42 protein-coding genes and 2 pseudogenes (1 of these 44 only partly in view) are annotated in these 57,671 nt (G+C 72.2%); 13 read left to right on the top strand and 31 right to left on the bottom strand.

What is annotated here, in order from left to right; genetic code table 11:
• Positions 1–1,454: the 3' portion of an FAD-binding oxidoreductase gene (locus tag SYYSPA8_RS31370; RefSeq protein WP_323450800.1), read on the top strand. 205 nt of this gene lie to the left of the window's left edge; 1,454 of the gene's 1,659 nt are visible here — the last part of the coding sequence; its start codon lies off the left edge, out of view; its stop codon occupies positions 1,452–1,454.
• Positions 1,455–1,719: 265 nt separating this feature from the next.
• Positions 1,720–3,069, top strand: a complete 1,350-nt coding sequence (locus SYYSPA8_RS31375; protein ID WP_323450801.1) for an FAD-dependent oxidoreductase — start codon at positions 1,720–1,722, stop codon at positions 3,067–3,069.
• A gap of 166 nt (positions 3,070–3,235) precedes the next feature.
• Here SYYSPA8_RS31375 and SYYSPA8_RS31380 read toward each other — a convergent pair whose 3' ends face one another.
• Positions 3,236–4,123 carry an oxygenase MpaB family protein gene (locus SYYSPA8_RS31380; protein ID WP_323450802.1) on the bottom strand — a complete coding sequence of 296 codons (888 nt, stop codon included), beginning with the start codon at positions 4,121–4,123 and terminating at the stop codon, positions 3,236–3,238.
• 534 nt (positions 4,124–4,657) lie between these two features.
• A complete protein-coding gene (locus SYYSPA8_RS31385; RefSeq protein WP_323450803.1) occupies positions 4,658–11,794 on the bottom strand; it encodes an SDR family NAD(P)-dependent oxidoreductase in 7,137 nt (2,378 codons plus the stop codon).
• A gap of 418 nt (positions 11,795–12,212) precedes the next feature.
• Here SYYSPA8_RS31385 and SYYSPA8_RS31390 point away from each other — a divergent pair, with 418 nt between their 5' ends.
• On the top strand, positions 12,213–12,614 hold the full coding sequence (locus SYYSPA8_RS31390; RefSeq protein WP_323450804.1) for a hypothetical protein: 402 nt from the start codon (positions 12,213–12,215) through the stop codon (positions 12,612–12,614).
• A gap of 67 nt (positions 12,615–12,681) precedes the next feature.
• Here SYYSPA8_RS31390 and SYYSPA8_RS31395 read toward each other — a convergent pair whose 3' ends face one another.
• Together SYYSPA8_RS31395 and SYYSPA8_RS31400 are read right to left on the bottom strand one after the other, a co-directional pair.
• Positions 12,682–13,203, bottom strand: a complete 522-nt coding sequence (locus tag SYYSPA8_RS31395) for an FBP domain-containing protein (protein WP_323450805.1) — start codon at positions 13,201–13,203, stop codon at positions 12,682–12,684.
• A 518-nt stretch (positions 13,204–13,721) separates the two neighbouring features.
• Entirely contained in the window at positions 13,722–15,242 is a 1,521-nt protein-coding gene (locus SYYSPA8_RS31400; protein WP_323450806.1) for a S41 family peptidase, read from the bottom strand.
• 502 nt (positions 15,243–15,744) lie between these two features.
• On the opposite strand from SYYSPA8_RS31400, the gene SYYSPA8_RS31405 reads away from it, so the two are divergent.
• Positions 15,745–16,662, top strand: coding sequence for a phosphatidylinositol-specific phospholipase C (locus SYYSPA8_RS31405; protein WP_323450807.1), 918 nt, complete (start codon positions 15,745–15,747; stop codon positions 16,660–16,662).
• 502 nt (positions 16,663–17,164) lie between these two features.
• On the opposite strand, the gene SYYSPA8_RS31410 is transcribed toward SYYSPA8_RS31405, so the two are convergent.
• The 6 genes from SYYSPA8_RS31410 to SYYSPA8_RS31435 form a co-directional block, all read right to left on the bottom strand.
• On the bottom strand, positions 17,165–17,686 hold the full coding sequence (locus SYYSPA8_RS31410; protein ID WP_323450808.1) for a hypothetical protein: 522 nt from the start codon (positions 17,684–17,686) through the stop codon (positions 17,165–17,167).
• A 139-nt stretch (positions 17,687–17,825) separates the two neighbouring features.
• Positions 17,826–18,089 carry a hypothetical protein gene (locus SYYSPA8_RS31415; RefSeq protein WP_323450809.1) on the bottom strand — a complete coding sequence of 88 codons (264 nt, stop codon included), beginning with the start codon at positions 18,087–18,089 and terminating at the stop codon, positions 17,826–17,828.
• Complete coding sequence (locus SYYSPA8_RS31420; RefSeq protein ID WP_323450810.1) at positions 18,086–18,703, bottom strand: methylated-DNA--[protein]-cysteine S-methyltransferase; 618 nt, start codon at positions 18,701–18,703, stop codon at positions 18,086–18,088. Before SYYSPA8_RS31420 ends, SYYSPA8_RS31415 begins: the two co-directional genes overlap by 4 nt.
• Complete coding sequence (locus tag SYYSPA8_RS31425) at positions 18,700–19,302, bottom strand: RNA polymerase sigma factor (RefSeq protein WP_323450811.1); 603 nt, start codon at positions 19,300–19,302, stop codon at positions 18,700–18,702. The genes SYYSPA8_RS31420 and SYYSPA8_RS31425 overlap by 4 nt, the downstream gene beginning before the upstream one ends.
• 62 nt (positions 19,303–19,364) lie before the next feature.
• Positions 19,365–19,667: a hypothetical protein gene (locus tag SYYSPA8_RS31430; RefSeq protein ID WP_323450812.1), complete on the bottom strand. Its 303-nt coding sequence runs from the start codon at positions 19,665–19,667 to the stop codon at positions 19,365–19,367.
• 65 nt (positions 19,668–19,732) lie between these two features.
• Entirely contained in the window at positions 19,733–21,328 is a 1,596-nt protein-coding gene (locus tag SYYSPA8_RS31435) for a BTAD domain-containing putative transcriptional regulator (RefSeq protein ID WP_323450813.1), read from the bottom strand.
• Between the two features lie 219 nt (positions 21,329–21,547).
• Between SYYSPA8_RS31435 and SYYSPA8_RS31440 the strand changes: the two genes are divergently transcribed.
• Positions 21,548–22,342, top strand: coding sequence for an RICIN domain-containing protein (locus tag SYYSPA8_RS31440; protein WP_323450814.1), 795 nt, complete (start codon positions 21,548–21,550; stop codon positions 22,340–22,342).
• A gap of 628 nt (positions 22,343–22,970) precedes the next feature.
• Here SYYSPA8_RS31440 and SYYSPA8_RS31445 read toward each other — a convergent pair.
• The 3 genes from SYYSPA8_RS31445 to SYYSPA8_RS31455 form a co-directional block, all read right to left on the bottom strand.
• Positions 22,971–23,378 (bottom strand): hypothetical protein, encoded by a 408-nt coding sequence (locus SYYSPA8_RS31445; protein WP_323450815.1) that lies wholly within the window; start codon positions 23,376–23,378, stop codon positions 22,971–22,973.
• Between the two features lie 904 nt (positions 23,379–24,282).
• Complete coding sequence (locus tag SYYSPA8_RS31450) at positions 24,283–24,681, bottom strand: PIN domain-containing protein (RefSeq protein ID WP_323450816.1); 399 nt, start codon at positions 24,679–24,681, stop codon at positions 24,283–24,285.
• Positions 24,678–24,956: a hypothetical protein gene (locus tag SYYSPA8_RS31455; protein WP_323450817.1), complete on the bottom strand. Its 279-nt coding sequence runs from the start codon at positions 24,954–24,956 to the stop codon at positions 24,678–24,680. The genes SYYSPA8_RS31450 and SYYSPA8_RS31455 overlap by 4 nt, the downstream gene beginning before the upstream one ends.
• A gap of 504 nt (positions 24,957–25,460) precedes the next feature.
• Here SYYSPA8_RS31455 and SYYSPA8_RS31460 point away from each other — a divergent pair.
• The gene (locus SYYSPA8_RS31460) at positions 25,461–26,321 is read left to right on the top strand and encodes a DUF5655 domain-containing protein (RefSeq protein WP_323450877.1); all 861 of its coding nucleotides are present in this window, start codon (positions 25,461–25,463) and stop codon (positions 26,319–26,321) included.
• A gap of 248 nt (positions 26,322–26,569) precedes the next feature.
• Here SYYSPA8_RS31460 and SYYSPA8_RS31465 read toward each other — a convergent pair whose 3' ends face one another.
• Positions 26,570–27,583, bottom strand: coding sequence for a hypothetical protein (locus tag SYYSPA8_RS31465; RefSeq protein ID WP_323450818.1), 1,014 nt, complete (start codon positions 27,581–27,583; stop codon positions 26,570–26,572).
• Between SYYSPA8_RS31465 and SYYSPA8_RS31470 the strand changes: the two genes are divergently transcribed.
• The 3 genes from SYYSPA8_RS31470 (at position 27,552) to SYYSPA8_RS31480 (ending at position 29,491) form a co-directional block, all read left to right on the top strand.
• On the top strand, positions 27,552–28,583 hold the full coding sequence (locus SYYSPA8_RS31470) for a transcriptional regulator (protein WP_323450819.1): 1,032 nt from the start codon (positions 27,552–27,554) through the stop codon (positions 28,581–28,583). The genes SYYSPA8_RS31465 and SYYSPA8_RS31470 overlap by 32 nt on opposite strands.
• 282 nt (positions 28,584–28,865) lie before the next feature.
• Positions 28,866–29,246, top strand: a complete 381-nt coding sequence (locus tag SYYSPA8_RS31475) for a hypothetical protein (protein WP_323450820.1) — start codon at positions 28,866–28,868, stop codon at positions 29,244–29,246.
• Complete coding sequence (locus tag SYYSPA8_RS31480; protein WP_323450821.1) at positions 29,243–29,491, top strand: type II toxin-antitoxin system RelE family toxin; 249 nt, start codon at positions 29,243–29,245, stop codon at positions 29,489–29,491. The genes SYYSPA8_RS31475 and SYYSPA8_RS31480 overlap by 4 nt, the downstream gene beginning before the upstream one ends.
• 117 nt (positions 29,492–29,608) lie before the next feature.
• Here SYYSPA8_RS31480 and SYYSPA8_RS31485 read toward each other — a convergent pair whose 3' ends face one another.
• Positions 29,609–30,559, bottom strand: coding sequence for an endonuclease/exonuclease/phosphatase family protein (locus SYYSPA8_RS31485; RefSeq protein WP_323450822.1), 951 nt, complete (start codon positions 30,557–30,559; stop codon positions 29,609–29,611).
• A 370-nt stretch (positions 30,560–30,929) separates the two neighbouring features.
• Positions 30,930–31,349, bottom strand: coding sequence for a hypothetical protein (locus SYYSPA8_RS31490; protein WP_323450823.1), 420 nt, complete (start codon positions 31,347–31,349; stop codon positions 30,930–30,932).
• A 213-nt stretch (positions 31,350–31,562) separates the two neighbouring features.
• Here SYYSPA8_RS31490 and SYYSPA8_RS31495 point away from each other — a divergent pair, with 213 nt between their 5' ends.
• Positions 31,563–32,468: a helix-turn-helix domain-containing protein gene (locus tag SYYSPA8_RS31495; RefSeq protein WP_323450824.1), complete on the top strand. Its 906-nt coding sequence runs from the start codon at positions 31,563–31,565 to the stop codon at positions 32,466–32,468.
• A 757-nt stretch (positions 32,469–33,225) separates the two neighbouring features.
• On the opposite strand, the pseudogene SYYSPA8_RS31500 reads toward SYYSPA8_RS31495, so the two are convergent.
• The 4 genes and pseudogenes from SYYSPA8_RS31500 to SYYSPA8_RS31515 all read right to left on the bottom strand — a co-directional run bounded on the left by SYYSPA8_RS31500 (position 33,226) and on the right by SYYSPA8_RS31515 (position 38,616).
• Positions 33,226–34,179 (bottom strand): annotated as a pseudogene (locus SYYSPA8_RS31500) (IS481 family transposase).
• Positions 34,180–34,659: 480 nt separating this feature from the next.
• Positions 34,660–34,879, bottom strand: a pseudogene (locus SYYSPA8_RS31505) (DNA cytosine methyltransferase); the annotation flags it as partial.
• Positions 34,880–35,022: 143 nt separating this feature from the next.
• On the bottom strand, positions 35,023–36,360 hold the full coding sequence (locus SYYSPA8_RS31510; RefSeq protein WP_323450825.1) for a class I SAM-dependent RNA methyltransferase: 1,338 nt from the start codon (positions 36,358–36,360) through the stop codon (positions 35,023–35,025).
• 210 nt (positions 36,361–36,570) lie between these two features.
• Positions 36,571–38,616 (bottom strand): APC family permease, encoded by a 2,046-nt coding sequence (locus tag SYYSPA8_RS31515; protein ID WP_323450826.1) that lies wholly within the window; start codon positions 38,614–38,616, stop codon positions 36,571–36,573.
• A gap of 202 nt (positions 38,617–38,818) precedes the next feature.
• On the opposite strand from SYYSPA8_RS31515, the gene SYYSPA8_RS31520 reads away from it, so the two are divergent.
• Together SYYSPA8_RS31520 and SYYSPA8_RS31525 are read left to right on the top strand one after the other, a co-directional pair.
• A complete protein-coding gene (locus SYYSPA8_RS31520) occupies positions 38,819–39,487 on the top strand; it encodes a potassium channel family protein (protein WP_323450827.1) in 669 nt (222 codons plus the stop codon).
• The gene (locus SYYSPA8_RS31525) at positions 39,487–40,149 is read left to right on the top strand and encodes a potassium channel family protein (RefSeq protein ID WP_323450828.1); all 663 of its coding nucleotides are present in this window, start codon (positions 39,487–39,489) and stop codon (positions 40,147–40,149) included. Before SYYSPA8_RS31520 ends, SYYSPA8_RS31525 begins: the two co-directional genes overlap by 1 nt.
• Before the next feature lie 51 nt (positions 40,150–40,200).
• On the opposite strand, the gene SYYSPA8_RS31530 is transcribed toward SYYSPA8_RS31525, so the two are convergent.
• The 11 genes from SYYSPA8_RS31530 to SYYSPA8_RS31580 form a co-directional block, all read right to left on the bottom strand.
• The gene (locus SYYSPA8_RS31530; protein ID WP_323450829.1) at positions 40,201–41,196 is read right to left on the bottom strand and encodes an ATP-binding cassette domain-containing protein; all 996 of its coding nucleotides are present in this window, start codon (positions 41,194–41,196) and stop codon (positions 40,201–40,203) included.
• The gene (locus SYYSPA8_RS31535; RefSeq protein ID WP_323450830.1) at positions 41,193–43,904 is read right to left on the bottom strand and encodes an FtsX-like permease family protein; all 2,712 of its coding nucleotides are present in this window, start codon (positions 43,902–43,904) and stop codon (positions 41,193–41,195) included. Before SYYSPA8_RS31535 ends, SYYSPA8_RS31530 begins: the two co-directional genes overlap by 4 nt.
• A 1,503-nt stretch (positions 43,905–45,407) precedes the next feature.
• Positions 45,408–48,764, bottom strand: coding sequence for an FtsX-like permease family protein (locus SYYSPA8_RS31540; RefSeq protein ID WP_323450831.1), 3,357 nt, complete (start codon positions 48,762–48,764; stop codon positions 45,408–45,410).
• Between the two features lie 262 nt (positions 48,765–49,026).
• Entirely contained in the window at positions 49,027–49,812 is a 786-nt protein-coding gene (locus SYYSPA8_RS31545; RefSeq protein ID WP_323450832.1) for a DUF3159 domain-containing protein, read from the bottom strand.
• A 3-nt stretch (positions 49,813–49,815) separates the two neighbouring features.
• Positions 49,816–50,241, bottom strand: a complete 426-nt coding sequence (locus SYYSPA8_RS31550) for an OB-fold nucleic acid binding domain-containing protein (RefSeq protein ID WP_323450833.1) — start codon at positions 50,239–50,241, stop codon at positions 49,816–49,818.
• Positions 50,242–50,306: 65 nt separating this feature from the next.
• On the bottom strand, positions 50,307–50,996 hold the full coding sequence (locus SYYSPA8_RS31555) for a response regulator (RefSeq protein WP_323450834.1): 690 nt from the start codon (positions 50,994–50,996) through the stop codon (positions 50,307–50,309).
• 100 nt (positions 50,997–51,096) lie between these two features.
• Entirely contained in the window at positions 51,097–53,640 is a 2,544-nt protein-coding gene (locus tag SYYSPA8_RS31560) for a sensor histidine kinase (RefSeq protein WP_323450835.1), read from the bottom strand.
• A gap of 295 nt (positions 53,641–53,935) precedes the next feature.
• Positions 53,936–54,667 (bottom strand): ABC transporter ATP-binding protein, encoded by a 732-nt coding sequence (locus tag SYYSPA8_RS31565; RefSeq protein WP_407706123.1) that lies wholly within the window; start codon positions 54,665–54,667, stop codon positions 53,936–53,938.
• A gap of 180 nt (positions 54,668–54,847) precedes the next feature.
• A complete protein-coding gene (locus SYYSPA8_RS31570; protein ID WP_323450836.1) occupies positions 54,848–55,630 on the bottom strand; it encodes a DUF3710 domain-containing protein in 783 nt (260 codons plus the stop codon).
• 1 nt (position 55,631) lies between these two features.
• Entirely contained in the window at positions 55,632–56,162 is a 531-nt protein-coding gene (gene dut, locus SYYSPA8_RS31575; protein ID WP_323450837.1) for a dUTP diphosphatase, read from the bottom strand.
• Positions 56,162–56,704: a PaaI family thioesterase gene (locus SYYSPA8_RS31580; protein ID WP_323450879.1), complete on the bottom strand. Its 543-nt coding sequence runs from the start codon at positions 56,702–56,704 to the stop codon at positions 56,162–56,164. Before SYYSPA8_RS31580 ends, dut begins: the two co-directional genes overlap by 1 nt.
• A gap of 482 nt (positions 56,705–57,186) precedes the next feature.
• Between SYYSPA8_RS31580 and SYYSPA8_RS31585 the strand changes: the two genes are divergently transcribed.
• Positions 57,187–57,636 carry a DUF3093 domain-containing protein gene (locus SYYSPA8_RS31585; RefSeq protein WP_323450838.1) on the top strand — a complete coding sequence of 150 codons (450 nt, stop codon included), beginning with the start codon at positions 57,187–57,189 and terminating at the stop codon, positions 57,634–57,636.
• Positions 57,637–57,671 lie beyond the last annotated feature (35 nt).

Genomic DNA, 57,671 nt, shown 5'->3' on the forward strand with positions numbered 1-57,671 from the left:
ACAACAACCGGTGGAAGGCCCATCCGGAGCGGGTGCTTTTCCCTACCTCTACGGCGCAGGTGGTCGCCGCCGTCCAGCGGGCCGTCAATGAGAACAAGAAGCTCACCGTGCGCAGCGGCGGGCATTGCTACGAGGACTTCGTCTACAACGCCCAGGTCGAGATCATCGTCGATATGAGCCTCATGAATGAGGTGTATTTCGACGACAAGCGCCGCGCCTTTGTCATCGAGCCGGGAATCAAGCTGCGTGAGATGTACGAGCAGCTCTACCGCGGCTGGGGCGTCACCATTCCGTCCGGCTATTGCCCGCTGGTCGGCGTGGGCGGTCAGGTCACCGGTGGCGGAGTCGGAATGTACTCCCGCAGCCTCGGGCTGACCGTCGACAACATGTACGCCGTCGAGCTGGTCGTGGTCGGCAAGGACAAGAAGGTCCGGAGCGTCGTCGCCACCCGCGAGAAGAATGACCCGAACCACGATCTCTGGTGGGCGGTCGCCGGCGGCGGAGGCGGTAATTTCGGAATTATCACCCGCTACTGGTTCCGGGCGCCGCAGGCCACCGGCAAGGACCCGAAGAAGCTCCTGCCGACCCCCTCGAAGGAAGTCATCACCGCCCACTACAAGTGGCCGTGGAGCAGGGTCAGCCGCAAGGACCTCGGCAACCTCCTCGCCAAGCACGCCCAGTGGCACCTGGACAACAGCGGCAAGGGCGACGACAACCGCCGGATCGGCAGCTACCTCTCGTTCTTCCCCGGGCCGAAGGGGCGTATCGAGCTCTGGGCGCACGTGGACGGGTCGGACGCGCACAGCGAGAAGCTGGTGCGGGCCTACATGGACGAGATGAAGACGGCGGTCGGCGCCACCGCCGACGGGCCGCCGGATCTCCAGCGGCTGCCCTTCCTCCAGTCCTACCTCCTCAACGCGGGCCGCGGGGACGTCTTCATGAACCCCACCCTCCGCGGCGAGCACCGGTCGGCCTATCTGCGCAGGTCGTTCAGCGAGCACCAGATCGACGCGCTCTACCGCAACATGGCCGAGACCGACTACCAGAACGAATACGACCTGGCCTGGCTGGTGTTGGCGTCCATCGGCGGCAAGGTCAGCGAGGTGGCCCCCGACGCGACGGCCTTCGCCCAGCGCGACGCCATCTTCCAGCTGCTCTGGGAGATCCACTGGCAGGACGAGAAGGACGACGACAAGCACGTCACCTGGACCCGCAAGATCTACTCCGACATGTACGCGGAGACCGGCGGCGTTCCCGTGCCGAACCGGGTCAACGCCGGCTGCTACATCAACTATCCGGACAGCGACGTCGCCGACCCCCGCTTCAACAAGTCCGGCACGCCCTGGCACGACCTGTACTACGGGGCCAACTACCCCAAGCTCCAGCGGGTCAAGGCCGCCTGGGACCCGACGAACTTCTTCAACCACCGGCTGTCGATCCGGCTGCCTCAGTGAGGGACCGGTACCGGTCACGACCGGCCCGGCCATGACGGAGAATCCGGCCCCCGCCGGCCACCGGAAGGGGCCGGATTCGCCCGCACACCCGACAGCCGCGCACCCGACACCCGTACACCCCGCCCCCGCGCACCTGACACCCGCACGGCCGTCCGTCACGGCCCGGACCGGCCGCGAAGACCACCACGGGCGGTGACCGCCGTGCCGGCGGCGGGCCTCCTGCCCCGACGCATCCCACTCTCCTCCTGATTCCAAGAAGGGCGTCATGAGCACACGTACAGGCAAGAGAACCGCGGTGATCGGCGGCGGCATGGCCGGCACCGCCGCCGCCAAGAAGCTCATCGCGTCCGGCCGTGACGTCGTGATCTACGAATCGGCCGACGGCCTCGGCGGACGGGCCCGCTCCTGGAAGCGGCCGGAGATCGAGCCGCAGGTCGGCATCAACCTGATGTATGTCAGCTTCTACTCCCAGATGACCAGGCTCATCAAGGAGTACGCCCTGGAGAACGAGCTGATGAAGCTCTCCAGCGACATCTACATCTCCGATCACGGCCAGGCCGTCCCGCTGTCCCCCGACTCCGCGCTCAGCCCGCTCACCTACCGGCATGTCGGCCTGCGCGACCGCCTCCGCTTCCTGCGCACCACCGTCAACCAGGTGCGCAACAAGAGCCGCATCGACTTCTTCGACCCGATCAAGGCCGCACAGCTCGACGACGGACTGAGCGCCGCCGAGTGGGGCTACCAGCAGATGTCGCGGCGCGGCTTCGACTACATGCTGCGCCCCCAGGTCGAGGGCTTCTGGAACTTCGCCTCCGAGGACGTGTCCTCGGTGCACGCCAGGGGACTGCTGGCCTGGATGGGCGGCTCCGGCTTCTACGTCTTCCGCGACGGCATGCAGATCATCACCGAGAGGAACGCGCGGGGCGCCGATGTGCGCCTGGCGCACGAGGTCACCGATGTCCGGATGACCGGGACCGAACTGGAGGTGACGGCGGGCCGCGCGGGCGGTGACCCCGTCACCGAGTCGTTCGACGAGCTGGTGCTCGCGACCCCCGCGCCGATCGCGGCAAAGCTCACCGCCTCGCTCCCCGCGGAGGTCGTGGGCGACGAGACCCGCCAGTTCCTGGAGAGCCAGCGCTACGAGCCGGCCCTCTCGGTGTCCTTCCTGGTCGATGTCGGGACGCTGCCGTCCGAGGCGCACATCGTGGCCGGAGGCCCCGGCGACCAGCCGCTGCGCAATATGATCACGTACCCCCGCACGGTGCGGGACGAGCAGGGCCGGCCGGTCGACAAGCTCCTGGTCTTCGCCTACCCGGGCCGGGAGAACACCCGGCGCCTGCTCGGCCTCCCGCAGGAGGAGCAGTTCGCCGCGGTCGCCCCGCTGCTCAAGACCCTCTGGTCGGACTTCTCGGGCGAGGCCGAGCCGTTCCAGATCGCCGAACGCCCGTACGGGTTCCCGATCCCGGCGCCGGGGCGCTACCGCCAGGCCGTCCGGGTCATGGAGCAGCAGGGCTCCCCGGTGGTGTTCGCGGGGGACTACTTCAACTCGCCCACCACGGAGGCCGCGCTCCTCTCGGGCTTCCGCGCCGGCGACGCGCTGACCGGGGCGCGCTGACCGTGGCGCCCTGATCCCGGGACAGGACCCCGCCGTATCCCGCACCACCCCGCCCGGCTCGGTTCCGAGCCGGGCGTCCGGCGGCGATGCGTCCGGCGGCGACAGGCCCGTGGCCGTTCACCCCGTCCGGGGTGAACGGCCACGGGCCTGTCGCCGCCGGACCGCGTCAGTCGGTGGGCCGGATACCGGTGGTGTGCGCGGGGCCGAGCTTCTCGATATCGAATTCACCCGTGGGGAAATTCGGGGTCGGGAGAGGGTCGGGCGTCGAGGGCGCGGTGCGCGGCGGCTGGCGGCGCACATAGGCGGAGCGCGCCATGATGGCCGTGTCGACGGCCCGGCTGAGCAGCCGCGAGGGCTCATGGACACCGAAGGCCCGGCGCATGTGCGGAGTCAGCAGCGCGGGCACCGCGCCGCCGGCTATCCGGCGCCCGAGCGGCCGTGCCTTCTCCGGCAGCCAGCCGACCATGGGCTCGACGATCATTCCCTTCAGCGCGTGCCAGAGCTTCTCGGCATCGGGCGAGTATTGGAAGTGCTTCTCGACGTAATCGTCGTGGAACTTGGCCAGTTCCTCGTACGAACCGGGGATCTCCTTGATGCCCATCAGCTCGCCCTGCTCCTTGATGTGCAGGTAGAGGGCCATCCGCTCATGTCCGCTCAGCGGGCGCCAGGCGTAACGGTCCACCCAGCGGGCCGGGATGACCATGCTCGTGCCCAGCACGAAGAGGTAGTCGTCATTGCTGATGGACCACTGGCGGTTCTCGTCGCTGATGCTCTTGACCGCGTTCTTGTGGATACGGTTCAGCTGCCGGACGGCCGCCCTGCCCCGCGGGTCCTTGAAGCCGCGGCGCGCTATCTCCAGGCTGATCAGACCGAAATGCTCCAGCCGGCGATGCGTGTTCTCCGTCAGCTCACCCGTCTCGACCAGCAGGGCGGCCATGTGCGCGGGGGCCACACTGTTGTAGAAGGCCAGCGAGCCCGCGACGCTGAAGTCCCAGGGGAATTCGTAGTCCACGGACATCCACCAGATGCGGCTGTACTCATCCTTGATGTCCATGCGCCGCATCTCCTGCAGGCGCGAATACTTCTTCTGATAGTGGTTCTTGATGCGATGGGTGGTGAACATGTAGCGCTTCCTCCGTTCATCAAAGCGGCCCCGCGAGGCGACGCCCGGTCGCCCGGAGGCCCGATGCCCTCGACGCCCTCGATGCCGTCGACGCGGTCGACCGACCGGCGGGAGTCCGATCGCTCCCCTCCGCCGGACGCGGACCAGGAAAGACCTCGCGGGACTCCCGCGACCGGGCACACCGCCCGCCCCCTGCTCCGGCCCGTGTCAGCCGCCGCACGTCCCGGCCGGCGACCGGCGCGGCCCGCCGCCGCCGGGGAGGCCGCTCGTCACGGCGCGAGTCCCGGGCCGTGCAGCCGCGGCGTACCTGTCCACCCGGAGCGGGGAAGGGGGGAGTGCTCGATGGCGGCGGTCATGCGAAGAGCATCGCAGCGGACCGGGGCGGCCCCACGCAAGATCGTTGAGGGTTGGTCAGGTCCGGCCCCCGCCGCCGGCCCCGGGGGCGGTGCGAGGGCCGGGTCCGCCTCAGCCGGTGCGCGGTCCGGTGACGCGGTCGATCCAGTCCTCGACGGCCTGGGCGGTCGTCCCGGCGTGCTCCCGCATCATCGTCAGGTGGTCGCCGGGTGTGGTGGTGGCCGGGACGAGGGGGAACGCGGCCGTCCGGCCGAGGACCGGCGTCCCGGCCACCACGAGGTGCGCGGGCAGCCGGGGGCGGTCCGGGTTCCAGTCGGCGAACAGATCCAGGTAGTGGCTCATCGCGGTGAGTCCGGCCGTATCGAGGAGGGCCGTTTCACCGGTGCGCTCCCAGACCCGCCAGATCATCTCCGTCGCGGAGCCGGGCGTCATCCGGCGGCCGAGGATGGTGTCCAGGAGGACGACTCCGAGCGGAGGGTGCGGGTCGCCGGAGAGCCGCTGGGCCGCCGCGTAGGCGACCCAGCCGCCGCTGGAGTGGCCCAGCAGGACATACGGTTCGCCCTGTGACGCTTCCCGCGCGGCCCCGGCCATGGCGGTGACGAACGCGTCCCGTGTGGGCGGCAGGGGTTCGCCTTCGGTGTAGCCCGGGAGGTGGAGGACGGTCACGCCCCGGTGCGGGGGCAGGTGCCCGGCGACGGTCCGGTACTGGAGCGGTTCGGCCGGGGCGAGCAGCGCGGGGACGCAGATGACGCGGGGCGGCCGCGTCCCCGGGGCCAGGACCGTGGGCGGGGCCGGCCGCTCGGTCCCGGTCCTGCGATCGTGCTCCGCGGCCAGGCGGGTCCTCACGGCGGCACGTGCCGCCGTCATCGCGCCGGCCGGGTCGCCCGCCCGGCGGGCGGCCTCGTACCGGGCGAGCGCGTCACCCGGTTTCCCCGCACCGCTGCCGGCCGGGGCGCCCGTGGGGGACAGCCGGGTGGTGAGGTGTTCGGCGAGCCTGCGGGGGGTGGGGTGGTCGAAGACGGCCGTTGTGGCCAGGCGGACGCCGGTCGCCGTGTTCAGGCTGTTGCGGAGCTGGACGGAGGCGAGGGAGTCGAACCCGGCGTCGCGGAAGGGGCGGTCCGCGTCCACGGCTTCCCCGCCGGTGTGTCCGAGCGCGGTGGCGGCGCGGTCGAGCACCAGGTCGAGCAGTGCGTTCCGTCGCTCGTCGGCGCTGAGACCGGCCAGGTGGACGGCGGCGGAGGGCGCGGCGTCCGGTGCGGGGCGGGCGGGTCGGTTCCGTGGCCGGACGAGGTCGCGCAGCAGGGGTGGCGTGCTGTCCCGTACGGCGTCGGCGACACCGAGGGCGGCCGCGGCGAGGACGGGTTCGCCGGAGCAGGCCGCCGCGTCGTAGAGGGCCAGGCCGTCCCGGTCGGTGAGGGGGCGCAGGCCCTGGCTCCGGATGCGGGCCCGGTCGACGTGGTCGAGGTGGGCGGTCATCCCGCTGTCCTGCTCCCAGTGGCCCCAGGCGAGGGCGGTGCCCGGCAGGCCCTGGGCGCGGCGGTGGCAGGCGAGGGCGTCCAGGAAGGTGTTGGCCGCCGCGTAGTTGGCCTGCCCGCCGGTGCCGAGCTGCCCGGCCATGGAGGAGTAGAGCACGAAGGACGACAGATCCTGCTCACGGGTGAGGTCGTGGAGGTGGAGGGCGGCGTCGGCCTTCGGGCGCAGGACGCGGTCCACCTGCTCGGGGGTCAGGGCCGTGAGGGTGGCGTCGTCGAGGACGCCGGCGGTGTGGACGACCGAGGTCAGCGGGTGCCGGGACGGCACGGCGCCGAGGAGGCGGCGCAGGGCGTCGCGGTCCGTGGTGTCGCAGGCGGCGATGGTGACGTGGGCGCCGAGCGAGGACAGCTCGTCGCGCAGGCGGGCGGCTCCCGGCGCGTCGGGTCCCCGGCGGCTGACCAGCAGCAGGTGCCGGGCCCCGTGTTCGGCCACCAGATGCCGGGCGAGGAGACCGCCCAGGGTTCCGGTGCCGCCGGTGATCAGGACGGTGCCGTCGGGGTCCGGGGAGCGGGGTGCGATCAGGACGTTCTTGCCGATGTGCCGGGCCCCGCTCATATGGCGGAACGCCTCGGGAGCGCGGCGGGCGTCCCACGCGACCACGGGGAGGGGGACGGCGACGCCCTGCCGGATCAGCTCCGACAGTTCGGTGAACAGCGTGTGCCAGTGCCCGGTGTCCGCCGAGGACAGGTCGATGACCCGGTAGGCCACACCGGGGTGGTCGTCGGCGACGGTCGCGGGGTCGCGGAGATCGGTCTTCCCCAGTTCCACGAAGTGTCCGCCCCGGGGCATCAGACGCAGGGACGCGTCGATGAACTCCCCTGCCAGGCAGTTCAGTACGACGTCCACACCGGCCCCTTCGGTCCGCCGGAGGAAGTCGCGCTCGAAGCCGGGGGTGCGGGAGGACGCCAGACGGGTGTCCGCGATGCCCATGGCCCGCAGGGTGTCCCACTTGGCGGGGCTCGCCGTCGCGTAGACCTCGGCGCCCAGATGGCGGGCGAGCCGGACGGCCGCCATGCCGACACCGCCGGCCGCGGCATGGATCAGGACCCTGGTGCCCTTCCCGACGCCGGCGAGTCGCACCAGGGCGTCGTAGGCGGTGAGGTACGCGACGGGCACGGTGGCCGCCTGCGCGAAGGACCACCCCTGCGGGACGGGCAGCAGCAGCCGCTGGTCGGTCACCGCTTCGGTGGCGAACACGGTGCAGCCGGGCACCAGCCCCATGACCCGGTCGCCGGGGACCGGACCGGTCACCCCCGGGCCGGTCCCGGTCACCACACCGGCCACCTCCGCGAAGAGCGCGTCGCGGTCCGGGACCATGCCGAGGGCCATGAGGACGAACCGGAAGTTGACGCCGGCCGCGCGCACGGAGATCCGGACCTCCCCCGCGCCGAGCGGGCGGTCCGCCCCCGGCGCGGGGAGCAGCCGCATCCCGTCGAAGGTGTTCGTGCTGCCGAGATCCAACTGCCACGGCGCCCCGGCGGCCGGCGGTGTCAGCGCGGCCGTCGTGGCGGCCGGCGCGAGCCGGGGTGTGCGCATCGCGCCGTCGCGCAGGGTGAACTGCGGCTCACCGGTGGCCAGGGCGGCGGGCAGGGCCCGGAAGGAGGTCTCCAGGCCGTCGAGGTCGGCGAGAGTGAACCGGCCGGGATGCTCACTCTGGGCGGTACGCAGCAGCCCCCAGAGCGCGGCCTGCCCCAGTGAGCGGAGCTGCTCGCCGGCCACGGCGGTCACCGCGCCGTGGGTGACCACCACCAGATGGGTGTCGGTGTGCCGTTCGTCGGCCAGCCACCCCTGGAGTTGCCCGACAGTCTCCCGGACGAGAGCACGCACCGAGGCCGCGGTGAGGTCTTCGTCGTCCCGGAGCGGGCAGAGCAGGACGGCGGTCCTCGGGTACGGCGCCCCGGCCGGGGTGGCCTGCCGGAGAGCCGTGAGATCCCGATGGCAGGGGGTGCCGGGCGCGAGGCCGGCCGCCGCCGCGCCCGGCACCGTGCCGGGACCCGCCCAGGCCCAGCGTTCCCCGTCCCTGTCCCCGTCCCTGTCCCCGTCCTCGACCGGGCCGAGGGGCCGCCGCGGCCAGGACACCCGGTGCAGCGCGGTCCCACCGGTCCCCGGCGGCCGCAGGGCGTTCCCGCCGACGGGCCGCAGGACCAGCGACCGCGCCTCGGCCACCGGCGCACCGGAGGCGTCGCTCACGCTCACCCCGACGGCGCCGTCGGGGCCGCGCACGAGCCGGGCCCGCAGCCGGGTGGCCCCGGTCGCGTGGACCCTGACGTCGTGCCAGGAGAACGGCAGCACCGGACCGTCCGCACCGGTGGGTGCCTGCGCGAGCAGCGCGTGCAGGACCGCGTCCAGCAGGGCCGGATGCAGGACGAAGCGGCCCGCGTCGGCCCGGTGCTCGCGGTCGAGGCCGGCCTCGGCCAGGAGCGTGCCGCCGTCGCGCCACACACCCTTCAGACCGCGGAAGGCCGGACCGTACGCGTAGCCGGCGTCCGCCAGCCGTGGATACAGGTCGCCGATGTCGACGGATTCAGCCCCGGGCGGGGGCCAGGGCCCGCCGGCGGGTCCGGCCGGCGGTGCGAGGGGGCCGGCCGACAGCACCCCGGAGGCATGACGGGTCCAGCCGGCGCCGTCGGTGGCGTCCTCGGCGCGCGAGTGGATCCGCAGGGTGTGCGTGCCGTCGGCGGCGGGTGCGGCGGCGACCTGGATGCGGACGGCGTCGTCCCCGGGCAGGACGAGCGGCTGCTCCAGGACGAGTTCGCCGACGCGGTCGACGCCCAGGAGGGCGGCGGTGTGCAGGGCCAGGTCCAGGAAGGCGGTACCGGGCAGCAGCACCGTCCCGCGCACGGCGTGGTCGGCCAGCCAGGGGTGGGTGTGCCGGGACAGCCGTCCGGTCAGCAGCAGCTGCCCCGAATCCGCGAGGAAGGTCCGCGCACCGAGAAGCGGATGGCCGGATGCGTCCTGGCCGCTCGCGGCCGCGCCGCTGCGCAGGCCGGGGGAGTCGTCGAGCCAGAACCTCTCGTGCTGGAAGGCGTACGTCGGCAGATCCACCGGCCGCGCACCGGTCCCGGCGAACACCGCGGCCCAGTCGACCGGGACCCCGTGGACATGGGCCTCGGCGAGCGCCCGGTGGAAGCGGTCCATGCCGCCGTCGTCGCGCCGCAGCGTCGACAGGACGGCGGCCGGTCCGCCCGCCGCCTCGGTGATCTCCTGCATGCCCATGGCGAGCACCGGATGCGGGCCGATCTCCACGAGGGCGGTGTGCCCGTCGCGCAGGAGAGCGTCCAGGGCGGGCGCGAACCGGACCGGCCGGCGCAGATTGCGGAACCAGTAGGAGGCGTCGAGACCCTCGGTGCCGGTGATGCTCCCGGTGACGGTGGAGCAGAACGGGATCGTGCCCTGCCGGGGACGGACGTCGGCGAGATCGGCCAGCAGCCGTTCCCGGACGCGGTCGACGTGCGGGGAGTGCGAGGCGTAGTCGACGGCGATCCTCCGCGCCCACACCCCGCGCTCCTCGCACCGGGCCAGCAGCTCCGCCAGCGCCTGCGCGTCGCCGGACACGACCGTACTGCCGGGGCTGTTGTGAGCGGCGACGGACAGCCGCCCCTCCCAGCGGCCCGCCAGGTCCCCGGCCGCCGCGGCACCCAGCGCCAGCGTCGCCATGCCGCCGGTGCCGGAGAGCGCGAGCAGCGCCCTGCTGCGCAGCGCGACCACCTTCGCCGCGTCCTCAAGGCTCAGGGCACCGGCGACATGGGCCGCCGCGATCTCGCCCTGGCTGTGGCCGACGACGGCGTCCGGTTCGACCCCGTGGGCCCGCCACAGCGCGGCCAGCGACACCATGACGGCGAACAGCACCGGCTGCACCACATCCACCCGGTCGAGACCGGGGGCGCCCGGCGCACCGCGCAGGACATCCGTCAGCGACCACTCCACATGCGGGGACAGCGCCCGCGAACATGCTTCCATCCGCTGGGCGAAGACCGGTGAGGACGCCAGCAGGCCGACGGCCATGCCCGGCCACTGGGAGCCCTGGCCGGGAAAGACGAAGACCGTGCGGGCCGGAGCGTGCGCCGTACCCCGTACCAGATCCGGTGCGTCGGCGCCGTCCGCCAGCCGCCGCAGCGCGGCGGTCAGCCCCTCGCGGTCGGCTCCGAAGACCGCCGCGCGGTGCTCGAACCGGGCCCGGGTGGCGGCCAGTGACCAGCCCACGTCGAGGGGAGCGAGGGTCCGGTGCTCCCGCAGGTGCGCCAGCAGCCGCCGACCCTGGGCCCGCAGCGCCCCGGGGGTCCTGGCCGTGAGGATCCACGGCCTCTCACCCGCCGGTGCGGACGATGCACCGGCGGGCGGCAGCGGTCGCCGGGGGAGGTCCGGGGGCGGGGCCGGCGCCTCCTCCACGATCACATGGGCGTTGGTGCCGCTCACTCCGTAGGACAGCACCCCGGCCCGGCGCGGGCGCCCGTACCCGGGCCACGGGACCGACTCGGTGAGCAGCCGCAGATGCCCGCTGTCCCAGTCCACCGCGGGGTTCGGCGTCCCGGCGTGCAGGGTCTTCGGCAGGATGCCGTGCCGGATGGCCTGGATCGCCTTGATCAGTCCGGCCAGTCCGGCGGCGGCCAGGGTGTGCCCGATGTTGGACTTCACCGAGCCCACATGCACCGGCCGGTCCGCCGGCCGGCCCTGCCCGTACGTGGCGAGCAGCGCACCCGCTTCGACCGGGTCGCCCAGCCGGGTCCCCGTGCCGTGGGCCTCCACGAGATCCACGTCCCCGGCCGTGAGCCGGCCGGCGGCGAGCGCTTCGCGGATGACGCGCTGCTGCGCGGCTCCGCTCGGGGCGGAGAGCCCCTGGGTCGCGCCGTCCTGGTTCCAGGCCGTGCCCCGGATCACCGCCAGCACCGGATGCCCGTGGCGGCGCGCGTCCGCGAGCCGCTCCAGCAGCAGCATCGCGGCGCCCTCGGCCATGCCGAACCCCCGGGCCCCGCTGCCGAAGGCGCGGCTGCGGCCGTCGTCGGCCAGGACCCCCTGCCGGCTGAAGTCCACCAGCAGCCCCGGAGTCGCATGGACCGACGCCCCACCGGCCAGGGCCAGTGGGCACTCGCCCGACCGGAGCGATCGGACGGCCAGATGCACGGCCGTGAGGCCGGACGAGCAGGACGTGTCGACGACGGTCGCCGGGCCTTCGAGCCCCAGGACGTAGGAGAGGCGCCCGGCGGCGACTCCGGTCGAGCCGATCAGCAGATGCCCCTCGGACGCGGATCCCTCGTGCATCCGCGGGCCGTAGTCGGTGTGGAACGCGCCCACGAACGTTCCCGCGCCGGTGCCCCGCAGCGACCCCGGGTCGATTCCGGCGCGCTCGCACGCCTCCCACGCGGTCTCCAGCAGCAGTCGCTGATGCGGGTGCATGGCCGCGGCCTCGCGTGGCCCGATGCCGAAGAACCGGGCGTCGAAGCCGGCCGGATCGTCGAGGAACCCGCCCTGGCGGACGTAGAAGGTCCCCGGACGCTGCCGGTCCGCGTCGTACAGGGACCCGAGGTCCCAGCCGCGGGAGGCGGGCAGATCCCCGATGACCTCCCCGCCGGAGGCCACCAGCCGCCACAGCGCCTCCGGGGTGGAGATGCCGCCGGGGAAGCGGCAGGCCATGCCGATGACGGCGACCGGCTCGTCCACAGTGTGCGCGGCGCCTGTTCCGCCGGGGAGTGGTGCGGTCGTACGGAAAGTGCTCACGGCGGTGTTCCTTCCGGCCGTGCTGCCCGGAGGGCGCCCAGTCGTGGTTGCGGAAACGAGGGGGAGGGGCCGGGCGTTCGCCGTGTGCACCGCGCGTACAGCGGCAGCCCGCCCTGCGCCGCGGGTGCTGGGAGGTCACCACATCCATGGCAGCTGGCCTCCGGCGGGGTAAGTGCCCCTGTCCGCCGCGCTGTTGTGCAGTATGACGAACAAGTCCTGAGGCACGAGGGCGCCGGAGAGTCCCGTTCGAGTGAAACCGAGGACAGGCGTACGACCCCGCTGGCGGTGGGGCGCGGGACACCCGGGCGCACCGGTCCAGGTCGGGCCGGAGACCGGCCGCGCTCCGGTGACAGAGCGAATTTGTGTGCTGGTCCTACTGGGCTCCGGTACGGGCGAAGTCCGGCCTTACGGTGGCGACATGATGATGAAACGTGCCGCTCTCGGCGGGGCCGCGCTGCTGCTCGGCTCCCTGTGCACCGCCCAGGCCGCCCAGGCCGAGCCCCAGCCCCAGCCCCCGGCCGCCGCCGAGGCCTCTGCCCCGGCGGCGGGCGGGAAGTGCTACAACGTCGGTGAACTGGTGAAGAACTTCCTGGCCTTGAAGAGTTCGGGAACCAAGGACGCCAGGGCGGATCTCCGCAGCATGATGCTCAGGCTCCTCAAGGACCCGTCGAAGAAGGCCGCCATCGAGAGGGTCTTCGACGAGGCCGACAAGGCCGGGTACGCGAACGACATGGACTACGCGAAGGCGGTCTTCAACGGGGTGAAGGCGCAGTGCAAGGAACTCGCGCCCCTGGCGAAGATGCTGGGCAAGGGCGCCTGAATCCGCCGGAGCCGGTGCCCGCCGGCTCCTCGCCGAAAGCCCGTGACCGCCCCTCCCTCCCCTTCCCTCACCTTCTCCGCCGCGTGGTTCGTGCCCCTTCGGACACCGAATGGACGAAGGTGATCGTGCGCGAACGCATCCCCACCCGGCGTTGCTCGATCATCTCCTCGACCGGGGGATCGAAAGGCTGCCGGACCGGCTTGCTGTGCAGCTTCACCGCACAGTCGAGGTCGGTGCAGAGGAGAAGGCCCACCGTGTTCAGACGCTCGCGCTTGTCCCGGGACGGGCGTCGGGCGGTGAAGAGTGACACCTCGTTGAACCGGCGGGTGAACCGGCACAGGTCGCACATCATCGCCCGCGATCCGTGTGCCGCGTCGTTCGGGGCCTGCCGCAGCAGCACTCCCGACGCCTGACCACCGTCCTCGGTGACGAGGTAGGCACGCTGCGGGGAGCGCAGGTCCCGCCAGCCGAGGTAGTCGACCCGGTCCCAGCGGACGTCATCGAACCAGGTGGGCAGCCGCACCTTGTTCTCGGTCGACTCCAGGTTCACGATCGCGCCGCGTACCTCGTCCCGGGTCATCGGACGCATGACAGCTCCCGGGGAGTTGCGCACGCGCGGATGGACGCGCCGGTCGGGACGGTGGGGGGAAGGGGTGGGAGGGTCCTTGGGGTACTGGACACCCGGGGTGCTCCTTGCTGAGAAGTCCGTCATGACAGCAAGAGCAGGCCGAGCGGCTCGGCGAAGACACCCACCGACCCGCCGCGACACAGGCGCGGACAAGGGAGGCGTGGGCTGGTTCAGCGCACCGGAGAATCACGTCCGGTCCGCCGCCCGGTGAGGACGGCGTCAGGGAAACAGACGGTCAGACGGTGCGGCGAGGCGCGCTCGGCGCGGGCCGAAACATAAAAATCCCTCTCTTCCAGGGCGCAGCGGGCCCAGAACAGATCGACGGAACTCCGCCAGGCTAACAACAGCCCCCGGAGCGGCGGCAACCGATTTATCGCCCGCCTCCTCCTCGGCTCCGTGGCGAGCGAAGACCCCGTGGCGACGGGCGGTGGTGCCGGCCCCGGGCGTCGGGACCGGCACCACCGGGGTGTCGGCGGGGCTCAGCGGCGCCGGGTGAGCTGCGTGACCGCCCGGTCGAACGCGGAGTCGCGGTCGGCGGCGAACTCCTCCGCGGTGAAGACGGGAACGGTGATGTGCGGGGGTATGCCCGGGCCTTCGTGGGAGTCCCCGCGCGGGGTGGTGTACCGCTCGTTGGAGAGGCCGAAGAGCCAGCCGCCCGGCAGGGTCCGGGGCAGGATGTCGGAGAGTGCGCCCTGGGTGTGCTCGCCGATCAGGGTGGTCGGCAGCGGGCGTTCGGCGAGGGCCTTGACGAAGGTCTCGCCCGCGCTGACGGTGGCTCCCGAGGTGAGGACGGCGATCGGGCCGGTGTAGCGGGGCACTCCCTGGGCCGGGGCCACGCGGGCGGTGTACCGGGGGGTGAAGCGGGTGTCGTCATCGGGGTCGTTCCTGGCCTCCTTGCGGTAGGCCGGATAGCCGCGGTCGGTCAGCCGGGCGGCGATCTGGAGGCCCAGCTCGTCACTGCCGCCCTGATTGACCCGGACATCGACGATGAGTCCGCGCCAGGCACCGGGACCCTGGGTACGGGCCCGGGTGACGATGCGGTCGAGCACCCGGTCGAGTTCGGCGGCGTCGGTTTCGATGGTGGGGGATCCGGCGGTGTACCCCCCGAACCGGCCGATCCGCAGATAGCCGATTCCGCCAGGGATCTCCGCGTAGCCGATGGCACCCTGGGCATGGGTCTCCAGCCGGGTACCGCCCAGGTTGCGGCGCTCGACGAAGGCGCGGACCCGTTCGTCGTAGGCGTCGTCGGGGAGGACCGTCCCGGCGCGCTGCCCGGAGGTGACCCGGCCCAGATCGGTTGCCGCCACTCCGACATGGGCGTCCTGGAGCGGCTCGGTCATCGCGGACAGGACGCGGAACAACTCCTCCTGGGTGGTGCCCGCGTGCACCGTCGGGCGGTGCCGGGCCCGCATCGCGTCCCAGTCGACGCCCCGGCGCTCGAAGAAGGCGTAATTCTCCTTGAAGGTCTGCCAGAAGACGTCGAAGACCGCCACCGGGCCGGTGGGCGGGGGCTGTTCGCAGCGCGGCGGCAGCGCGGCGATCCGGCGCAGGGAGCGGGGGCCCAGAGAGCCGTGGACGCGCACTGTGGCACGGTCGCCGGCCCGTGGCGTCACCGTCAGGCTGTATTCCGGGCTGTCGAAACGCACGGCGCCGCCGGGGCCGGTCCCGCCCGTGCTCCGGGCGGGGGGTCCGGGCAGACAGCTCACTTCGGTGGTGTCCCAGAGCCGCAGATCGCGGCCGTGGATGGCGACGACGGTCCCGTATCCGTCCATCTGCCACACGCCCTCGACCGAGATTCCCCCGGACCCGGACCCGGATCGCGGTGCCCCGGCGGGGGCGGGCGCCGCGGCGGCGGTGGACAGGGAGCCCGCGAGGGCGAGTGCCGTCCCGGCGGCGACGAGGACTCCGCGCCGGGACGCCGGACGTCTGCCCCGGCGGTCCTCGACGGCGGAAGCGGCTGATATCTCTGGTGTCACGGTGTTCCTCCGGTGGTCGGTCACCGAGCATCCTTCCGGCGCCGGCCCGGCCACCGCGTCCACCTGCGGGTGCCACCCGCGTCAACCGTCGGTCGTACGAGCCGAGTTGCTTCCCCTAGGGTGCGCGCGGGCGGCCTGTCATTCCGCCGGGGTACGTCCGGGGACACTGTTCGAGGCGCCGCTCGCCCCCGCCGCGCAGAGCATGTGAACCGGCCCGGAGTTTCCTCCGTTTCCTCAAGTGAGCGGGCCGAATGGCGGGGCAGGCGACCTCCGGGGCCGTTGGTCCCTCTCCCCTGCCGGAAGGATCACCGGGTGGGAGCAGGTGAAGCGTGGGAGGGAGAGCAGATGCGACCGGGCTCGTGGCCGCCGTGTACGGGGTGGGGCTCACGGCACCGGCACCGGCACCGGCACCGGTCCGCGCCGCACAGACCCCCGGCGGCTTCCGGAGCCCAGGCCCCACCGACGGCGCGGACAGCGGCGTCCCCGGTGAACGCGGTCATTCCCTTGTGCGAACTGGAGTGTGCAGATGTCCCCTACCCGTCGTGACGTCCTGAAGTGGGGAGCCGGTGCGGGCGGCCTCGCCGCCGCCGCGGTGCTCGGCATGCCCGGTCCGGCCACGGCCATGGCCAGGGCCCGCCACCACTGGATGGGCTATGTCTCCAGCAGCCGGCACTTGACCGCTCTGACGATCCCCGGCACCCACAACAGCGGCTCCACCAGCGGGGGATTCGTCGCCCAATGCCAGGACTGGGACCTGCCGACACAGCTCAACAACGGCATCCGGTTCCTCGACATCCGCCTGAACGGCCTGGCGGGGACCGCCAACGAGATGGGCGTTTACCACGGCGTCGTCTACATGTCCAAGCGCTACCAGGACGTTCTGAGGGACTGCGGGAACTTCCTCCGCAGCAACCCGAGCGAAACCATCGTCATGCGGATCAAGAACGAGTACAGCGGCGGCAACAAACTCAACGCGGAGGAGTTCAAGCGCCGTTTCAACTGGCACCTGGACGACCCGTCCATGGGATTCCGGTCGCTTTTCTGGACCGATCCGGTCTGGCCCACCCTGGGACAAGCCCGCGGGAAGGTCGTGCTCCTCACCAACTTCACCCATGACTGGGCGACCCTCAAGTGGGATGACAACTGCGATATCCAGGACCAGTACGACGTCGCGGACGAGGTGAAGAGGAAGGCGATCGTCGCGCATTTCGACAAGGCCTACTTCGACCACGGCACGGAGAGGATGTTCATCAACTTCACCAGCACGGCCAGGGGCCCCATCCCCAATCCCTCCATCGGGGCCCAGAGGATCCTTCCGAGCGTCCACGCGTACCTGCACCCGAGAAGGCATCAGCGGGCCCGCTTCGGCATCGTGCCGATGGACTTCCCCAATTACGGCCCCCTCGTCCTGGACCTCCTGATCGACAAGAACTTCGTCCAGTGATCTGATCCGGAGGTCTGTCGCCGGCTGGGGTGTGAGTCGTCCTGGCGTGCGGGGAGCACCGGTGCGGCGGACACCCGCTGAGCCGGTTCGACGGGTGCGGGCCGCCACGCGGGGGTGGGGGCGCCGGGCAGCACGAGGAAGCCGTCGTGCAGGCCGTGGAACAGTTCGGCGTGCTGGCGCTGGAGGGTGGTGGACATGGGGTGCTCCTTCCGGACCGGTTCTCGGTCTCTCGGTCGGTAGACGGGCCCGGACGGCGCATGTGAGATGCCGGGGCGGGAAGTCTCGAAGAGCTCCCTTCCCGGGCCGCGGCCCACAGCCTGGCCCACGGTCCGGGCGAGCCCTTTGCCGCCGAACTCCAGCGCGTCATCGCCGGCGATGAGCAGAGGCCGCCCCACCGGAGTGTCCACCTACAGGTGTCGGACGTTCACGCTGATCACCGCTCTGCAACCGCCGGCCATCCGTCGTGGAGACGCCCGCGCGGCGGGAGAGGTGGGATTCGCCCTCACGGCACCCCGGGGCCGGTGGCCGCGATGGCGCCGTCCTCGGTGATCCTCCAGGTGGCTCCGTTTGTGCCGGCTCCGGTCATGCCGCGCAGCCGGTCGGCGCCGACCAGCGCCAGCGTGTCGGGCCGGCCGATGGCGGCGGTGGCCAAGGTGCGGTCGGGCCGCCAGGGCGTCGACCACAGCAGACGCCGGGTCATCTGGGCCCACCCGGCCCCAGGGCCGGTCATCACCCACAGGTCGGCAGGGGCGGCGGCGAATCGGCGGGCCTGACGCAGCCAGGAGGCCGCGGTCTCCGGCCAGGTGACCGTGTCGGCCACCGTCCCGCCGCAGGCCCGCCAGGTCCGGATGATCGCTTCGGCGGCGGCCAGCGCGGCCGGGGTGCGACCGGAGCCGACGGCGATGTCCCGGGCTCCCTGCGCGAGAGCCAGTTGGATCAGCGCGGCGAGTTCCTGGCGGGTGATCGCCGGATCGGGGCCGGGCTGCGGGGGACGGGCCGGCAGCGGGCTGTTCGGGGAGTCCATGGGATGCCTTCCTCGTGGGCGGTCTTCCACGCCGGGCGGCGGTTCGGGCGGCACACTGTGCCCGGCGGGTGCCCGGTCGCGGCCGCGTCTGGCGGCTGAGCGGCGCGGGCGAGTGGAGCGTACGGGTCGGTGGCGGCCGTCAGGGGTTCCAGGCGGCGTCGTGGAGGACCGGGGCGAGGGTGGGCCGGTGTCCCGTGGCCCTGCGGGAGCAGGATGGCGGTGCCCTGTGACCGGGCGCGGGGACACTGCTCGACCGGAACAGCCCGGGCCGCTCGCACAGGTCCCGGATCCGGCCGGCCTCGTCCGGGGCGGGAAGCTCCGGCGGCAGGGCGCCGCCGAACGCGTCGGGTCCGGCGGTCACCGTGTCCCGGTCGGCGCTCCTGGTGGCGGCGGTGGCGTTCATGCTGCTGCCTCCAGTTTCAGCAGTGCGGTCTTCGCTTCCAGGCCGCCGATGTAGCCGCCGAGGGTGCCGTCGGTGCGCAGCACCCGGTGGCAGGGGACGACCACCGGCAGCGGGTTGGTCGCGCACGCCGTGCCGACCGCGCGCACCGCCCTGGGGCTGCCGACCAGTTCGGCGACCTGGCGGTAGCTGCGGGTCTGGCCGTAGCCGATCTCCGGCAGGTGTCGCTGCACCAGCCGCCGGAAGCCCTGGGACAGGGACAGGTCCAGCGGCAGGTCGAACGTTTGGCGGCGGCGGTCGAAGTACTCGTCCATCTCCCGGGCGGCCGTGTCCAGCCTGCCGGGGGCGCGCAGGATCCGCGGGCTGACCTTGTCGGCGAGGACCTCCAGGACCTGGTCGTGGCCCTCGACCGCGTAGGCGACGCGGATCAGGCCCCGGCCGGTGGCGGCCAGCAGCAGCGGGCCGACCGGGGAGTCGACGACGGTGTAGGCGATGTCGACCAGGTCGGCGGCGTGGGCCTTCGCCTCCAGCCGGTGGTGCAGCCGGGCCATGGTCCCGGCGTCGACGGGAGCCGACAGCATGCTCAGGACGTCATCGTGGGGTCGGGTGCCGCTCATGTGGATGCTCCTTTCGAGGTCGCGCCCGGACAGTGTTTTCGCAGATTCTTCAGACCGTCCGCCGCCGCCCGGCGGGCCGCCGCCGTGTTCCCGCCCAGCAGCGCCGCGATCTCGTCGTACGGCATCCCCGCCAGATAGCGGAACGTGACCGCCTGCCGCTGCTTGCCCGGAAGGCGTCCCACCATCTCCCACAGCTCCTGGTCATCGGCACCCGGGACACCCAGCGCACTGGGCACCTCCGGCAGCTCCTCGGCCGGCAGTGGGAGGCGGTCGGCGGCACGCAGCACGTCGATCGCCTTGCGCCGCGCGATCGTCACCAGCCACGCCTCCACGTTCGCCGTCCCCGGCAGTCCCGGCCAGGCCCGCATCGCCGCCAGGAACGTCTCCGACCAGGCATCGTCGGCGTCGTGCGTCCCCAGCAGCGCCCGACACACCCGCAACACGGTCGCACCGTGCTGCTCGACCGCTTTCTCGAACGGTTCCCTCATTCTCGCCCTGTCGTAGACCTTGATCCGAACCGATGTGTACGAGCTGCCGAGACAGCCGGCCGGCTTCTCCACCGGCTGTCCCACCTGGAAGACGATGCGGGTGCCGTGCATGTGAGATCCGAATCCACCGGCCTGGCGACAGGCATCCCCGGCCACCGGCGCGTCCCCGGACATCACGCACCCGTACCACGATGCCCCCGGTCCGGCGGGCAGGTGACGTACTCCGGGCGGGCCCCTTCCCGCGGGGGTGGGGCCGGGCTGATCGAGGTGATGACCGGCTGCGGCACGTTCACCACGGCCAGGCCGCTCGTACGGGAGCCGACGGTGAAGGTTCCCGTGGCGGGGTCGGTGGCGGTGTCCACGACGCTCACCGTGGTGGTGCCGTTGTTCGCGACGTAGGCGGTGACCGAGTCGCCGGCGCTGGTGACACTGCGGCTTGAGGGTCGGAACAGCATGAATGCGACAGACGAAGCCATCGCGCGTTTCCTCATCCGATCGGAGTCGGGTACCGGGAGGGCCGCGGGCGCGAGCACATGCGCACTCAGGGCCTGAGGAGTTGATCGAACTCCGTCACCCCCGTGCCGTGGCGCGTTCTCGTGTTCTCCAGGACGGCCGCCTTCAGGACATCGGTGCGCACATCGGCGACATCGCGCGGAGAGACGGCCCCGGGCGTGTGCTCGTAGTTCCAGACGACGACGTCGAGGAAGACCGGTGCCGTGAACCGCCATCCCCGCACCAGGATCACCTGGGAGATCGCCGGATAGGGCGTGTGGACCGGATTGCCGAGCCAGCCGAGGAGCGCGGGCCGCAGGACACTGAAGTCCACGCCGGCCCTGCCCAGCGCCCGCAGGACGGCGGGGGCGAGAGGCGGCGCGTAGCGGTCCGGGTCCAGCCCGATCAGCTCGCCCCACAGCCGCACCGCGTCCATGGCGGCCGCCCGTGCGTCATCTGCTCTCCCCTCCTGGTCGAACGCCTCGGCGGCGGCGAAGAGTTCCCGCGCGCGTTCGGCCGAAGCCTCCTGCGAGCCGCCCGTCCCGTCTCGCCCACCCCCGTCCCGCTCACCCTCGTCCCGGCGGAGGACGTGCGCCGACCCCGTCGCCGCGGGCAGGAGCATCGCGACCAGGACGGCCAGCACAGCGCGCCGGCGGCCCGACGGCGGGTCGGTGACGGCCGGTTCACGGAGCCCGGGCGGCACCTCGGGCGACGTCGGTGTCCCCGGGGAACCGGGACGGGGAGCGGCGGTGCGCGCCGGCGCCGGAGCGCCCGCACCGGGCGGCGCCCCGACACCCGCCGAGACCGGATCGGCCCGGCGGCGGGCCACCGGGGGAGGCGTGTCCGCGGCCCGCGATCGGAGAGGTCCCGGTCCGGTGGTACGCGGCGCCGGGCCGGCCTCTCCCGGCGCAGGTGGGTCCCCTCTCAGCACGGTTTGGTACACGGCCCGCAGCTCCTCACCGGGGTCGGTGCCCAGTTCCTCGGCCAGCCGCCGCCGTACGGTGCCGTAGCGGTCGAGGGCCTCCGCTCCCCGTCCGGCCGCGTGCAGCGCCTGGATCAGCACGCATTCCAGGGGCTCGGCCAGCGGGTACTCGGCGGTGAGATCGGGCACCGCGGAGATCACCGCGGTGGGACGGCCGAGCCGGAACTCCGCCCGCGCCCACCACACCACCGCGTCCAGTCGCCGCCGGTGGCAGCTGGCCCGGACGTGCGCGGCCCATGCGCCCGGGAGACCGGCCAGGGGCTCGCCCCGCCACAGGCCCAGAGCCTCGGCCAGCGCCGAGGCCCGTGCCTCCTCGTCATGCTGCGGGTCGGTACCCCGCTCGACCAGCCGACGGAACCGGTGAAGATCCACCAGTTGGGGGTCGGCCTCCAGCACATAGCCGGCGTGCCGGCGCTCTATCCGGGCCGCCGTCCCGCCCCCGGGGGCGGCCGTCTGTCCCAGCAGCCCCCGGATCCTGCTCAGGTGCGCGTAGAGCACAGGCCGGGCGTTGGCGGGCGGGTCGTGGTCCCAGACCCGGTCGATGAGCGTCTCCAACGCGATCGGTCTTCGAACGTCGACGGCCAGCGCGGCCAGTACCACCTGCTGCCGTGGCGTCCCCACGTCGAGCGGCCGGCCCGCCGACCGCGCCTCGATCTCGCCCAACAGCCGAAGGTCCACACGTCCCCCCGTGTGATCAGCAGCACCTGCGGAACGTCCCCGACGTCCCATGCTGGCTGGCCCGCAAGGTGCCCGCAAGGTCGGTGCAAGGTCGGTGCACAGGCCACGACGCCAGGGTGGGGAGGGCACGGGACGACCGGCTCGGCCCATGCGGTCACGACGGCTCCCTGCCGCCGGGCCACCGCGGCCAAGGATCCGGACTGCGTGCGACGGGAGAACGCCCCTGCGACACCGGGGGACGAGGTCGCTCGCGCTCCGTCCCGTCCCGCCCTGCCCCGCTCCGGCGAACCGGCGACGACGAACGCCGGGTACTCACGACTCACGGAGGAGAACACCATGCGGATGTCCCTCGCCCCACGGCCCCACCGCCCCGGCAGGCCCACGGCATCGGCCGAACCGCCGGTGCCGGCCGGGCGCAGACGCTCCCGATTCACTCCGGCGGCCATGGCGGCGGCCCTGGTGTTCGCCGTCTTCGCGGCGCTCGCCCCTACGCCCGCTCAGGCGGCGGAGCCCACCCGCTACGAGCTGGTGAACTCCCGGACCGGGCTGCGCGCCGACGTCATCGGGGCGTCGACCGCTCCGCTCACCGGGGTCTTCCTGTGGCCGGACAATGCCAGCGGTTCCCAGGAGTACGAGCTGCTCGACAGCGGAAGCGGGTACTTCCGGCTCAAGGCCCGGCACTCCGGCCAGTGCCTCATGCTCGACTGGCGTTCGGGGTACTACGAGAACGGCACCCACATCATCCAGCACCCGTACTGCCACGCCGGCTACGCGCCGTCGGAGTGGATCACCTCCTGGGTGGGCGGCGGGAACTGCCCGTCGGGACACTGCTTCCCTTCGACCATGATCCTGAAGAACCGGGCCACCGGCAGATGCCTGGACGCGGCAGCTCCGTCCGGCAGGCCCAGCCAGCACGCCCCCTTGCAGCAGTGGGACTGCATCGCCAGGGACACCCAGTGGAACACGGCGAACCAGAGCTGGACCCTGCGGCGCCTGTGAAGGGCGCGCGGCGCCGGTGGTGACCCCGCCCCGCGCCGTCCGCCGCCCCTGACGTGAAACGGTGAAACGGCCCTCCACGGCCCTCGCGACGGCCGTGGAGGGCCCCGGGCCGTGGACCCGGGGCCGCGCCCTCGTCCCCGCCGCGGGCGGAAGCCGGTGTCCGGCCAGCAGGTGTTGTGCGGGAGCTCTGGGCGCGGTGTCCAGCCCGAGGTCAGGCGTCCTTCTTCACCGGATCCAGGATCGGCACGCACTCCACGTGGTGCGTCATCGGGAAGGGTATCGAGACAGATGGCGGCGGGGACATCTGCAGTTCAGAGGGTGTTTGGCGGTGCCGCTGGGGGCCGGCGCACCGGGTGGTCGTCCCGGCAGAGGCGGAAGCGGCGATCGAGGCCGGCCTCGAACTGTCCGCCCTGCCCGCCGGGCGCGAACCTGGAGGTCTACCGGTGGGTGATCCTGGGGACGGACTTGGACACTCCGATCCTCTGAGCCCGTATGCCTCGCCTGTGGCGGGCGAGCGGTCCCCGTCATCATGCCGTCGGTGAACCGATGGCCTTGCCGGTGACAAGGTGAGGGCGGCACCCGTGGTACAGGTGCCGCCCTCACCGGGTATGTCCGTGGCGCCGAGGCGTCAGAACACGTTCCCCGAAGCCACCGGGAAGTCCGGCGGCCAGGGCCCGGCGTACAGCGATTCCCGGCCGTCCATCAGCGCGTACTCCGCCTCGCGCCAGTCCGGATTGCTGCCAATGACGAAGCTGTCGCCGTCAGGGTCCAGCATCCAGGTGTAGGACGCGTCGTCGGACTCCAGTCCGTGCCGCTCCGCCAGCACTCTGAACTCCTGCGGTGTGGCGTGCCGGATGTGCAGGCCGTTGCGATAGTAGGGCTGTAGGAGCATCAGCTTCACATGGCCGATGTGCACCTCGACATGGGTCGAGGTCCCGTCGATCTGTGTCGCTTCGCTCTGCAGGAACAACTGCCGGTGGGACGGGTTGAACCCGGCCACGCGGAACAGTCTCCCGGTACGGATGAAATCGGTCATGCCCGAAGCCCTCTCCTGATTACGGCACCGGCTCCCCGTTGGCCAGCTTGAAGCGCTCGGCGGCGAGTACCTGAGCTCCGGCGATCGGCAACGCCCTTGAAGCGGCGTACTTGGCTTCGCCCGCGCGCGCTCTCCCCACTCGAAGAGAGCCTCGCATGAGGTGGCCATGGCGCCGCGCGGTCCGCACCAGTAGGTCTGTCCAGCCGCGTCTGCTGCCCAGTGTTTCCCACGGCATCGCGTTCGAGGCCGTCTACACCACCACCTGGCGACCACACTGGGGTACGCCTCCGCGAGCAGCGTGTCCGCCGCCTGCGCTTCCTGAAGGAGAACCTCTACGATCACCCGGATCTCGGCCAAGGATTCACGGACATCGAGAAGCGACAGCAGGCCATGCTCGTGCTGTCGGACTCCCTCAAGGCTCTCAACGGCGGCAGCCTGCCCAGCAGCATCGCGCCGGCGGGTACACCTGGGTCTGAAAGAGCGTCGCGAAGGGCGCATCCGTGAAGCTCGTCCTGTGGCGAGTACTGCTGGCTCCGCTGACCAGCCTGCGAGCCTTGGTCATTCAGTGGCGCAGCAGAACCGTCCTGCTCTACGACGCTGCCTGGCGCCAGGCCCGTTTGCACCGTTGTCCTGACGACATGGTGTATCGAATCCACGGCCACCGAGCCGCCCCACCCTCCGACCAGGTGTCCAGAGCACGGGCATCCTTCGTATCGCCCAGAAAAGACGAACCGACCGACCGGCGCCCGTGATCCGAGCTTTCCGCAACCACAACACGTTCGCGCTGTCCACGGAGGATGGGCGCCGCGGTTGAGCTGGTGGATGTGGCGTCGAGGGCTTCGAAGAAGTGGGGCGGGAGGAGGACCTCGGGGTGCCCGCATGGGGGACGAACCGTCCCGCCGGTTCAGACCTTCTCGGCGATCACCCGCGCGTGTTCAGCCGTGAGCAACTCGATGTCTTCCACATCGGAGGTCAGGATTGTCACTCTGCCCGGCTGCGCCAGCGCTGTGGCGCACAGCATGGCGTCGATGGCGTACTTGTGGCCGTGCAGCCCTGCCCCCCGGAGGAGGGTGGCGGCGGAGTGGGCGAAGGCTTGGGTGACCGGCTCCACCCGGAGCCGGGACAGCGTCCACTTCAGGGCGGCGTCATTGATTCTCGGGTGGATGACTTCCACCAGTACTGCCGCTGAGGTGACCACTGGAAGATCCGCTTCTCGGGCTGCCGTCAGCCACTCGTGGACCTCCCGGTCTCGCTGCACGGCCTTTGCCAGTCCCCCGCTGTCCAGGAGCAGGGCACCGCTCACGCGGCCACCCCGCCCTGGGAGGCGAGACCGGTGAGCTTGGCACGCTTGACAGCCACGGCTTCCGGATCGGCCTGACCGTGCACCTTGTCGAAGTCGGCGATGAGCTCGTCCAGATTGTCGCGCTCGATCTGGCGTTGAGCGGCCCGTTCGAGGTAGGCGGAGACTCCGCGTTTGCCGACCTTCTCGCGGATGGCCTGGAGTGTCCCGGCGGCCAAGGTGACGGAGATGCCGCTACTGGGGCCATCGCCAGGTCGGAAGTTGCTGTCGTCCACCATGACCATGAGTATGGCATTCGAAATGCTATAAGGCCATCGTTGTTGGGTGTCTCGGATCGGTTCGGCCGCCGACCCGACCGATCCGGCCTGCTGGCATCGCCACAACGCCCATCACGCACATCGGCAAAACCGCGGCTCAGGCGTCCTTCTTCACCTGCTCCAGGATCGCCACGCACTCCACGTGGTGCGTCATCGGGAAGAGATCGAAACCGGTGATGTCGGGAGAAGGTGCAGGTCAGAGGCCATTTAGTGTCGTCTCGTGCGGAGATTTTTGGGCCCTGAGCGTCATATGAGCGTCAAGAGGTGGGAGGGGCGGATGGGGTTCCGGAGCCCGATGCCGGAGCCGGGCCAGCGAGTTTGTCACTCTGTGTGCCTGTGCTTCGCTGGGTGGCGTGGGAGGCCGACAGCCTCGGCGAAATAATTATAATGCCGCACGTGTTGGGCCCCTGGAGCGATCTTGGGATGGGGGCGATGGGGCTGAGGCTGTTCAGCACGAAGCGCGGCATGGCGGAGGTCATGCCGCGTCTGGCGGAGGTCGAGGCGGATGTGCAGGGCCTGGTCGAGGCCCATATGGAGATCATGCTCGGGGTGCGGTTCCTGGCGAGCGAGTACAGCACCGGGCCGGTCCACGGCGGACGGATCGACTCGCTGGGCCTGGACGAGAACGGGTCGCCGGTGATTGTCGAGTACAAGCGGGCGACCGACGCCGGGGTGATCAACCAGGGCCTGTTCTACCTGTCCTGGTTGATGGACCACCGGGACGAGTTCCAGCACCTGGTGCGCGACCGCATCGGCGCCGGGGCCGCCGGTCGGATTCTCTGGAGCGCCCCGCGCGTGATCTGCGTCGTCGGCGACTTCACCCGCTACGACGTCCACGCCGTACGCGAGCACCGGCGCAGCATCGACCTCGTCCGCTACCGGCTGTACAGCGACGACCACATCTCGCTGGAGACCGTCGCCTCCGTCCGCGGACACGCCGGAGCGCCCCGCCGCCGGAGCGGGGCGGGGGCACGGACCGCCGCAGCACCGGGTCGCCAGACGGCTGACCGGGCGATGGCGGATCTCTCGAAGGCCCTGGACGAGGTCCTGCTGGGGCTGGGCGATGATGTGGCGGCGGTGCGGCGCAAGCAGTACACCGCCTACCGGCGGCTGCGGAACTTCGTCTGCGTCCCGCCGGCGCGGCAGGCCAAGACCCTCGTCTACGTGAAGGTCGACCCGAGGGAGGTCGACCTCACGCTCGGGTTCACCCGGGACGTGACGGGGCTCGGCCACCACGGAACGGGGGACCTGGAGGTCCAGCTCCGGTCCGAGCGGGACCTGGAGCGGGCCGGGGAACTGCTCCGCCTTGCCTACGCGGGAGCATAGAAGTACCAGCTTGTCGCTCTGGGGTGGAGGTTGGGTCGTAGTCGGCGTTCCTTCTTCGGGAGGGGGCATGACGTGGCGGTGGAGTAATCAATGGTCCGGCGGATCCCCGGTTCCGTGAACCGGGGATCTCCGGCTATCGTGCGCCGGTGAACGGCGCCGGGGGCACTGCCAGCCCTCGAATTCCCGAACCGGCCGGGGTTCGGACGCTACCGGGGCGACGCTCCCGCTGTTTCGCCCAGGCGAGTTCGCTATGGTGCTCCGATGCCGTCAAGAATGGTGAGGGGACCTGTCTCCGGGCTCGTGAAGCCCCGCGTCGGTAGTCTGCGCATGATGGACCGCCACAGGGTGCCGTCCATGCGGGAGGGAGTCTTCTCGGTGGAGGCCCGCAGGTCGAGTGCGGCGGTCCCGGCTCGGTCCCTGAGGATGAAGTGCTGGTCTGCCCCGTAGCTTTCGTCGGTGTCGCCCCGGAACCGCGCCACCCGGAGCGGTAGGCCGAAGACGGGGTCCAGGAGGGCGGCGACGATGTGATGCGGCCTCGGTCCCTGTCCGCGGACGTGCGAGGAGCGGACCACCAGTGCCACGTGGTCCAGCGCGCGGTACCCATCGGCGACGAAGGTGTTGGACACCGTGTGCAGGAGAGCCACCCGCCGGAGCAGCCCGCTGCTCAGCCAGGCTCCGCGGCGGATTGTCTGGGTGTAGTCGTCGTCCGGGTCTTCCCACATGCTCCGGCCTTCTCGTTTCACGGTGGTGTACTTGGTGGGTGAGGAGCGCCAGCACAGGCGCATCTCGGCCGGGTCGATCCATTTCGACAGCGTGCCCGCTTCCGCTTGGCGCCAGAGCCGGTGGGGAAGGCCGGAGAGGCACAGGCGGGCGGGTTGCCCCAGGACGTGGAGCTCGATGGCGGTCTTGTGCCACCGGGTGATCCGCAGGCCCGGCACACCGTGGAGTTCGCCGTCGGGCCCGCACACCGGGAGAATGTTGAAGAGGGTCTCGGTCGCGCGCTCCACGCTTTCCACCTGGAGGCCGATGGTGTCTGGGGCGGGGTGTACGGCGATAATTCCGAGGGGGTAGCGGGTGTAGATGTTCCGGGACTTCAGCAGATTCAGCTGAACGTGGGCTTCCAGCAGCACCTGATCCGGGTTGGCGGCAGAGGGGACGGGAGCCTCACCCTGGCTTAGTTTCCCCAGGACGCGGAAAGCCTCCTGGAAGGTCGCCCGCTGGGACACGGGAGTGGAGCCCGAACTGCCCGCCCAGCTCGCCATGGCCGATCTTCACGGGGTCGACCCCGACCAGGTGCGGGCGCGAGGATGGCCGGACTGGCTCCTGCTCGCGCTGCCCGGCACCGACATTCGGGCACCCTTCACCCCGGAGGCCACCATGTCCGCCCTCGGCGACCTCACCTCCGACCCCGCCCGCGCCGCCGCCCTCCTCCCCGCCGACGTGCTCACCGACCTCACCACCCGCTGGACCCGCCACGTCCAGAACCAGATCACCAGAGGCATGAGCGGCGGATACGTCGGTGAAGAGGTCTCCACCGCCCTCCACGCCCGCCTCACCGCCCTGTGGCACCTCGACGACTCCCTGGGCGGTACCCCCTGCACCAACACCGCCCGGGAAGACCTCCGCATGGTCACCCGCATCCTCCGTCAGGCCCGCCACACCGGACAGCGCACCACCGACCTGCACTACCTCGCCGTCGAGTACGCCCGCTTCCTCGGCTGGGCCGAGTTCGACGCCGGCCGCCCCGCCGCCGCACACCGCGCCTGGCACACCGCCCTGCGCGCCGCCGCCGAGGTCGCCGACCCCGCCCGCAGCGCCTACCTCCTGGCCAACCTCGCCCTCGCCTGCGTCTACGACGGCCAAGCCACCACCGCCGCCCAGATGCTTAACTCTGCCCGCGACCTCGCCGGAACCCGCACGACCCCTCTCGTCGCCGCGATGATCACCATCTGGCAGGTCCGCGCGGCCGCCGCCACCGGAGACGCCCGCCACGCCGCCCGCCTCCTCGCCCGCGCCGAGACCGAGTACGAGCGCTCCCGCACCGGCGACACCAACCCCGCCTGGTCGTACTGGATGGTGCGCCCCAGCCTGATGGCCGAAACTGGCCGGGCCTTCCTCGGCCTCGGCGACCCCGCCACCGCCGAACAGCTTCTCACCGACGGCCTCAACGCCTTGGCCCCCGAAGCCCACCGCGACCGCGTCCTTTACTACGCGTGGATCGCCACCGCGCACGTCAGAGGCGGTCACTCGGATCACTTCTGAACCCCTGACACCACGCCGCCGCTGAACCTCCGCCCCAGGCTGACTCACGGCACCGACAAGCCCAAGGCCCGCAGAGTGCGCATGGGCCGACCGGTCGCACGGAAGCCAGAACCCCGGGGTCACGTGCCGCTGTGCTTCCGGCAGGGCGACACCGCGGCGGGGCCCGCGCGGGCTAATCCGACTCTGAGGGGGCGCTTGCTCTGCCTGCGCGCGCCCGTCGGGCCCATACGCGCCGGGGCAGGTGAGTCACGGTGCGGACATCGCCCGCCTACGCTCACCGTTATGGACCCAACCGAACTCGATGGCCTTGTCCGCCAGGGACCGGTGGACACCCTTTCCATCCCGGACGCGGCCCGGCAACTGAACGCGGCCACGCGCTATGTAGCCCAGGCCCGGGAAGAGCTCACCCGACGTGAAGCGGAGGGGGACGTCCCAGCCCTCGACGCCGAGAAGGCGCTGGCCTTCGCCCACGAGGCCCCGTCACTGTCACTGACGGACGACACCGGCGAGACCGTCGCGCTGATCATCTCCCCGGCCGTTCTCGAAGTCCTGGAAGACGCTCTCGGCCTCCTCCACAACGAACTGCACCGCCTGCGCGGCACCACCACCACGGCGACCACCGAGGAACTGCGGGACCACCTGAGCGGGCGGATGACCTCATGAGCCAAGTCCAATGGGAGCAAGCCGCCAGGAACAACCTGGCCCGGTACCGCAAAGACGACCCCACCGGCGTCGACCAGGTACTCGACAGCGTCAACCTACTGCTGAACAACCCCCGGCCCAGCGGGGCGCAGAACTGCGGCGAGGGCAAGTACCGCATCCACGTCGGCCGCTACCGCATCTGGTACACGATCCAGCAGAGCACGCCGGTCGTGATCGCCATCGACCTCGTCGGCCGGGTCCGCTGATCGACCCGGTGAACACGTTCACAGGCTCCGTTCCAGCCCTCTGGGGTTCACGATCCTGCCGGGCCGCGGAGCGCTCCGTCCCGGCCAGCCCCCGGCTGTCGGAGACGGCCGGGCGCGTCAGCGCTCCCATGCGGCGGCGCCCCGGAGAAGGTGATGGTCCGACATACCAGGGGTACAGGCCGCCGCGTCACCCCGTACGGTCTGGAACCAGGCGTAGCCGAGGAAGATGTAGTCGATCTTCCCTGGTTCGGTGACCCGGGGCGAGCACACGGGTTCGGCGGTCGCCTCGCCGCTGCGGCAACGGTCGCCGGACTGCGGGCAGTCGGCCCCCCTGAAGTATGACTTGTCGTTCTCATCGGCCTCCTGGAAGATCCCCGTGCCGCCGCTGTGGTGGTAGAGGGGGTCCATGCGGCGGTCCTTTGGCAGCATGTTGAAGTCCCCCGCCAGCACAACGGGCTCGCCCTGGTTCGCGAAGCCGCGGGTGAGGGCCGCCACCTGTCCGGCCTGGGCGCGCGGATTGTCCCCCCGGTAGTCAAGGTGGGTGTTGCAGGCGCGCACGTCCCGCCCGGTCACCCGGGTTCGCGCGCACAGCAGGATCCGCTGCTCGCCGGCCGAGGGCCTGTCGAGGAAGGTGACGGTCCGGCTGCCGTTGTCGATGGTGCCCGGGCCGCCCCTCGCGAAGACGGCCAGCCCGTACCGTGTGTCCGGTCCCCACTTCGCGCACCCCGATGCCGACCCCAGGGCCGCACCCCACGCCGAGTCGTACGAGGGCCCACCGGAGGAGCGGTTCCCCAGCGCGTCCCGCAGGAGTGTCCACTGCCCATGGCACAGCTCCTGAAGCATGAGCAAGTCGGTGTCCCAGGCATCCACGGCACCAACCACCTTGTCGCGCCAGGCGGGCTTCGAACCCTGGTAAATGCTGCACGACGCGCCGCAGACGTTGTAGGACAGGAACCTCGGCCTGGGCCAGCTCACCGGATCAGGGACATCGGCCCGTACTGGGCCCGTCGCGAAGAGCAGGCCGACGGGGAGAAGCACGGCAAGAAGTATCCTGCCGACAGAAGACATGAAGGGGCCCTGCCTTTCCTGGTCGTGGGTCGCGCAACGGCCACCGGACTCGCACTCCGGAGACCGCAGACCTGGTGCGCCACTGTGTGCGATACACGCTCGGCCAACCCGCGATCACGGGCACCCGGAATCGGGCATGCGAGCACAACAGCTCCGCAGCGCTCGAATGCGGCCAGACAGACCGGTGCGGGCGAACGGGCGACGGCTGTCGACGCCCTTGGCGCTCCACACCCTGTCCGGGCACGCGGGCACCGGGTGGCGGCCCCCTGGACGGAGGGCCGCCACCTGATACCGGGAGCTGGTCTGATCGGCGGTGAGCGCCGCCGAGTTGACCCTCCTCACATCAGAGGAGGCGGCTCGGCGTTCTCGTCTATCCGATGTTGAACCACTCGCTCCAGGGGCTCTCGTTCACATTCTGCCCGCTCGCACCGTTGCGGGTGACGGCGCGGATGCTGACCTGCCCCTGCTCCCACATGTTGTAGTTGCACTCGCGGCTCGAACCCTCGCCCCCGGCGTTGTGGCACTCGCCGGGAGCACGGTCATAGCTGAACCTGAACTCCGCGACCGACCGCAGGCCGTCGCCCCTGGTGTCCTCGACCACGATCCTGTCGCCATAGTGAAAGAAGCAGGCTTTGGCACCCGTGGTGCTGACACAGCCGTTCTCCCCGGCGAACGGTGACACCGTCACGCCGCCGACGGCGGTGTCACCGCTGTCCGCCTGTGCGGGGCTTGCCATCGTGCCGAGAGCGGCGAAACAGGTGACGGCCGCTGCCGCGATCCTCATCATCATGATCTGCTCCTTTGATGGTGAACTCGAGTCCGGAGAGGCAAGAGCGCGGGGAATGCGCTGTCCGCACCGGCTGCTGTTCTTCGGCCACAGGACTCCCGCGACCGACACGGTTCACTGTCGGCCACCAGACGCCAGGGCCAGAGACGAGGCTCTCGCCTCTCGCCCCTGGCGCTTCATACACTAGGACCTCCAGCGCACTGGAGGTTCAAGTAGATGAGCCACATAACTTGGACGATCGGAGACCTGGCGGCCCACACCGGGCTACCAGTGAAGACGATCCGGTACTACTCCGACATCGGACTGCTCCCGATGGCGCACCGCAGTGCCGGCGGCCACCGTCGCTATACGTACGAGGCGCTGGAGCAGCTGCGGCTGGTGCAGCAGCTGCGCGCCCTGGACACCCCGATCTCCACCATCACCCAGCTCGCCACCGGTGAAAGCTCCTTGAGCGATCTGGTCACACGCGCGCTCGACCGGACTCGGACACGGCTAGCCGAACTGAGCTGGCGCCAGGCCACTCTGCAAGCCCTCGACGATTGCTCCGGCCAGGAGCGGCTGCGCCGGCTGTCCGTACTGTCCCGGGTGCAACGACTGTCCGAAGCCTCTCTCGACCTCGGCAGGGCCTGGGAGCGAGTGCTCCCCGCCGGTGTGCCCGCGCGCCTGGTCGACCTGATCACCGCGCAAGCCGTCCCGGATCCACCGCAGGACCCTTCGCCTCAAGCGGTACTGGCCTATGCCGAACTGCACGCCCTCATCGCGCAACCGGGCTTTCGGACGTACTGGGCTGCGCCTCATGTGCGGGACAAAGCGTCGCTGTACACCGAACTGATCGAAGCTGCCGAGATCGCCGAAGCAGACCTCGCCGCCGGTCTGCCCCCGCAGCCCGGGGAGGCACTGGACAAGTTTTCCCGTGCCTGCGCCCGCGCCCGCGGCCAGGACGACAGCCCGGGCTTTCGCGCCTTCATGGGCGCGCAGTTCCGCACCACCGTCCCGTTGTTCCGCCGTTACTGGCAGCACATCTCCATCCTCACCACCGGCCAAAGGCCCACTGTGGGCAGCACCCACTGCTGGCTCGTGGAAGCGCTCATCACCACGCACCAACACACCAGCTCGCCATAGACAGTGCAGGCACTTCCCGGCTCCAGTTGGGGTGTGCTCGGCTGGTGGGTGGTGCTGCGGCCCGCTGGGCGGGACTCGCGGGCCCGGGGGCGCTGAGGCTCACGGAGCAGAGCGCTGCGGGGCCCGGGGCATGATTCTGGTACATGGTGTCCTGCCGCAGGGTCACCAGGTGCTCACCGGACCCGATCCACACGCACCCCACCCGTCGACGCGCACTCGCCACCTTCATCCGCTGGGCAGTCGCCCGCCGCCTGACTGGCAAGGTCTCCATCCCCGCGAGAAAGCCCGGGCTTCCTTCCCGCTTCCTCGACACCGACGAGCTCAATCAGCATCTCCGGCGATGCCTCAACGACGACAGCTTGCCGTTGGAGGTTCGAATCATCGGTGCCCGGATAAGCCTCTATGCCCTACCAGCCACCCGCATCGTCCAGCTCACGACTGACCGCTTCAGCCGGGAAGCCGATCGCGCCTACCTCACCATCGACCGCAATCCCGTACTCCTTCCCCCAAGCTCGCGCGTCTCATCGAACGGCAGATCGACAGACCGAGCAGCACGTCGGTACTTCATCCGAGCAAGGACATACCGGGGTTCCTCTTCCCTGGGCGGCCGCCAAGCCGCCCCCGCAACGCCGATGCAATTCACTACTACATGTCGGGGCAGCAGTGGCCGTATGAGTTCCCACTCGGCATCGGACAGTTCATGGCGGCGTATCACCCCTCCCTGATCCACAATCCAAGATCACTTTGACGACAAGCTCTAGTTGTGTTGTTCGGGGAGGTTGGTGACGCGGCTGGCGGGTGTGTGGCCGGCGATGCCGGTGTGGGGTCGGTGGTAGTTGTACCAGTCGATTCAGTCGGTGAACGCTTGCTGGCGTTCGTGGTCTGAGGTGTAGGGCCTCTGGTAGGCCCATTCGTCGAGCAGGGTGCGGTGGAAGCGTTCGACCTTGCCGTTGGTCTGGGGTCGCCAGGGTCTGGTCCAGCGTGGGCTGATGCCCAGGTCACGGCAGGTGTCGCGCCAGGTGTTCTTGGTGTAGGCCCAGGCGTTGTCCGTCAGGACCCGTTCGATGGTGATGCCCTGGGTGGCGAACCAGGCGGTGGCCCGGGTGAGGAAGGCGGCGCAGGTGGGGGCGGTCTCGTCGGGGAGGTCCTCGGTGTAGGCGAGGCGGGTGTGGTCGTCGAGGGCGGTGTGGAGGTAGGCGTAGCCGGTGCCGGTCCGGTTGCGTCTGCCATCCGCCCTGCCGAGGGTCCTGTGGCCGCCGCCGTCGGGGATCCGGCCGAGTTTCTTGACGTCGATGTGGACCAGCTCTCCGGGGCGGGCGCGTTCGTAGCGTCGGACGGGTTCGCCGGTGGCCCGGTCCAGTGCGGCCAGGGGCGGGACGCCGTTGCGGGTGAGGATGCGGTGGGCGGTCGAGGGTGCGATCCCGCAGCGGACGGCGAGGCGCAGGGGGCCGATCCGGTGCTCGCGGCGCAGCGTGAGTACCCGTTGTTCGACCTCGTTGGGGGTTCGCAGTGGCTGGTGGTGGGGGCGGCTTGTGCGGTCACTCATTCCGGCGGTGCCGAGGTCCCGGTAGCGGGTGGCCCAGCGGGCGGCGGTGGTGTGGCTGACCTGGAAGCGTTCCGCGGCCCGGCGCAGGGGCCAGCCGTCGTCCACGACACAGCGGGCGAGGCGCAAGCGGCCGGTCTCGGTCAGCGGGGCGTTACGGTGGGACATGAGGGCCTCCCGGGCTGGTGCAGATGTCGTAATCCACACCAAACCCAGAGGCCCTCACCCATTTCAATCACCCAGCACGCGTGTCACCAACGTCCCGGGACAACACACCTAGCGCGAGGCGGTGGTCGGCTAAATGTCGCCCTGTGAGGCTGCTTCCAGCTCTTCGGTGACGCGCCAGTTGAGGGCACCCTTGGGATTTGCTCCGCCCAGGGACTGCGCGTGAAGGAGCATCTTCCCGCGGTATTGGTCGAACCATCGGACCGGCCCGTCGCTGCCCCCGGGCAGAAGGATCGCTCCCGGCACCGAGAGTGCTGCGCTCAGGTGCTGCCAGGCGAGGTCCTCGACAGCAGGGCGGCAGCGCCCGCAAGGCGCGGCCGCTGCGTTCGCCCACAGGTGAGCAGGACCCGTTCGTCATGGGCCGTCTGGTCCCTGCCTCCGCGCTCGGGTGGAGGCAGGAGTCGGGCGCGGGGCGGGGTTCCGGGGAGGGCCTGATGGGGCCTCTTCCATGGCCATCCACTCCGGCTCTCCTGCCCGGCCGAGGGCGTAGAGGTAGTCGCATCGGCGCCGCCGCGAGCAGGGATCTCTGATTCCGGCAGGCGGTGAGGAGCTGTTCGCGGGTGTCACGTCCGGCGGCGAGGTCGGCGACTGTCCGGTGGACCAGCGGCAGGTCGAGCAGACCGAGGCCCTTGCCCGCCAAGGACGGCATCAACGCTCAGTAACGGAAATCCGCTGGTCAGAGCGGCGCCAGACCATGATCAACGAGCGTCACGAGCGTCATTTCAGCGTCAAGATATCGCCCGTAACGCACACAATGCACATAACGCACATCGGCAAAACCCCAGCTCAGGCGTCCTTCTTCACCGGCTCCAGGATCGCCACGCACTCCACATGGTGCGTCATCGGGAAGAGGTCGAACGCCCGCAGCGTGCGCGGCCGGTAGCCCGCCTCGGCGAAGTAGGCCAGGTCGCGGGCGAGGGCCGCCGGGTCGCAGGCCACGTAGGCGATGCGGCGGGGGCCCAGGGAGGCGAGGTGGCGGACCGTCTGCTTGCCGGCGCCCGCGCGCGGGGGGTCCAGCACGATCAGGTCCGTCGACGTGATCCGGGTACGGGGGAGGACCTGGTCGACCTTGCCCTGTTCGATGCGGACGCGGTCCAGGTCGCGCAGGTTGTGGCGGGCGTCCTCCACCGCGCGCTTCGAGGACTCGATGCCCAGGACCGCGCCCTGGTCGCCGACGCGCTCGGCGATGGCGCCCGCGAAGAGGCCGACGCCGCAGTAGAGGTCCAGCGCCGTTTCGCCCTTGCGCGGCATCAGGCCCTGCATCACGGCCTTGACCAGGACGTCGGCGGCCTGCGGGTGGACCTGCCAGAAGCCGCCCGCGCCCACGCGGTAGGTGCGGCCGTCCGCGCGCTCGCGGACGAAGGCGCGGCCGTGGACCCGGTGGACCGAGCCGTCGCGCTCGTCGACGCGGAGGACCGAGACCGGCTTGTCCAGCTCGACGAGGGGGAGGCGGCCGCCCGGGGCCGGGGTCAGGACGACCTGGCGGTCGCCGGAGCCCGTGGCCGCGATGGCCTCCACGCCCGCCATCTGGGGCCAGGTGCGCTTCTCGACGCCCAGCTCGCTGACGCCCGGCGCCGCGATCATGCAGTGGTCGACGGGCTCCACCGTGTGCGAGCGGTGCCGGCGCAGGCCCGCGCGGCCCTCCGCGTCCACCGCGTACTGCACCCGGGTGCGCCACGCGGGCACCTCGCCGGCGGGCAGCTTGTCCCCGGGGGCGGGCGCGACCGTGCCGTCCCACCCGGCCTCCTCGGGGGTGAGCCCGGCCAGCCGCTGGAGCTGCTCCGCGATCACATCGCCCTTGAAGCGCCGCTGCGTGCCCGGCTTCACGTGCTGCCAGTCGCAGCCGCCGCAGCGCCCCGGGCCGGAGAACGGGCAGGGTGCCTCGACCCGGTCCTTCGACGCCTCGACGATCTTCACGGCGTCCGCCCGCAGGAAGCGGGAGTCCTCGTCACCCTCGGTGACCTTGGCGACGATCCGCTCGCCCGGCAGGGTGTGGCGCACGAAGAGCACCCGGCCGCCCTCGGTGCGGGCGATGCAGTGCCCGCCATGGGCGACGGGACCCACCGTCACCTCGTACTCCTCCCCGATCAGGGAGACCGGGGAGGAAGCGGAAGCGTTCTGCATGGCGGGGTGACTCCGTACGTCGGAAGGGTGTGGACGGTCCCGGAAAGCCTGGATGAGCCCCGGAAGAGACCCGCGAGGGCCTGGAAGGGAGGGCGGGCGCCCGGAAAGACGGCGCAGCCCACCAGTCTACGTCGCCGGTGGGGCCACTCACTCCCCGCAGGGGCGACCGGCGGGCCCGGTCATCCCCGCAGGGACGACCGGGCGGCCCGGTCAGTCGCCGGCCGGCTCCCGGGGACGCTCGTCCACCGGCCCCCGGCGCACCGATCCCGGCGCCGCCCAGTCCTGCCGGCGCCGCAGCCGCTTACGGGCCTTCTCGGACGAGTCCAGCTGGTACGGGACCGAGGTCACCATCACCCCGGGCGTGAAGAGCAGCCGCCCCTTGAGCCGCAGCGCGCTCTGGTTGTGCAGCAGATGCTCGTACCAGTGACCCACCACGTACTCGGGGATCACCACGCTCACCACATCGCGCGGGCTCTGCCGCCGCAGACCCTTCACATAGTCGACGACCGGCCGGGTGATCTCCCGGTACGGCGAGTCGAGGATCTTCAGCGGCACATTGATCCCGCGCCGCTCCCACTCCGCCCGCAGCGCCTTGGTCTCGGCCGGGTCCACATTGATGGAGAGCGCCTCCAGCTTGTCGACCCGCATCAGCTTGGCGTACGCCAGCGCCCGCAGGGTCGGCCGGTGGACCTTGGAGACCAGCACGATGGAGTGCACCCGCGACGGCCGTACGCTGTCGGCGCCCGGCTCGTCCGGGGCCGCGATCTCCTCGGCCACCCGGTCGTAGTGGCGGCGGACCGCGCTCATCACCGCGTAGAAGATCACCATGCCCAGCAGGGCGACCCAGGCGCCATGGGTGAACTTGGTCGCCAGCACGACGACCAGCACCAGACCGGTGAAGAACGCGCCGAACGCGTTGATCGCCCGGGAACGGATCATCCGGCGGCGCTTGGCGGGATTCCGCTCGGTGCGCAGATGACGGTTCCAGTGCCGCACCATGCCGGTCTGGCTCAGGGTGAAGGAGACGAAGACGCCGACGATATAGAGCTGGATCAGCTTGGTGGAATCCGCGCCGTAGACCCACACCAGCAGTGCCGCCGCACCCGCCAGCAGCACAATGCCGTTGGAGAACGCGAGCCGGTCGCCCCGGGTGTGCAGCTGACGGGGGAGATAGCGGTCCTGCGCCAGTATCGAGCCGAGCAGCGGAAAGCCGTTGTACGCGGTGTTCGCCGCGAGAAAGAGCACCAGGGCCGTGGCCGCCGCGAGCAGGACGAAGAAGAAGGTGCCGTCCCCGAAGACGGCCGCCGCGACCTGCGAGATCACCGGGTTCTGCACATAGTCGTCGCCGACCGGCACACCGTTCTTGAGCAGCTCGTGCGCCGGATTCTCGGCCATCTTCACATCGCTGGCCATCGCCAGCCCGATGATTCCGCAGAACATGGTGACGGCGAGCAGCCCCATGAGGGCCAGCGTGTTCGCCGCGTTCTTCGACTTCGGCCGGCGGAACGCGGGCACGCCGTTGCTGATGGCCTCCACACCGGTCAGCGCGGCACATCCGGAGGAGAAGGCCCGCAGCAGCAGAAAGACCAGCGCGAATCCCGCGAGCCCGGCCTCTTCCGCCTTGATCTCGAAATCGGCCGTCGGCGCCTTCATCGTGGTGTCCAGCACAATCCCCTGGTAGGCACCCCAGACGATCATGGCGAAGACGCTCACCACAAACACATATGTCGGGATCGCGAAGAGCTTTCCCGATTCCCGGACGCCGCGCAGATTCATCAGCGTCAGCAGCACAATGATCCCCACCGCGCAGAGAACCTTGTTCTCGACGACGAAGGGAACCGCCGAGCCCAGGTTCTCGACTCCGGAGGAGATCGACACGGCCACGGTGAGTACATAGTCGACCAGCAGCGCGCTCGCCACCGTCAGTCCGGCCTTCGGACCGAGATTGGTGTTGGCGACCTCGTAGTCGCCGCCGCCGCTCGGGTAGGCGTGCACATTCTGGCGGTACGAGGCGACCACCGTGAACATCAGCACCACCACGGCCAGCGCGATCCACGGGCTGTACTGGTACGCCGACACGCCCGCGATGGAGAGCACCAGCAGCACTTCGCCGGGCGCGTACGCCACGGAGGACAAGGGGTCGGATGCGAAGACCGGCAGGGCGATGCGCTTGGGAAGCAGCGTTTCGCCGAGCCGGTCACTGCGCAGCGCCCTGCCGATGAGAATCCGTTTGGGCAGGTCGGTCAGTTTGGACACGGAGAGGATCGTAAGGGTTCGATATGGGCCGCGCCCACCCACCACCCCCGCCCATCGGCGGAATCCACGCCTCCCCCTGATACCCGCTGTCCCAGGCGTACCAGGCATGTGTAGCTTGGGCCGGGGTCTGAGACCCTTTAGGACAGAGCACCGTTAAATACTGTGCAAAGAATTGCCAGCAGTGGCAGCCGGAAGGACGGGCGTGCACATCGTCATCATGGGATGCGGGCGAGTGGGAGCCGCTCTCGCGCAGACCCTGGAACAACAGGGGCACACGGTCGCCGTCATCGACCAGGACCCCACGGCCTTCCGTCGGCTGGGTTCCTCGTTCGGCGGCCGCCGGGTCACCGGCGTCGGCTTCGACCAGGACACCCTGCGGGAGGCGGGCATCGAGGAGGCCGGGGCCTTCGCCGCCGTCAGCAGCGGCGACAACTCCAACATCATCGCCGCCCGGGTCGCCCGCGAGATGTTCAACATCGAGAACGTCGCCGCCCGGATCTACGACCCCCGCCGCGCGGAGGTCTACCAGCGGCTCGGCATCCCCACCGTCGCCACCGTCCGCTGGACGGCCGACCAGATGCTGCGCCGGCTGCTGCCGTCCGGCGCGGAGCCGCTGTGGCGCGATCCCAGCGGCGGGGTGCAGCTCGCCGAGGTCCACACCTCGCCCGCCTGGATCGGCCAGAAGATCAGCCGGCTCCAGGAGGAGACCGGCGTCCGGGTGGCCTTCCTGAACCGGCTCGGCGAGGCGGTCCTGCCCACCTCGCAGACCGTCCTCCAGGAGGGCGACCTGGTCCATGTGATGATGCGGACCGACGAGATCGAGAAGGTCGAGGCGGTCTTCGCCGAGGGCCCCGAGGAAGGCGGTCACTGATGCGCGTCGCCATCGCCGGAGCCGGCGCCGTGGGCCGCTCCATCGCCGGAGAGCTGCTGGAGAACGGGCACGAGGTCCTCCTCGTCGACAAGGCACCGACCGCGATCTCCGTGGAGCGGGTGCCGCAGGCCGAGTGGCTGCTCGCCGACGCCTGCGAGATCACCTCACTGGACGAGGCCGCGCTCCAGCGCTGCCACGTCGTCATCGCCGCCACCGGCGACGACAAGGTCAACCTGGTGGTCTCCCTCCTCGCCAAGACCGAGTACGGGGTGCCCCGGGTCGTCGCCCGCGTCAACAACCCCAAGAACGAGTGGCTCTTCAACGAGTCCTGGGGCGTCGACGTCGCCGTCTCCACCCCCCGGCTCATGTCCGCCCTGGTCGAGGAGGCCGTCAGCGTCGGCGACCTCGTCCGGCTGCTCCGCTTCAGCCACGGCGACGCCAACCTGGTGGAGCTGACCCTGCCGCCCGAGTCGGCCGTCGCCGGCACCCAGGTCGGCGATGTCGCCTGGCCGCCGGACACCACCCTCGTCACCATCATCCGCGGCTCGCGCGTGCTCACGCCCAGCCCGGAGGAGACCCTGGAGTCCGGCGACGAACTGCTCTTCGTCGCCGCGCAGGCCCGCGAGGAGCAGCTGGAGGAACTGCTCTCGGTGCGGAAGTAGACCCTCTGCGAGGGGTACGGGGACACGCGCCGTGTCCCCGTACCCCCCAGGTCAGCCCTTCGCCGGGCCGCCCCCGCCGCCCGTGCTGTCCGCGCCGCTCTCGTCGTCCGGCCGGATCTCGATGTGGTCCGGCTCCAGCTCCAGCAGCACCCGGTCCCGCATCCCCAGTGCCCGCGTGTACTCCGCCGGAAGCTGCAACCGCCCCGCCCGGTCCAGCATCGCGTACTCCCGCGCCACCATCGACTCCTGGCCCGTCGCCGTGTCGACCTTGGTGCGCCGCAGGATCTCCGTCGACGTCCGCCCGTCGCGGATCGCCACCGTACGGCGCACCTCCGACGCCACCGCCTGGTCGTGCGTGACGATCACGATCGTCGTGCCCAGCTCCTCGTTGGCCGTCCGGAACGCCGCGAAGATCTGCTCCGCCGTGTGCGAGTCCAGCTCACCCGTCGGCTCGTCCGCCAGCAGCACCGACGGCTCGTTCGCCAGCGCCACCGCGATCGCCACCCGCTGCTGCTGCCCCCCGGACATCTGGTGCGGCCGCCGGTCCCGGCACTCCGCGACCTCCAACATGCCCAGCAGCGACTCCACCCGCTCGGTCCGCCTGCCGCGCCCCCCGGCCGACCGTCCGCGCAACTGCATCGGCAGCGCCACGTTCTGCGCCGCCGTCAGATACGGCAGCAGATTCCGCGCCGTCTGCTGCCAGACGAACCCCACCACCTCGCGCCGGTAGCGCAGCCGCTCCTTCGCGCCCATCGCCAGCAGATCGCACCCGGCGACCCGGGCCGCGCCCGCCGTCGGCTCGTCCAGGCCCGCCAGGATGTTCATCAGCGTCGACTTGCCACTGCCGGACGCGCCCACCAGGGCCAGCAGTTCGCCCTCCCGGACCAGCAGGTCGAGACCCTGGAGCGCCTGCACCTCCACCCCGTCGGCGGTGAAGATCCGCACCAGCCGGTCGCAGGTGATCAGCGCGTCATGGCCGTACCCGGGACTCTCCCGCCCGGCCACCGCCCGCCGCTCCAGCTCCCGCAGATCCAGCGGCTCGCTCATCGCGTGTCTCCCACCCTCAGCTCGGTCGTTGTCGTACGCCGGGTGACCGCCCACGCCTGGAGCGCCGCCACCCCCGCGGCGACGACCACCACGGCCGCCGCCGGCAGCAGCAGGCTCCCCGTGTCGGGCGTCAGCCGCACCGCGCCCAGGACGTCGAACCGCCCCTGCCCGGTCAGTGCCAGCTCCGCCAGATCCACCCCGGGCGCCACCAGCGTGATCGCCACCCAGCCCACCACGGCGCCGCCGATCCCGGCGGGCAGGGTCTGCGGCAGGTTCTCCAGCACCAGCAGCCAGCGGCCCTGACGCCGGGTCAGTCCCATCGTCCGCAGCCGCGCCAGCAGCGCCGTGCGCTCGGGCGCCGCCCGCAGCAGCGACAGCAGCACCGCCAGCACCGCGTACCCGGCGCCCGTCGCGGCCGCCGCGAGATAGATCCGCTCGGCGCCCCGGTGCACCGGCGCGTCGGTGAACCCGGCCCGCTCCGCGGACCGCAGATCCACCGAGACCCCGCCGCCCGCCGCCGCCTTCAGCGCGGGCCCCGACAGACCCTCACCGGTCACCATCAGCGCGGTGGGCCCCAGCGGCCACTTCAGACTCGCCGCGTCGACCACCACGAAGTTGTCCGCGAGGGCCGGCAGCGATGTCCGTACGCCCGCCAGCCGCACCGTGAACTGCCCGTCCGGCGTGCCCACCGTCACCGGCCGGCCGCCCAGCCGGTCGGCCACGGCGGGCGAGGCGAGCGCGGGCAGCGGACCCGAGTCCACCGTCAGGGCGTCGGCGTCGATCTCGCCCTGACCGGTGGCGCGCGCCAGCCGCTCGTACGCCTTCGCGTCCACCGCGAACAGCGTCACGACCGCGTCGCCGCCGTCGTGCAGATCCAGATCGAACTCCCGGCGCACCGCGACCACGTCCCGGACGCCCGCGACGGCCCGCACCCGCTCCACCGCCCCCTTCGGCAGCTCGTCGTCGATGGTCTCGATCCGGGCGTCCGCACCCACCGCGACCAGCGCGGCACGGTCCCGGGCCGCGTCCACGCCCGCCAGCACCGAACCGCCGAACGCCGCCGTCATCAACGCCACCAGCAGCGCCAGCAGCGGCAGCGTCGTGGTGGCCGGCGCCCGGCCCGCCCGCGCCAGCGACAGGAAACCCAGCGCGCCCCGGCTGCGGGCCAGCGGCAGGGCCAGCAGCCGCAGCGGCAGCGGATACAGCCGGACGATCAGCAGCGCCCCGGCCACGCCCACCAGCACCGGCGCGGCACTCACCAGCTGGTCCACACCGCCACCGGAGTCCGTGCCCCGGCGGCGCAGCGCGAAGGCGGCCGCCACGGCCAGTACCAGGACCGTCAGTTCGGCGACCGTACGGCGGCGCGAGGGGCGGGCGCGGGTGAGATCGTCCCGCTCGCCGTGGACGCGGGCGCTGCGGTGCAGCAGCACCGCCCGCACGGGCAGCGTCCCGCAGGCGACGACCGCGACCGCCGCCGTGGCGAGCAGCGCGGCGGGCGCCCGGCCCGCCGGGAACAGCACCCACGCCAGCGCGGCGCCCGCCACGGCCGCCGGCACCACCGCCACGGCACTCTCCGCGAGCAGCCGCCCCGCGATCCCCGGGAGCGAACCGCCCCGGGAGCGCAGCAGCGTCAGTTCGGCCCGGCGCCGGGTGAGCGCCAGACTCCCGGCCATCAGCACCACGACGACCATGACCGTCGCCGCGCCGACGGCGGCGACCGCGACCACCGGGGCGATCGCGTCGAGCGTCTCCTCGTACCGGACCAGCGTGTCGTCCAGGCCGGTCGCCACCTCCAGGGCGGGTTCGCCGGCCGCGCGCAGCGCGCTCAGCCCCGGGCCGCTCTCCACCGAGGTGACCGCCGCCCGCAGCGCGGGCAGATCGTCGGTGCCCAGCCCCTCCGCGTCGACGGAGAGCCGCCAGTACGTCTCCGTCTCCGGCCCCAGCGACAGCAGCACGGGCGCGGCCTCCACCGGCAGCAGCAGCGAGCCGTGCCAGTACGGGAACGTCGGGGCGCCCTGCGTGTAGCGCCGGATCGGCTCCCGCAGCGCCGGCTCGTACGCCCAGACGTCCGCCCGGGGCTGCCGGGGCTCCACGATGCCGGTCACCCGGACCGCCAGCGGCCCGTGGACGCTCGCCCGGCTCAGGTGCACCGTCGAACCGACCTTGATCTTCAGGGTCCTGGCGGTGGCGGTGGTGACGACGGCCTCGACCGTGCGGGTGGCCGGCGTCGCCCGGTCCGTCCGGGGCAGCCGCCCCGACCGCAGCGTCGCGTGGTCGGTCAGGCGGGCCGGCGCCGCGGCGGTGAACACCGTGGCCGGGTCGCTCAGCCGGGGGATCCACTCGTCCGTCGTCGCGACGGGCTTGACCGCCCGCACCCCGTACGAGGACTGCCCCATGTCCGCGCGCAGCGGCTCCGGCAGCCGCTCGGCGAAGGCACGGTACCGCCCCTCCAGCCGCTCGGTGGTCAGACCCGCCGACCGTTCCCGGGCACTGCCCTCCCCGGGCGCCGCCACCGTCAGACCGAGCCCCCGGACATCGGGGTCCGCCGCGCGGATCCCCTGCCGCAGCCCCTCGCCCTCGTAGGTGTCCACCGCCCGGGGGAACGCCGCCGCCAGGAACGCGGTGACCAGGACCAGAACCCCCAGAGCCAGCGCTGCCCCGGGCGCTGCGCGCAGCCGGGTGCGGACCCAGGGAGCGACCGCCTTCACGCCGCCCGCCTCCTTGTGCTTCCCCAATTCCCCGACGGACCGCCCGCCGGAGCCAAGCCCTTCGCCCTGCCGCCGCGCCGTGCTCCCCGGACCGCGCCGGTCCCGAAGCCCTGCGACGCGGGTGTGCACGTCGTCGCCGGGCGGGCGTCCCGCGTTCTGTATACGGAGGCGGGCGCCCCGGCCCGGCCTCCCCGGGCGCCGCCGGCCGGCCGGGCGCACCGCGCCCAGGGGCGAGCGGTGCACCGGCGCGGCGACACACGCGTTCCCGGTCCCCCGTACACGGCCACCTGCGGGCACGGGGAAACCGTGTCCCCGAGCCCGTGACGCGTCGTCCCGGGGCCCCGGCGCGCCGCGCCCGGATGCCACCGGCCGCCAGTGGGCCGCAGGTCATACGGGCACGGGCAGGCCGTGCCCCGGTACGCGTGCGGTGGCTGTGCCGCCGGGCCTCGTGGGTGGGAGTGCCCTGCGGCGGCCGTTCCGCGCGTCGGGAGCATCGGACCCGGTTTCGTGCCCGTACGGGGGCGGTCGGCCATCACTCCGGACCTGTAGCGGGTGGATGTTGTACGGGTCGTCGGGCGCTCCGCGTGGGCGCGTTGTGTTCTCTGTGCGTGGGCGGGAGTCCCGGGCAGGCCCTGCGCGGCCGTGTGGTCGCCGACCGCACGGTCCCACGGAACGCAGCTCGGTGGCTGTGTCGCCGGGCCTCGTGGGTGGGAGTGCCCTGCGGCGGCCGTTCCGCGCGTCGGGAGCGCCGGACCCGGGTTCGTGCCCGTACGGGGGCGGTCGGCCATCACTCCGGACCTGTAGCGGGTGGATGTTGTACGGGTCGTCGGGCGCTCCGCGTGGGCGCGTTGTGTCCTCTGTGCGCGGGCGGGGGTTCCGGGCAGGCCCTGCACCGCCGCGTGGTCGCCGACCGCACGGCCCCACGGAACGCAGCTCCCCGCACGCGCCGGAGCAGCCGCTTCCTGCGCCGCGTGACCGCCGGGGGAGGGCAGCGCCGGACCGTGGTCCCGCCGGTTGCGGGGGTACGCGGGTGCCGTGACCTGGGGCACGTTCGTGGCCCCGGCCTCTGCGGACGGCCGCCGGAAGGGGCCCGTGCCGGCGGTTCGCTGGGGGCGGTGTCCTGCGGCGGGCCGGCTTCGCGCCGGACCGTGGTTCCGCTGGCCGCAGGGGTACGGGAGTGCCATGCCCCGGGACGTGTTCGTGGCCCCGGCCGGTGCGGACGGCCACAGGAGGAGGCCTGTGTTGGCCGTTCGCCGGGAGCGGTGCCCTGCTGCGGCGGGTCGGCTTCGCGCCGGACCGTGGCTCTGCCAGTTGCGGGGGTAAGCGAGTGCCGTGCCCCGGGGCGCGCTCGTGGCCCCGCCCGGTGCGGACGGCCGCCGGAAGGGGCCCGTGCCGGTGGCCCGCTGGACGCCGGGTGCCGCCTCCGCGGCCCCGCCGTGCAGCAGTCCGGATCGCGCCGGCACCGTCATCCGCGCGCCCGCCGGCCCCTCACCCACCCGCATCTCACTCGCCTCCCGGCACGCGCAGCGCCGTCGCCGCCTCGCCCCGTCGCAGGGCCAGCGCGGTCACGATCAGGACCGGGGCCGCCGCGACGGCGGCGAGGAGGAGCGCCACCCGGTCGAAGGGCAGCTGCACGAGGACCGCCGGTACCGGCTGGGCGGCCTGGCCGGTCAGGACGATCAGGGGTATCACCGCGCGGGTGAGCACCGTGCCGATGCCGACGCCGATCAGCAGCGCCAGCGCGATCAGCAGGGACTGTTCCGCCGCCACCAGCCGGGCGAGCTGCCGCCGGGGTGCCCCCAGCGCCCGCAGCACCGCGAACTCCGAGGCGCGTTCCCGCAGGGCCGCCGCCGTCGCCACGGCGAAACCGACCGCCGCGAGCAGGGCCGCCGCGACCGTCGCGGCGAACAGGGCCGACTGCGGCCCCGCGCTCAGCGGGTCCCGCTGGAGCGTGTCCGCGACCTCGTCGCGGACCTGGATCTGGCCCGGGTCCATCGAGGGCCGCTCCCGCAGCTCCGCCGCGACCTTCGCCGCGGCGCCCGGCTCCGGGTAGAGCCACCACTCGGTGACGGGGAGCCCGCCGTCGGGCCGGGCGGCGAGGACCTTGTTCACGGCGAGCAGGTCGACCAGGACACTGCCGCCGTCGAGCGGCGCCGGGCCGGCCGCGCCGCCCACCGGGGTCGCCTGGCCGCTCGCGCCCGGCCCCAGCGTCGGCAGCTGGCCCACGACCCCCGCGATCCGCACCTTCACATCGGCGCCCGCCAGCGGGATCGTGATCACCGAACCGGCCCGTGCCCCGCTGGACTTGGCGAACCGCTCGGTCACCAGCGCCGCCGGCACCGGGGCCGTCGGCTGCTTCGCCGCGATCCGCACGCCCAGCGACGGCTCCGAGCCCCACCCGTCCCAGTACGCGACTCCCGCGTCGTAGCGGATGTCCATCAGGGCACGGGCCGACGGGCGCGCGGCGCTCGCGGTGGGCTCGGACTGCCGCTCGTCGGTGAGGTCGGCCGACACGCTGGAGGTCGCCACGGGCCGCCAGGCCAGATCGCGGGGGACGGCCACCGGGCGGGCCGAGCCGTCCCGGGCGAGTGCCCGCACCTCCTCGACCGCGAACCGCTTGGAGGTCTTCCGGTCCGCCGCGCCCACCTGGTGGAACTCGACGGCGGTCAGGGTCAGCGGCGCCGCCGCCCGGCCCATCGGGGCCTCGGCGGCCGCGTCCAGGTCCAGGGTCCGGGTGTGCCGCCGGCCGTCCGCCGGGATGTCGTCGATCTGCATCGTGTACGTGGTGCCGTGACGGTCTGCCACGGTCACGCCCACGGTGAGGGGCTGGGGGTCGCTCGCGCCGGGCGCGGACCCGCGCAGATCGAGGACGAGCCGCGCGGTGTCCCGGGGCAGCGGCAGGCCCGCCGCGCCGCCCGGGCCGGGCCGCAGCGGTGCGAGGAAACGCGCCGGGTCGCCGTCCACCAGGTCGGCGCGCGGCCGGAGTTCGCCGTGGGCGCGCGTGGTGTCCAGGGCCAGGACGGTCGCCTGCCGGCCGCCCGACAGCGTCATCCCGGTCCGGGTCGCGGCCGCCACGGTGCGGACGTCGCGTACCCCGTCGAACATGCCGGACTGGCCGAACGGCGCGGTCGACCCGCCGTTCAGTACCCGTACCGGGGCACCGGAGACGAAGTCCGCCTGGTCGTCCTGGGAGCGGTCCCAGGACGCCGACTGGCCGATCGCCAGCATCCCCAGCGCCACCGCGAGCACCAGCAGCAGCACCGGCCCGGTGCCCCGCCGGGGCCTGCGGCTGAACTGCCAGCCCGCCAGCGGGGCGATGAGCCCTCGGCCCTTCGCCGCCCGCCGCTCCGCGAACCGCGCGGCCGGCGGCAGCAGCCGCAGCGTGAGCACCGTGGCCGCGAGCAGCGCCAGCGCGGGCGCCACCACCAGCAGTGGATCGATCCCCAGCCGCCCGTCGCGGTCGCCGCTGAGCGCGCCGCCCCCGGAGGTCTGCCGTTCCAGCTGCCAGTACGCCACCCCGGCGACCGCGAGCAGCGCCAGATCGGCACCGGCCTTGAGCGGTCCCGGCAGCTCCCGGGCCCGGCCCGCCCCGGTGTGCGCGGCCGTCAGCGCCGGGGCGACCACGGCCAGCGCGCACAGCAGCGCCACCGCCGCGCCGACCAGCCAGAGCGCGGGCGTCGGCCCGGTGTCGATGAGCAGCCCGGCGCGGGCCAGCACCCCGTGCTCCGCGAGCAGTCCGGTCAGCGGACCGGCCAGCAGCGGGGCGCAGACGGCGGCGGGCAGGGCGAGTAGCAGCGCCTCCAGCGCGGAGAGCCAGGCGATCCTGGCCCGGGAGGCGCCCCGCGCCAGCAGGGTGCGGGTCTCGCCGGCGCGCTCCGAGCTGAGCAGCCGGGCGACCAGCAGCAGCGTGTACCCGGCGAGCAGCACCAGTTGCAGGGAGACGATCAGGAGCGTCGCCCGGGACACCAGCAGGGCCCGCTCCAGCCGCTCCAGCGTCCGGGGCAGGTCGGTGCGCGTGACCACGCCCGCGTCCGTGAGGGCGGGCCGCTCCACCAGGTACCGCTGGCTGTTCTTCGCCGCCGCGCCCAGCGCGTCGATCCGGCCGGACTCCAGCGTCGTGAAGTCGGCGGTGGCGAGCCAGCCGAGGCGTCCCTTGCTGATCCGGTCGGAGCCGAACGCGTCGGGGTGCGGCAGCAGCGGACCGTACGTGGTGAACACGTCCTCGGTGCGGACGCCGCGCCCGGCCAGCTCGTCCAGCCGCCAGTACGGGTCGGCGGCCGTGGCGGGCCGGTAGACCCCGGTGATCCGGATCCGTACCGGGTCGCCGCCGAGCCGGTCGGTGAGCTTCAGCACCCGGGGGCCGGGGGCCAGGCCCAGCCGCTTGGCCGCCACCTCCGGCACCGCCACCCCGACCACGTCGCGGCCGCCGCCGTCCGTGGCCGCGGGCCAGGTGCCCGCCGTCAGCCGGACCCGGGAGCGGTCCACGACCGCGAAGGAGGTGAGGTCCGGTTCGCCCGCGCGGCGCTCGGCCGGCGGCCGCAGCGAGCGCGGCAGCGCGTACGAGCCGGAGCGGTCGAACCGGCTCAGCGTCACCGGCAGTCCGTCGAAGGTGCGGCGGGCCCCCTCGGCGGCGTCCCGGGTCGCGGCCGCGCGGTCGGGGCCGGGGGTCTCGGAGGTGACGAAGAGCGCGGCGGCGGCCGCGTCCCGGGTGGTGAGCGCCTTGCGCAGACCGGCGTCGCCGACGGAGCCGGCGAAGGCGGCGAGGGTGGCGAGCACGGCGGTGGTCAGCACGATCGCGAGCAGGGCCGCCGCCAGCAGCAGCCGGTGCCCCCGCGCGCGGAGAAAGACGAACCCCGCCACCGTACGCCCCCGATCCCCGTGGTCCTCGTGGTCCCCGTCGTGCCCCGAAAACACTTTCGAGCCTGGATGCTTTCAGACACCACACGGCGAAGAAAACGCTCTCTGCCAGGACTTGATGGGATCGTGATCAGTCAGGTTGCCCCGGGGGCCGGGGATTTGCCCGACCGTGACCTGCGCGGACACCTGCGCGGACAGCCGAAAGGCCGCCGTCCACCGGGGTGGACGACGGCCCGTGTCGAAGACCGCGCGGCTGCGCGGGAGCCTATGCCTGGCCGGAATCCGGCCCCGCGTCGGCGACGGCCGCCTTGCGCTCGCGCTCGGCCCGCTCCTCCGCCTCCATCTCGGCGAAGACGTCGATCGGCGGCGGCGCCTTCGCGAGGAAGACCCAGGTCAGATAGACCGCCAGCAGGAATGGTGGAATCTTCAGCGACACCAGCACCCAGCCCAGCTCGGTGGTGTCCGCCCACCAGTACAGCGGGAAGAGGATCGCCGACTTCGCGAGCAGGATCAGCCCCCAGGCCCAGCTGGCCTTCGTGTACGCCTTCTTGCGGCCCGGGTTCCGCGTCCGCCAGGAGAGGTTCTCCTTGAAGACCGGGCCGAGCATCAGCCCGATCAGCGGGACGCCCGCGATCGCGGTGATGATGTACGCGAGCGCGAGCCCCAGGGTGTAGAGCATCCCCGGGAGATAGAAGTCCTTGGCATTGCCCGTCATCATCGCGAAGACGACACCGAACGCCACCCCGAAGACCCCGCTGAAGGCGTGCTTGGTGGTGTCCTTGCGGAGCAGCCGGACCACCACGAGCACCGCCGAGACCACGAGGGCCGCGATCGCCGCGGAGTGCAGGTCCTTGTTGACGGTGTAGATCGTGACGAACAGCAGTCCGGGGACGACCGTCTCCACCATGCCCCGCAGGCCACCGAACGCTTCAAAGAGCGCCGCCTCGGTGACGGCCTTGGTGTCCACCGGCGCGGCGCGGCCCTCGTCCGGGGCGCCCTCGGTGACGGTGGGATCGTTCGTCGTGGTGGTCGGCTTGTCGAAGGACGTCACCGGCTACTCCTGTCCGAGCGGTCGGAGTTCGTATTTGGGATTGAACAGCACACGGCGGCCATGGCTCATGGAGATCCGGCCGGAGGCGATGAGCCTGCGGCCCGGCTCTATGCCGGTGATCGAGCGGCGGCCGAGCCAGACCACGTCCAGCGGCGCCGTACCGTCGAACAGCTCCGCCTCCAGCGCGGGCACTCCCGCCCGGGGACGCAGGGTGACCGTGCGCAACGTACCAGTCACCCGGACGATCTGGCGGTCACCGCACTCGGCGATCCGGGTGCACCCCGACGCCTGGGCGTCCTCCCGCAGCTCCTCGGACTCCAGGTCCTGCTGGGAGCTGGAGAGCCGGTCGAGCATGCGTCGGAAGCGGCCGGCGGGCTTCGCCCGGCCGCCGGGCCCGGACCCGCCGGCGGCGGGGGGTGCTGCGCTCATACCGCAAGCGTACCGGCCGCCGCCGACAGCCCCCACGGGCGCGCGCTCCCCGCACGGCCCCGCGTTCAGGAACGCTCGAAGCGGTAGCCCATGCCGGGCTCGGTGACGAAGTGCCGGGGGTGCGAGGGATCGGCCTCCAGCTTGCGCCGCAGCTGCGCCATGTAGACCCGCAGATAGTTGGTCTCCGTCCCGTACGACGGCCCCCACACCTCCTGGAGCAGCTGCTTCTGGCTGACCAGCCGCCCGGTGTTGCGCACCAGGACCTCCAGCAGATGCCACTCGGTCGGGGTGAGCCGCACATCGCGCCCGTCGCGGTGGACCTTCTTCGCCGCCAGGTCGACGGTGAAGCCCTCCGTCTCCACGATCACGACCTCGTCGTCCCCGCCGCCCACCGGCTCCGCCCTGCGGACCGCCGCCCGCAGCCGGGCCAGCAGCTCGTCCATGCCGAACGGCTTGGTGACGTAGTCGTCGGCGCCGGCGTCCAGCGCCTCCACCTTCTCGTCGGAGGTGTGCCGGGCCGAGAGCACCAGGATCGGCACCCGGGTCCAGCCGCGCAGCCCCTTGATCACGTCCACGCCGTCCATGTCGGGCAGGCCCAGGTCGAGCACCACCACATCGGGGTGGCGGGCCGCCGCGAGCTGGAGCGCGGTCGCCCCGTCGGGGGCCGCGTCCACCTCGTACTTGCGTGCCTTCAGATTGATCACGAGGGCCCGTACGATCTGCGGCTCGTCGTCGACCACCAGCACCCTCGTCATCGCGGGCCTGCCTCTCTGCGCTCATCGGTGTCGGTCCGGCGCCCGGCCGGTCCGGTTCGTTTCAGGGTCCCGGTCCGTTTCGGGGTACGGACGGCGCAGGTCACGAAGTGACCTGGGCGGGGAGATCGGCGTTCACCGGCCGGGAGCCGGGCGCGGCCCGCAGGGTGAGCACCATGGTCATGCCACCGCCGGGGGTGTCCTCGGCGGTGAGGGTGCCGCCCATGGCCTCCGTGAAGCCCCGGGCGACCGCGAGGCCGAGCCCCACTCCGGCGCCGCGCGGAGCGTCACCGTACCGCTGGAACGGCTCGAAGATCCGTTCCTTCTCGTCGTCGGGGACGCCGGGGCCCCGGTCCGCGACCCGGACCTCCACCCGGCCGCCCAGCGCGCTCGCGGCGACGGTGACCGGGATGCCCACGGGGCTGTACTTGACGGCGTTCTCGACGATGTTGGCGACCGCACGCTCCAGGAGCCCCCGGTCGACGGCGACCATCGGCAGCGACTCGGGGATGTCCAGCTCCACGCTGTCGTCGGGGACGCCGACCAGTGCCATCGGCACCACCTCGTCCAGGTCGGTCACCCGGATCAGCGGGGTCACCGTGCCGGTCTGGAGCCGGGACATGTCCAGCAGATTCCCCACCAGGTGGTCCAGCCGGTCGGCGCCGTCCTCGATCCCCGCCAGCAGCTCCGCCTCGTCCTCGTCGGACCAGGCGACGTCGTCGGAGCGCAGCGAGGTGACGGCGGCCTTGATCGCGGCGAGCGGGGTGCGCAGATCGTGGCTGACGGCGGCGAGCAGGGCGGTACGGATCCGGTTGCCCTCGGCGAGGGTACGGGCCTCCTCCGCCTGGCCGACCAGCCGCTGCCGGTCCAGCACCACGGCCGCCTGGGCGGCGAAGGCCGCCAGCACGCGCCGGTCCTCGGCGGGCAGCACCCGCCCGGAGAGCGCGAGCGCCATGTGGTCGCCGACCGGCATGTCCACATCGGCGTCCTCGGGCCGGACGACCGACCGGGGTCCCACACTGCCCGCCGTGGTCCACGGGTCGACGTCGCTCATCCGTTCCAGCAGCGCGACCGACTCCATGCCGAAGGTCTCCCGTACCCGCTGGAGCAGGGCGTCCAGCGAGGTCTCCCCGCGCAGCACGCTCCCGGCGAGGAAGGACAGTATCTCCGACTCGGCCCGCAGCCGGGCCGCCTGATGGGTGCGGCGGGCCGCGAGGTCGACCACCGACGCCACCGCGACCGCGACGGCGAAGAAGATGACGATGGCCACGATGTTCTTTGGGTCGTAGACCGTCAGGGTCCGCACCGGCGGGGTGAAGTAGAAGTTCAGCAGCAGGGAGCCCACCGCCGCCGACGCGAGCGCGGGCAGCAGCCCGCCGAGGAGGGCCGCCAGCACGGTCAGGAAGAGGAAGAGCAGGACGTCGTTGGCGAGCCCCAGCGAGTCGCCCAGCGCCGAGAGCAGCAGCGACAGCAGCACCGGCGCCGCCACCCCCACCAGCCAGCCCGCGATGATCCGGGACCGGCCGAGCCGGGCCCCGCGCGCCACCGGCAGCCCGCGCCCCTTGCCCGCCTCGTCGTGGGTGACGATGTGGACGTCGAGGTCGGGCCCCGAGTCCCGGGCCACGGTCGCGCCGACGCCCGGCCCGAAGATGTACTGCCACGCCTTGCGGCGGCTGGAGCCGAGCACGATCTGCGTGCCGTTGACCCCGCGCGCGAACTCCAGCAGCGAGGCCGGGATGTCATCGCCTATGACGTGATGGAAGGTGCCGCCCAGATCCTCCACCAGGGTCCGCTGGAGGGTCAGCTCCTTGGGGGAGGCCGAGGTGAGCCCGTCGCTGCGGGCGATGTAGACGGCGAGGATCTCGCTGCCCGAGCCCTTCGCTGCCATCCGGGCGGCCCGGCGGATCAGGGTCCGGCCCTCGGGGCCGCCGGTGAGACCGACGACGATCCGCTCCCGGGCCTGCCAGGTGGAGCGGATGTTGTGCTCGCCCCGGTACTGCTGGAGGTACTCGTCGACCCGGTCGGCGACCCACAGCAGCGCCAGCTCGCGCAGCGCGGTCAGATTGCCGGGGCGGAAGTAGTTGGACAGGGCGGCGTCGACCTTGTCCGGCTTGTAGATGTTGCCGTGGGCCATCCGCCGCCGCACCGCCTGCGGCGTCATGTCGACCAGCTCTATCTGGTCGGCGCGGCGCACCACCTCGTCGGGCACGGTCTCGCGCTGGCGCACCCCGGTGATCGACTCCACCACGTCGCCCAGCGACTCGAAGTGCTGGATGTTCACCGTCGATATGACGTCGATGCCGGCGGCGAGCAGTTCCTCGACGTCCTGCCAGCGCTTGGTGTTGCGGGAGCCGGGGACGTTGGTGTGCGCCAGCTCGTCCACCAGCGCCACGGCGGGGCGCCGCTCCAGGACGGCGTCGACGTCCATCTCGGTGAAGACCGAGCCCCGGTACTCCAGCTCACGGCGGTGGATCTGCTCCAGGCCGTGCAGCATCACCTCGGTCCTGGGCCGGTCGTGGTGCTCGACGAACGCCACCACGCAGTCGGTGCCGCGCTCCACCCGGCGGTGCGCCTCGGAGAGCATGGAGTACGTCTTGCCCACGCCCGGCGCCGCGCCGAGGTAGATCCGTAGCTTGCCGCGTCCCATGGCCTCATTGTCTTTCAGTCACCGCTGTCCGCGCCGCCGTGTGCGCTGCGACGACCTTACGGTCAGCGGAACGGGCAAAAAGGGCGGGATGTGGGCGATGGGGTCCTCTTTGACGGGATTCTGATGCCGACCGGGGCCGCGGGGCCGCCGACGGCCCGGCGATCGTCGCAGCTCAGCCGGTGACCAGGCCGGTGATCGGCCCGATCCTGCCGGTGGTTCGGCCCGTGGTTCGGCCCGTGGTTCGGCCGGTGACCGGCCCGGCGATCCCCGCGGCTCAGCCTGCGGACCGGTCCGCTCAGCCGGTGACCAGGCCGCCGTCGTTCAGTTCGAGCACCCGGTCCGCCAGCCCCAGCAGCTGGCTGTCGTGCGTGGCCACCAGCGCCGTGACGCCCTCGGTCCGCACCACCGCCCGCAGCAGCTCCATCACCGCGAGCCCGGTCTCGGCGTCGAGCTGCCCGGTCGGCTCGTCGGCGATCAGCAGCGCCGGCCGGTTGGCGAGCGCGCGGGCGATGGCCACCCGCTGCTGCTGCCCGCCGGACAGCTCCCCGGGCCGCTGGGCCGCCTGGTCCGCGAGTCCGACCAGCGACAGCAGCAGCCGTACCCGCTCCTCGCGCTCCCGCGCGGGCGTCCGGCACAGCCGCAGCGGCACCCCGACGTTCTCCGCCGCGCTCAGGATCGGGATCAGCCCGAAGGACTGGAAGACGAAGCCGATCCGGTCCCGGCGCAGCTCCAGCAGCCCGCTCTCGCCCAGGCCCCCCAGCTCCACCCCGTCGACCGTGATCCGGCCCTCGTCGGGGGCGTCGAGCCCGCCGACCAGATTGAGCAGGGTCGTCTTGCCGGAGCCGGACCGGCCCCTGAGCGCCACCAGCTCGCCGCGCGGGATCTCGAAGGAGACACCCCGCAGCGCGTGCACGGCCCCCGCCCCCGAGCCGTAGGAGCGGTGCAGACCCTCCACCCGCACCATGGGACCCGGCGCGGGGCCGTCCACGACCGCCGCGCCGGCGCCGGAATCCATCGTCTCGGCCATGCTTCCCCCTCGTACCCCTGTGCCTGTCGTGCCCGTCCGTCCGCGCCCGTCCCTGTCGCTCGTGCAGGTGACTCGTACATGTGTATGGCACGGAATGGGGGCACAGTACGGGGAAACGGCGGTGGGCCGCATCCCCCGGAGTCGCCCGGGGGAGTGCGGCCCACCGCTGTGCCGTACGCGTCAGCGGACCTCGGTGATCTCCGGGCCGCGCTGGAGCTGGCCCATGCCGCCGGAGAAGCGGGAGCCCTCCTGGTCCTCCTGGGCGACGCCCTCGGGCACCATCTGCGCGTCCTCGGGCAGCTTGAGGACGATCGGGTCACGGGGGGCCATCGGGCCCTCGCCGCGCACCACGACGGTGTCCCGGAAGATCTGCTCCAGCAGACCGGCGGCCTCCGGCTGCACCGCGCCCTGCCCGGAGATCACTCCGCGCAGGAACCAGCGCGGGCCGTCGACGCCGATGAACCGCACCAGCTGGACCCCGCCGGTGCCGTCCGGCAGCTGTACGGGGACCTGGGCCCGCAGCTCCCAGCCGAGCGGGCCCTCGACCTCGTCGATCACACCGCCCTGCTGGGTGATGCCGGAGGCGATCTCCTCGCGGACCTCGCCCCAGATGCCCTCGCGCTTGGGCGCGGCGAACGCCTGGAGCTGTACGGCGCTGTCCCGCAGGACCACCGTCGCGGCGACGATCGCGTCACCGGCGACCTCGACCCGCAGCTCCATGCCCTCGACTCCGGGCACGAAGAGACCGCCCAGGTCCACCCGGCCCTCGGCGGGCGCGCCCACCTCGGAGATGTCCCAGGGACCGTCGGGCCGCGGCGCCGGCGGAAGGTTCACCCGCCGCTGGTCGCCGTCCGCGGGCTCCTCGCCGGCGGCCTGGGTGTCGCGCTCGTCGACGACCTGCTCGGCCTCGCCCGCTGCGTCCGCGGCATCCGCGGAACCACTCTTCTTGCGACGTCCGAACACGTCACTGTCCTTCCCGGTCGGATACGACGGAAGCGTATCGATTCCCACCCGTTGAGCCGTCCACCGCAGCGTGACCGCCGGTGGAACCGAAGCCCCCGACGGCCCGCGCCGAGCCGGGAAGCTCCGCCACCTCGTGGAAGCGCACCTTCTCGACCTGCTGGACGACCAGTTGCGCAATGCGGTCGAAACGCTCGAACCGCACCGTCTCGTGCGGGTCGAGATTGACCACGATCACCTTGATCTCCCCACGGTACCCGGCATCAATGGTCCCCGGGGCATTGACGAGGGCAACGCCGCAGCGGGCGGCCAGCCCGGAGCGCGGATGCACGAACGCGGCGTACCCGTCGGGGAGCGCGATCGATACCCCGGTGGGGAGTACGGCCCGCTCGCCCGGGGCCAGCTCGGCGGCCTCGCGGGTGACGAGATCGGCGCCCGCGTCGCCCGGGTGCGCGTACGAGGGCAGCGGCACCTCCGGGTCGACCCGGCGGATCAATACGTCGATGGGGCTGCTGGGGCTGGGGACGGCGGACATCAGGGATTCACCTCGAAGGCGCGCACACGCCGGATCTGGTCGGGGTCGGACATCACGGCGCGGATCTCGTCGGCACGGCCGTTCTCGGTGAAGTGCTCGACCTTGACCTCGATGAACAGGGCCTGCGCACGGACGGCCACCGGACCGTCGGGGCCGCCGATACGGCCCTGGGCACGCGAGTAGATCTTGCGCCCGGCCACCGCGGTGATCTCGGCCTGGAGGAAGAGCACCGTGCCCACGGGGACGGGCCGGACGAAGTCGGTCTCCAGCCGGCCGGTCACCGCGATCACCCGCAGCAGCCAGTTCAGCGAGCCCAGCGTCTCGTCCAGGGCCGTGGCCAGCACCCCGCCGTGCGCGAGCCCCGGGGCGCCCTGGTGGGCGCTCTGCACGGTGAACTCGGCGGTGATCGTCACGCCGTCCCCGGCGCGCGCCTGGAGGTGCAGCCCGTGCGGCTGCCCCTCGCCGCAGCCGAAGCAGTGGTCATAGTGGGAGCCGAGCAGCTCACCGGGGGCCGGGGCGTCCGGGTGCCGGACCGGCGGCAGGGCGTTCGGCGGCGGGACCAGGGACGGGGGCGCGGGCTCCGCCGCCGCGCTCTTCGGGCGCTCCCGCCGATCGCGGTCGTCCCGGTGGTGGTTCTCAGTGCTCACAGGCGCAGACCTTACCCGCGGTCGCCCCCGGCGGACCACGCGAGCGGCCCACCCCGCTAGGCCGTCTCTTACGGATCTTGCTGGGGCTCGCGTGCCCTGGCACCGCACCTCGCTGCGTTGTCGTCAATCGCCGATGGCCCCCTGGGCCTGGCGGCCCGGGAGGTACCCCCACCGCAGGGACTCATTCCTCCGCCTTGCGATGCACGGCACCAGACCCCGCTCCCTGATCCAGCCTGATCCGTAAGAAACGACCTAGGCGTGCGGCACACGCCCGGTACGCGCCGGCACGCGCGGGGCGCGCACCCGCCTGCGCGTGGGCGCGAACCGCGCGGGACCCGCTCCGGGGAGCCGCCGGGGCGCGTGCCACTCTTGACGGCATGCAGCAGCCTTCCGCCCCGCGCTACGACGAACGACTGACCGTGCCCCGCACCTGGTGGATCCTGCCCGCCCTGGCGGGCTTCTCCGGTGCCCTGGTCGCCACCCCGATCGGGACCCTGGCGATGCTCGGCGGCCTGGTCGTGGCCGCCGCGCTCACCGCGGTGGGGATCAGCTCCTACGGCTCCGCCCGGATCCGGGTGGTCGCCGGCTCCCTGGTCGCGGGAGAGGCCCGGATCCCGCTCACGGCCCTGGGCGAGGCCGAGGTGCTGGAGCCGGAGGAGGCCCGCGCCTGGCGGTCCTGGAAGTCCGACCCCCGCGCCTTCATGCTGCTGCGCAGCTATGTGCCGACGGCCCTGCGGGTCGAGGTCACCGACCCGGCGGACCCGACGCCGTATCTGTATCTGTCCACCCGGGACCCCAAGGCGCTGGCCGCGGCCCTGACGGCCTGAGCCGCCGCGCCCACGGCCCGGACGGACCGGCCCGG

It is taken from the genome of Streptomyces yaizuensis, assembly GCF_034961445.1.
In the GTDB taxonomy this organism is placed as follows: domain Bacteria; phylum Actinomycetota; class Actinomycetes; order Streptomycetales; family Streptomycetaceae; genus Streptomyces; species Streptomyces yaizuensis.

What these genes read in the sequence shown, in the direction of transcription:
- SYYSPA8_RS31375 (WP_323450801.1), top strand. Translation starts at nt 1,720, where the DNA reads ATGAGCACACGTACAGGCAAGAGAACCGCGGTGATCGGCGGCGGCATG.
- SYYSPA8_RS31380 (WP_323450802.1), bottom strand. Translation starts at nt 4,123, where the DNA reads ATGGACATCAAGGATGAGTACAGCCGCATCTGGTGGATGTCCGTGGAC.
- SYYSPA8_RS31390 (WP_323450804.1), top strand. Translation starts at nt 12,213, where the DNA reads ATGATGATGAAACGTGCCGCTCTCGGCGGGGCCGCGCTGCTGCTCGGC.
- SYYSPA8_RS31395 (WP_323450805.1), bottom strand. Translation starts at nt 13,203, where the DNA reads ATGCGTCCGATGACCCGGGACGAGGTACGCGGCGCGATCGTGAACCTG.
- SYYSPA8_RS31405 (WP_323450807.1), top strand. Translation starts at nt 15,745, where the DNA reads ATGTCCCCTACCCGTCGTGACGTCCTGAAGTGGGGAGCCGGTGCGGGC.
- SYYSPA8_RS31410 (WP_323450808.1), bottom strand. Translation starts at nt 17,686, where the DNA reads ATGGACTCCCCGAACAGCCCGCTGCCGGCCCGTCCCCCGCAGCCCGGC.
- SYYSPA8_RS31415 (WP_323450809.1), bottom strand. Translation starts at nt 18,089, where the DNA reads ATGAACGCCACCGCCGCCACCAGGAGCGCCGACCGGGACACGGTGACC.
- SYYSPA8_RS31420 (WP_323450810.1), bottom strand. Translation starts at nt 18,703, where the DNA reads ATGAGCGGCACCCGACCCCACGATGACGTCCTGAGCATGCTGTCGGCT.
- SYYSPA8_RS31425 (WP_323450811.1), bottom strand. Translation starts at nt 19,302, where the DNA reads ATGCACGGCACCCGCATCGTCTTCCAGGTGGGACAGCCGGTGGAGAAG.
- SYYSPA8_RS31430 (WP_323450812.1), bottom strand. Translation starts at nt 19,667, where the DNA reads ATGGCTTCGTCTGTCGCATTCATGCTGTTCCGACCCTCAAGCCGCAGT.
- SYYSPA8_RS31445 (WP_323450815.1), bottom strand. Translation starts at nt 23,378, where the DNA reads ATGACCGATTTCATCCGTACCGGGAGACTGTTCCGCGTGGCCGGGTTC.
- SYYSPA8_RS31455 (WP_323450817.1), bottom strand. Translation starts at nt 24,956, where the DNA reads ATGGTGGACGACAGCAACTTCCGACCTGGCGATGGCCCCAGTAGCGGC.
- SYYSPA8_RS31460 (WP_323450877.1), top strand. Translation starts at nt 25,461, where the DNA reads ATGGCGGAGGTCATGCCGCGTCTGGCGGAGGTCGAGGCGGATGTGCAG.
- SYYSPA8_RS31465 (WP_323450818.1), bottom strand. Translation starts at nt 27,583, where the DNA reads ATGGCGAGCTGGGCGGGCAGTTCGGGCTCCACTCCCGTGTCCCAGCGG.
- SYYSPA8_RS31475 (WP_323450820.1), top strand. Translation starts at nt 28,866, where the DNA reads ATGGACCCAACCGAACTCGATGGCCTTGTCCGCCAGGGACCGGTGGAC.
- SYYSPA8_RS31480 (WP_323450821.1), top strand. Translation starts at nt 29,243, where the DNA reads ATGAGCCAAGTCCAATGGGAGCAAGCCGCCAGGAACAACCTGGCCCGG.
- SYYSPA8_RS31485 (WP_323450822.1), bottom strand. Translation starts at nt 30,559, where the DNA reads ATGTCTTCTGTCGGCAGGATACTTCTTGCCGTGCTTCTCCCCGTCGGC.
- SYYSPA8_RS31490 (WP_323450823.1), bottom strand. Translation starts at nt 31,349, where the DNA reads ATGATGATGAGGATCGCGGCAGCGGCCGTCACCTGTTTCGCCGCTCTC.
- SYYSPA8_RS31495 (WP_323450824.1), top strand. Translation starts at nt 31,563, where the DNA reads ATGAGCCACATAACTTGGACGATCGGAGACCTGGCGGCCCACACCGGG.
- SYYSPA8_RS31510 (WP_323450825.1), bottom strand. Translation starts at nt 36,360, where the DNA reads ATGCAGAACGCTTCCGCTTCCTCCCCGGTCTCCCTGATCGGGGAGGAG.
- SYYSPA8_RS31525 (WP_323450828.1), top strand. Translation starts at nt 39,487, where the DNA reads ATGCGCGTCGCCATCGCCGGAGCCGGCGCCGTGGGCCGCTCCATCGCC.
- SYYSPA8_RS31530 (WP_323450829.1), bottom strand. Translation starts at nt 41,196, where the DNA reads ATGAGCGAGCCGCTGGATCTGCGGGAGCTGGAGCGGCGGGCGGTGGCC.
- SYYSPA8_RS31550 (WP_323450833.1), bottom strand. Translation starts at nt 50,241, where the DNA reads ATGAGCGCAGCACCCCCCGCCGCCGGCGGGTCCGGGCCCGGCGGCCGG.
- SYYSPA8_RS31555 (WP_323450834.1), bottom strand. Translation starts at nt 50,996, where the DNA reads ATGACGAGGGTGCTGGTGGTCGACGACGAGCCGCAGATCGTACGGGCC.
- SYYSPA8_RS31560 (WP_323450835.1), bottom strand. Translation starts at nt 53,640, where the DNA reads ATGGGACGCGGCAAGCTACGGATCTACCTCGGCGCGGCGCCGGGCGTG.
- SYYSPA8_RS31565 (WP_407706123.1), bottom strand. Translation starts at nt 54,667, where the DNA reads ATGGCCGAGACGATGGATTCCGGCGCCGGCGCGGCGGTCGTGGACGGC.
- dut (WP_323450837.1), bottom strand. Translation starts at nt 56,162, where the DNA reads ATGTCCGCCGTCCCCAGCCCCAGCAGCCCCATCGACGTATTGATCCGC.
- SYYSPA8_RS31585 (WP_323450838.1), top strand. Translation starts at nt 57,187, where the DNA reads ATGCAGCAGCCTTCCGCCCCGCGCTACGACGAACGACTGACCGTGCCC.